48 protein-coding genes (2 of these 48 running past the window's edge) are annotated in these 57,671 nt (G+C 56.6%); 21 read left to right on the top strand and 27 right to left on the bottom strand.

Going from position 1 to position 57,671, the window contains the following annotated elements:
* The 3 genes in view from AC812_RS05895 to AC812_RS05885 are tightly spaced (at most 8 nt apart) and all read left to right on the top strand, a layout consistent with a single transcriptional unit that may run on beyond the window.
* On the top strand, window positions 1-471 hold the final stretch of the coding sequence (locus tag AC812_RS05895; RefSeq protein WP_062158827.1) for a C39 family peptidase. It extends 810 nt beyond the left edge of the window; the window shows 471 of its 1,281 coding nt (coding positions 811-1,281); the start codon falls outside the window, past its left edge; the stop codon is at window positions 469-471.
* Window positions 472-479: 8 nt separating this feature from the next.
* Window positions 480-1,922: a hypothetical protein gene (locus tag AC812_RS05890; protein ID WP_061912894.1), complete on the top strand. Its 1,443-nt coding sequence runs from the start codon at window positions 480-482 to the stop codon at window positions 1,920-1,922.
* Window positions 1,923-1,924: 2 nt separating this feature from the next.
* Window positions 1,925-2,590 (top strand): HAD family hydrolase, encoded by a 666-nt coding sequence (locus AC812_RS05885; RefSeq protein WP_061912893.1) that lies wholly within the window; start codon window positions 1,925-1,927, stop codon window positions 2,588-2,590.
* Between the two features lie 15 nt (window positions 2,591-2,605).
* On the opposite strand, the gene AC812_RS05880 is transcribed toward AC812_RS05885, so the two are convergent.
* Entirely contained in the window at window positions 2,606-3,571 is a 966-nt protein-coding gene (locus tag AC812_RS05880) for an endonuclease/exonuclease/phosphatase family protein (RefSeq protein ID WP_061912892.1), read from the bottom strand.
* 160 nt (window positions 3,572-3,731) lie between these two features.
* Between AC812_RS05880 and AC812_RS05875 the strand changes: the two genes are divergently transcribed.
* From AC812_RS05875 to AC812_RS05855, 5 genes are all read left to right on the top strand, one after another.
* A complete protein-coding gene (locus AC812_RS05875) occupies window positions 3,732-5,147 on the top strand; it encodes a DNA methyltransferase (RefSeq protein WP_082148840.1) in 1,416 nt (471 codons plus the stop codon).
* Between the two features lie 3 nt (window positions 5,148-5,150).
* A complete protein-coding gene (locus AC812_RS05870) occupies window positions 5,151-5,945 on the top strand; it encodes a TdeIII family type II restriction endonuclease (RefSeq protein ID WP_061912891.1) in 795 nt (264 codons plus the stop codon).
* A gap of 64 nt (window positions 5,946-6,009) precedes the next feature.
* Window positions 6,010-6,510: a DUF6391 domain-containing protein gene (locus AC812_RS05865; protein ID WP_061912890.1), complete on the top strand. Its 501-nt coding sequence runs from the start codon at window positions 6,010-6,012 to the stop codon at window positions 6,508-6,510.
* 11 nt (window positions 6,511-6,521) lie between these two features.
* Window positions 6,522-7,565, top strand: a complete 1,044-nt coding sequence (gene holA / locus AC812_RS05860) for a DNA polymerase III subunit delta (protein ID WP_061912889.1) — start codon at window positions 6,522-6,524, stop codon at window positions 7,563-7,565.
* Between the two features lie 138 nt (window positions 7,566-7,703).
* Window positions 7,704-11,564: a pre-peptidase C-terminal domain-containing protein gene (locus AC812_RS05855; RefSeq protein ID WP_061912888.1), complete on the top strand. Its 3,861-nt coding sequence runs from the start codon at window positions 7,704-7,706 to the stop codon at window positions 11,562-11,564.
* Window positions 11,565-11,627: 63 nt separating this feature from the next.
* On the opposite strand, the gene galE is transcribed toward AC812_RS05855, so the two are convergent.
* From galE to AC812_RS05770, 17 genes are all read right to left on the bottom strand, one after another.
* Window positions 11,628-12,641, bottom strand: coding sequence for a UDP-glucose 4-epimerase GalE (galE, locus tag AC812_RS05850; protein WP_061912887.1), 1,014 nt, complete (start codon window positions 12,639-12,641; stop codon window positions 11,628-11,630).
* A 19-nt stretch (window positions 12,642-12,660) separates the two neighbouring features.
* Window positions 12,661-14,706, bottom strand: a complete 2,046-nt coding sequence (locus AC812_RS05845) for a hypothetical protein (protein ID WP_061912886.1) — start codon at window positions 14,704-14,706, stop codon at window positions 12,661-12,663.
* Complete coding sequence (locus tag AC812_RS05840; protein ID WP_061912885.1) at window positions 14,690-15,709, bottom strand: glycosyltransferase family 2 protein; 1,020 nt, start codon at window positions 15,707-15,709, stop codon at window positions 14,690-14,692. The genes AC812_RS05845 and AC812_RS05840 overlap by 17 nt, the downstream gene beginning before the upstream one ends.
* A gap of 2 nt (window positions 15,710-15,711) precedes the next feature.
* Window positions 15,712-17,874, bottom strand: coding sequence for a DUF6056 family protein (locus AC812_RS05835; RefSeq protein ID WP_061912884.1), 2,163 nt, complete (start codon window positions 17,872-17,874; stop codon window positions 15,712-15,714).
* Window positions 17,871-20,066, bottom strand: coding sequence for a glycosyltransferase family 39 protein (locus AC812_RS05830; protein ID WP_061912883.1), 2,196 nt, complete (start codon window positions 20,064-20,066; stop codon window positions 17,871-17,873). Before AC812_RS05830 ends, AC812_RS05835 begins: the two co-directional genes overlap by 4 nt.
* A gap of 5 nt (window positions 20,067-20,071) precedes the next feature.
* A complete protein-coding gene (locus tag AC812_RS05825) occupies window positions 20,072-20,845 on the bottom strand; it encodes a hypothetical protein (protein WP_145962452.1) in 774 nt (257 codons plus the stop codon).
* A 106-nt stretch (window positions 20,846-20,951) separates the two neighbouring features.
* A complete protein-coding gene (locus tag AC812_RS05820) occupies window positions 20,952-22,286 on the bottom strand; it encodes a hypothetical protein (protein WP_061912881.1) in 1,335 nt (444 codons plus the stop codon).
* 72 nt (window positions 22,287-22,358) lie between these two features.
* A complete protein-coding gene (locus AC812_RS05815; protein ID WP_061912880.1) occupies window positions 22,359-23,225 on the bottom strand; it encodes an SDR family oxidoreductase in 867 nt (288 codons plus the stop codon).
* 102 nt (window positions 23,226-23,327) lie between these two features.
* Window positions 23,328-23,900, bottom strand: coding sequence for a flavodoxin domain-containing protein (locus AC812_RS05810; protein WP_061912879.1), 573 nt, complete (start codon window positions 23,898-23,900; stop codon window positions 23,328-23,330).
* A 105-nt stretch (window positions 23,901-24,005) separates the two neighbouring features.
* Complete coding sequence (locus tag AC812_RS05805; RefSeq protein WP_061912878.1) at window positions 24,006-24,647, bottom strand: response regulator; 642 nt, start codon at window positions 24,645-24,647, stop codon at window positions 24,006-24,008.
* 105 nt (window positions 24,648-24,752) lie between these two features.
* Window positions 24,753-25,400 (bottom strand): O-methyltransferase, encoded by a 648-nt coding sequence (locus tag AC812_RS05800; protein ID WP_061912877.1) that lies wholly within the window; start codon window positions 25,398-25,400, stop codon window positions 24,753-24,755.
* Between the two features lie 41 nt (window positions 25,401-25,441).
* Window positions 25,442-26,680 carry a glycosyltransferase family 4 protein gene (locus AC812_RS05795; protein ID WP_061912876.1) on the bottom strand — a complete coding sequence of 413 codons (1,239 nt, stop codon included), beginning with the start codon at window positions 26,678-26,680 and terminating at the stop codon, window positions 25,442-25,444.
* A 3-nt stretch (window positions 26,681-26,683) separates the two neighbouring features.
* Window positions 26,684-27,832 (bottom strand): glycosyltransferase, encoded by a 1,149-nt coding sequence (locus AC812_RS05790; protein ID WP_061912875.1) that lies wholly within the window; start codon window positions 27,830-27,832, stop codon window positions 26,684-26,686.
* Entirely contained in the window at window positions 27,829-30,396 is a 2,568-nt protein-coding gene (locus AC812_RS05785; protein ID WP_061912874.1) for an AAA family ATPase, read from the bottom strand. Before AC812_RS05785 ends, AC812_RS05790 begins: the two co-directional genes overlap by 4 nt.
* A complete protein-coding gene (locus tag AC812_RS05780) occupies window positions 30,393-31,715 on the bottom strand; it encodes a hemolysin family protein (RefSeq protein ID WP_061912873.1) in 1,323 nt (440 codons plus the stop codon). Before AC812_RS05780 ends, AC812_RS05785 begins: the two co-directional genes overlap by 4 nt.
* Window positions 31,712-32,992, bottom strand: coding sequence for a metallophosphoesterase family protein (locus AC812_RS05775; protein WP_061912872.1), 1,281 nt, complete (start codon window positions 32,990-32,992; stop codon window positions 31,712-31,714). The genes AC812_RS05780 and AC812_RS05775 overlap by 4 nt, the downstream gene beginning before the upstream one ends.
* Window positions 32,993-33,004: 12 nt before the next feature.
* A complete protein-coding gene (locus AC812_RS05770; protein WP_061912871.1) occupies window positions 33,005-34,309 on the bottom strand; it encodes a C39 family peptidase in 1,305 nt (434 codons plus the stop codon).
* A gap of 214 nt (window positions 34,310-34,523) precedes the next feature.
* Between AC812_RS05770 and glgP the strand changes: the two genes are divergently transcribed.
* On the top strand, window positions 34,524-36,692 hold the full coding sequence (gene glgP / locus AC812_RS05765; protein WP_061912870.1) for an alpha-glucan family phosphorylase: 2,169 nt from the start codon (window positions 34,524-34,526) through the stop codon (window positions 36,690-36,692).
* A 15-nt stretch (window positions 36,693-36,707) separates the two neighbouring features.
* Window positions 36,708-37,235: a DUF2179 domain-containing protein gene (locus tag AC812_RS05760; protein WP_061912869.1), complete on the top strand. Its 528-nt coding sequence runs from the start codon at window positions 36,708-36,710 to the stop codon at window positions 37,233-37,235.
* Between the two features lie 6 nt (window positions 37,236-37,241).
* Here the strand turns inward: AC812_RS05760 and AC812_RS05755 are convergent, their stop codons facing one another.
* Window positions 37,242-38,570, bottom strand: coding sequence for an NfeD family protein (locus AC812_RS05755; protein ID WP_061912868.1), 1,329 nt, complete (start codon window positions 38,568-38,570; stop codon window positions 37,242-37,244).
* Window positions 38,571-38,872: 302 nt separating this feature from the next.
* Here AC812_RS05755 and dnaK point away from each other — a divergent pair, with 302 nt between their 5' ends.
* Window positions 38,873-40,759, top strand: a complete 1,887-nt coding sequence (dnaK, locus tag AC812_RS05750) for a molecular chaperone DnaK (RefSeq protein WP_061912867.1) — start codon at window positions 38,873-38,875, stop codon at window positions 40,757-40,759.
* 54 nt (window positions 40,760-40,813) lie between these two features.
* On the opposite strand, the gene pyrH is transcribed toward dnaK, so the two are convergent.
* The 6 genes from pyrH to AC812_RS05720 form a co-directional block, all read right to left on the bottom strand.
* The gene (gene pyrH / locus AC812_RS05745) at window positions 40,814-41,530 is read right to left on the bottom strand and encodes a UMP kinase (protein WP_061912866.1); all 717 of its coding nucleotides are present in this window, start codon (window positions 41,528-41,530) and stop codon (window positions 40,814-40,816) included.
* Between the two features lie 54 nt (window positions 41,531-41,584).
* Window positions 41,585-42,199, bottom strand: a complete 615-nt coding sequence (tsf, locus tag AC812_RS05740) for a translation elongation factor Ts (protein ID WP_061912865.1) — start codon at window positions 42,197-42,199, stop codon at window positions 41,585-41,587.
* A 20-nt stretch (window positions 42,200-42,219) separates the two neighbouring features.
* Complete coding sequence (gene rpsB, locus AC812_RS05735) at window positions 42,220-43,104, bottom strand: 30S ribosomal protein S2 (protein ID WP_061912864.1); 885 nt, start codon at window positions 43,102-43,104, stop codon at window positions 42,220-42,222.
* Between the two features lie 161 nt (window positions 43,105-43,265).
* Window positions 43,266-44,468: an ABC transporter permease gene (locus tag AC812_RS05730; protein ID WP_061912863.1), complete on the bottom strand. Its 1,203-nt coding sequence runs from the start codon at window positions 44,466-44,468 to the stop codon at window positions 43,266-43,268.
* A 19-nt stretch (window positions 44,469-44,487) separates the two neighbouring features.
* Entirely contained in the window at window positions 44,488-45,777 is a 1,290-nt protein-coding gene (locus AC812_RS05725; protein WP_061912862.1) for an ABC transporter permease, read from the bottom strand.
* A gap of 10 nt (window positions 45,778-45,787) precedes the next feature.
* Complete coding sequence (locus AC812_RS05720; protein ID WP_061912861.1) at window positions 45,788-46,735, bottom strand: ATP-binding cassette domain-containing protein; 948 nt, start codon at window positions 46,733-46,735, stop codon at window positions 45,788-45,790.
* 291 nt (window positions 46,736-47,026) lie between these two features.
* On the opposite strand from AC812_RS05720, the gene AC812_RS05715 reads away from it, so the two are divergent.
* From AC812_RS05715 to AC812_RS05675, 9 genes are all read left to right on the top strand, one after another.
* Window positions 47,027-47,986, top strand: coding sequence for an AAA family ATPase (locus tag AC812_RS05715; protein ID WP_061912860.1), 960 nt, complete (start codon window positions 47,027-47,029; stop codon window positions 47,984-47,986).
* 10 nt (window positions 47,987-47,996) lie between these two features.
* On the top strand, window positions 47,997-49,373 hold the full coding sequence (locus AC812_RS05710; RefSeq protein ID WP_061912859.1) for a vWA domain-containing protein: 1,377 nt from the start codon (window positions 47,997-47,999) through the stop codon (window positions 49,371-49,373).
* 624 nt (window positions 49,374-49,997) lie between these two features.
* Window positions 49,998-50,645, top strand: a complete 648-nt coding sequence (locus AC812_RS05705; protein WP_061912858.1) for a hypothetical protein — start codon at window positions 49,998-50,000, stop codon at window positions 50,643-50,645.
* A 42-nt stretch (window positions 50,646-50,687) separates the two neighbouring features.
* Window positions 50,688-50,906, top strand: a complete 219-nt coding sequence (locus tag AC812_RS05700; RefSeq protein ID WP_061912857.1) for a hypothetical protein — start codon at window positions 50,688-50,690, stop codon at window positions 50,904-50,906.
* 321 nt (window positions 50,907-51,227) lie between these two features.
* Window positions 51,228-51,410, top strand: coding sequence for a hypothetical protein (locus tag AC812_RS05695; RefSeq protein WP_061912856.1), 183 nt, complete (start codon window positions 51,228-51,230; stop codon window positions 51,408-51,410).
* Between the two features lie 288 nt (window positions 51,411-51,698).
* The gene (gene add / locus AC812_RS05690; protein WP_061912855.1) at window positions 51,699-52,751 is read left to right on the top strand and encodes an adenosine deaminase; all 1,053 of its coding nucleotides are present in this window, start codon (window positions 51,699-51,701) and stop codon (window positions 52,749-52,751) included.
* 14 nt (window positions 52,752-52,765) lie between these two features.
* The gene (gene surE / locus AC812_RS05685) at window positions 52,766-53,542 is read left to right on the top strand and encodes a 5'/3'-nucleotidase SurE (protein WP_061912854.1); all 777 of its coding nucleotides are present in this window, start codon (window positions 52,766-52,768) and stop codon (window positions 53,540-53,542) included.
* Window positions 53,543-53,669: 127 nt separating this feature from the next.
* Complete coding sequence (locus AC812_RS05680; RefSeq protein WP_061912853.1) at window positions 53,670-54,089, top strand: CBS domain-containing protein; 420 nt, start codon at window positions 53,670-53,672, stop codon at window positions 54,087-54,089.
* 75 nt (window positions 54,090-54,164) lie between these two features.
* Window positions 54,165-54,737, top strand: coding sequence for a LysM peptidoglycan-binding domain-containing protein (locus tag AC812_RS05675; protein ID WP_061912852.1), 573 nt, complete (start codon window positions 54,165-54,167; stop codon window positions 54,735-54,737).
* Here the strand turns inward: AC812_RS05675 and epsC are convergent, their stop codons facing one another.
* Entirely contained in the window at window positions 54,738-55,502 is a 765-nt protein-coding gene (epsC, locus tag AC812_RS05670; protein WP_082148837.1) for a serine O-acetyltransferase EpsC, read from the bottom strand.
* Window positions 55,503-55,521: 19 nt separating this feature from the next.
* Complete coding sequence (gene cysK / locus AC812_RS05665) at window positions 55,522-56,454, bottom strand: cysteine synthase A (protein WP_061912851.1); 933 nt, start codon at window positions 56,452-56,454, stop codon at window positions 55,522-55,524.
* Window positions 56,455-56,953: 499 nt separating this feature from the next.
* Between cysK and AC812_RS05655 the strand changes: the two genes are divergently transcribed.
* Window positions 56,954-57,671: the 5' portion of an SDR family NAD(P)-dependent oxidoreductase gene (locus AC812_RS05655; RefSeq protein ID WP_061912903.1), read on the top strand. Its footprint extends 227 nt past the window's final position; the window shows 718 of its 945 coding nt (coding positions 1-718); it begins with the start codon at window positions 56,954-56,956; its stop codon lies beyond the right edge, outside the window.

Raw genomic sequence — 57,671 nt, 5'->3', positions numbered from 1 at the left:
CTTCCCGAACAGGAGGAAATGGTCAAAAACCTGTTGGGCGAGGACTGGGACATTGCTCAAAACCGCAAAAATGCCCTGGAAACGGCCCGCCGCGAAACCGAGCAAGACCCGAATAACGGTTTTGCGTGGTTCAATCTGGGCAGCAATCTGGTGTATTTCGAATCCTACGCCGAGGCGGCTCAGGCCTACGACCGCGCCCGCGCCGCCGGACTGCCGCAGCGCATGTTACGCTATCAGTTCGGGCCGTTTTTTGCCTACTTCAACACCGGACGGGATGCCGACCTGCTGGCGCTGACCGAGTACGCCCTCAAAATCACCCCCAACTCCGAAGAAGCCCTGTTGTGGCACGGCTGGGCGCAATACCGTCTGGGTAACCGCCAAAAGGCCATCGAAAGCTTTCAAAAAGCCCTGGAAGCCCGCCCCGGCTACTTTGATGCCCAGTACGCGCTCAATTTTGTCAACCAAAACTAAGGTGTCCTATGAACAGTCGTATTCCTGCTTCCATTGTGATCCTGCTGGTGTTGTTCTGTCTGGGCAGTCTGACGGTGGTGTGCATCACCGCCGGCGTCCTGTGGCAAAACACCCTCCGGCCCTCCCCCACACCGCTCAGCCTTGCTTCAACCGTAGCGGTTTCCCCGCTGCTGGCTACTCCCGTTTCAACCCCTACGCCGTCCGACACAACCGAGGTTGCCCCTTCACCCTCGCCCACCCGCCCGATTTCCGCGGAGGATGCAGCCATCTTGAGGCAGATGGAAGAGATTGAACGGCAAGTTGCCGCGTTGCGGGGTTTGGCATTGCTGCAACCGGTTCAGCGCCGCCTGATGAACGCCGAAGAGCTGCGTCAGCACGTAGAAGAAAACTTCCTCAAAGATTACTCGGCGGAAGAAGCCAGACAAGATGCGCAGGTACTGTCGGTGTTTGGTTTGCTCAACAGCGATTATGATCTCTACTCTTTGTACCTTGACCTGTACAGCGAACAGGTAGCCGGTTTTTACGACAGCGAAACCAAGGAGATGTATGTGGTGCAGGGGGGTACGTTCGGTGGCATGGAACGTTCTACCTATGCACATGAATTTACCCATGCCTTGCAAGATCAGCATTACAACCTGCGGGAAGGGTTGAAAGTCAACCCCGATTACTGCAAGGAAGACAGCGAGTACTGCGCCGCCGTGCAGGCGCTGATTGAAGGCGATGCCAGCCTGACCGAACAGTACTGGCTTTACCAGCACGGCACGGCCCAAGACCGGCGGGATATTGAAGCCTTTTACGCCAGTTATTCCAGTCCAGTGCTGGACGCCGCCCCCTCTTTCCTGCGTGAGGATTTTGCCTTTCCCTACCGCGAAGGGGTGGACTTCGTCCTGACCCTCTTTCAGAAGAACGGCTATCCGGCCATTGACGCCGCCTTTGCCAACCCGCCGGTTTCCACCGAGATGATTCTGCACCCCGAAAAGTACCCGGACGACCGCCCGGTTACCGTCAGTCTGCCGCCAGTGGAAACCCTGCTTAACCGCCCGGTGGAAGAGCTTGACCGCGGCGTCATGGGTGAATGGTACACCTACCTGATTCTGGCACACGGCCTTCAAGAAAACTGGCGGATTGCCGACGAACTGGCCCGTCAGGCGGCAGCCGGCTGGGAGGGGGATGCCTACGCCGTTTTTTGGGATGAAACTGCCAATCAGCCGGTGATGGGATTGCTTACCGAATGGGAGAGCGAGCGGGATGCGGGTGAATTTCGGCAAGCCTTTACGGCTTACGCCCGCCTGCGCTGGGGCGAAGCTGACCAGCAAGACCTGGAACGCGGCTGGTTGTGGCAGGAAACCGCCGATGGGGTGGTCTTCTTCCAGCAGCGCGGCAACCAGACCCTGTGGCTGATCGTCCCGCGCGAAGCCGATTTATCCCTGCTCAAACCGGCTGGTTGGTAAACATGCCCCTCGATTTGGCGCGAATTCGGGCAATTTGCTTCGATGTGGACGGCACACTCAGCGACACGGATGACCGCTGGGCGGCGCATTTGGCGGGCTGGCTGCGTCCCCTCGCACGACAGCGCGCCTCACGCCTGGCCCGCTGGTTGATCATGGGGCTGGAATCTCCGGCGAACTGGGTGTATGGAATGCTCGACCGCCTCCATCTGGATGATGAAGCCTCCCGGCTGGTGGACTGGCTCTTTCGCCATCAAGCCGAAAGAGGGGGGAGCTTCACTCTCATCGAGGGAGTTGACAGGCTGCTGGCCGATCTGCAAGAACACTACCCGCTGGCGGTGGTCAGCGCCCGCGGCGAAAAGGCGACGCTGGCCTTCCTTGATCAATTCGGCCTGCGCGGGCATTTTCGGGCAATTGCCACAGCCCACACCTGCACTCACACCAAACCGTTTCCCCACCCGGTCTTATGGGCAGCTGAACAGATGGGCGTTGCCGCATCGGATTGCCTGATGGTAGGTGATACGGTGGTGGACATCCGCGCCGGCAAGACCGCCGGCGCTCAAACTGTGGGGGTGTTATGCGGCTTCGGTAAAGAGAACGAACTGCGCCGCGCGGGGGCTGATTTCATTCTGGAAACAACTGCTCAACTGGGCGACTTGCTGCGGGGGTGAGCCGCTTCCCATTCCTCAAATATCCAGCACCACCCAGGCCGGGTCGTGGTCGCTGCCATCCCCGCCCAGTTTTTCCCGCCGGCCAATCCACGCCGCCGTCTGACGCAGAGCCAGTTTCTGGCTGAGCCAGATTTGATCGAACAACTCATAGCGGGCCGGCTGGCCGCTGGCTTTGTAGCGGTGAGTCCAGAGCGGGCTGGCGGGCGACGGGTTATCGCGGCGCGGCGGGCGGGTTTCCTGAGCGTTACTCAGCCCGTTGACCAGTTCGAGGGCGCGGCTTTGCACAAACGGCGCCAGACACTCCGATTCGGGCGAGTCATTCATATCCCCCACCAGGGCAAACGCACCGTTGGGGCGGGTGCGCTCGATGAGAATCCGCTCGGTCACTTCCGCCTGACGGCGGCGGGTCAGGTCAGCTCGCTGCTTACCGGTGATCGGATTTTCGTTCGGAGCAAGATACTGGCTTTTGAGATGGGTGTTGAAGAGGGTAAACAATCGCCTGCGCCGTTTAGGGTCGAGAATTTCCACTTCGAGCAGGTCGCGGCTAAAGATGGGCGAATCGGGTTCGTCGGGATGAGAGGCAAACCGCCACGAGGTCAACGCCCCGATGGGCAATTTGCTCAAAACGCCCACATCAATCAGGCGCGGGTCGTTGCCCTCCACCAAAGCCTGATAGGGGTACAAACTTCTCAGATAATCGCGGTTGAAATGCTGCAACGCCGGCAGGTCTTCCACTTCCTGCACCGCCAGAACATCCGCATCCATTTCCAGAATACGGCGGGCGATCAGGGTTGTGGCGGCTTCATCCTTTCCCTTGACCAGTCGCCCCATGAAGGAGCGGATGGCGTAATCCTGCGGATCGTCAAAAGTGTAGGTCACACTCAGGCCGGTATCACCAGCGAGAATGGCCTCAATACGCCCCTTGAAGTTGAAACGAGAAAACAGGTTATTCAGGTTAAAAGTACCGATTTTGACAATCATCCCTCACCGCCTCTCTCAAAAAAACCGATAACATCATTTTCTGCTATCATTTTACCTGCAAGCCGTTTCAAACGTGTTATAAATGAGGGTGAAGAAAATTATCTTCTAACATAGACAATGAAAATTCTTTCAAGAATACTTTGGACGGAGAATTCAGGAAATGTCGGAAGACCTTGAACTCGTCACAATAGACGAAGCAGCTCAGTTGGTTGGTAAGACACCTCACAATATTCGAGATTATATTCAACGCGGTCGCATCCGAAAATACAACGAATTGGGCCAACCGATAGAGCGTGCAACCAATGGGCATCTACGAGTTTCTCTAAAAGAGATCAGGATTTTTCTCTCTCTTGTAGAACAAGGGCTTGAAAAGCACCACCATGCAGGGCTTCACCCAGAACTTGGTTTTCATGATGTTCCTGAGCATAAGAGAACAAAACATGTTCATCGGCTTCATCCTTATTTGGGTAAATTTATTCCACAACTTGTAGAGTGGTTTCTGGCTCGTTATTTTCAGCCGGATGATGTTATTCTCGATCCTTTCATGGGCTCTGGGACCACATTGATCCAGGGCAATGAAATGAAAATGCACACAATTGGTATAGACATTTCCCCGTTCAATTGCTTGATTGCTCGTGTTAAAGCAGCAAAGTATGATATTACAAAAGCAAGTTACGAAATCCTGGACATCGAAAAGAAAGTAGCAAATTTTTCAGCCGAACTGAATCGCTCTGAGATTAACAAATGGTCACTCTTTCCTTTAGACACGATAGAGGATATTAAGAACCGGTTATTGGCAAATTGTAAAAGTGAATATCTCAAAACATGGTTTGCTCCTCGGGCTTTAATTGAAATGCTTTATTATCGGGACTTGATTCCAAATTATCATTATCAGGATTTGTTACGCGTTCTACTTAGCAGGGCGGTTCGCTCATCCAGGTTGGTACCTCACTACGATTTGGCTACTCCCAAAGTTCCGCTCCCTGTCGGGGAAAAATACTGGTGTAGGAAACATAATCGGTTTTGTTATCCAATAGACAACTGCATCACAAAGATCCATGCTTACAGTCGAGATACCGCACGCCGTATAGCAGAATTTGATAAGATTCGTTCAGACAGGAGTATTAACATCATTCAAGCTGACTCAAGAACCGTTGACCTGAAGGCTGAACTTGCCTCAACAGTGATTGCAGGTCGTCCAATTGACGGTATCTTTACTTCCCCCCCCTATGTGGGGCAAATTGATTATCACGATCAACATATTTACGCTTACGAACTCTTCGGTTTTCCTCGTCAGGATGAACAGGAAATCGGGCCGAAGAAAAAAGGCAAGTCGAAACAGGCACAATTTGAATACATAGAGGGAATTGCTGCTGTTTTCCGGAATGTATTACCTCTCCTAAAATCAGATGCAAAAATTTTTGTTGTTGCCAATGACCGGTTTAATCTTTACCCAGAAATCGCCAAAAGAAGCGGTTTGCGAATTATAGATGAATTCCACCGTGCTGTCACAAAACGCACAGAGCAGGGTGATGATCCCTATCAAGAAACAATCTTTTTCATGATGAAGGCTTGAAAAATGACGTTTTCTGCTACTCAACAAACCAAAATAGAAGAATTGCTCAAACAAAAAATCAGAAGGAAGTTGAGTAATTACTCGTCAGAATCGCAAGAATCACAATCAATGCCATTCCACGTCCGCCTGCTTGGTAAGGACCGAATGGCCTTATTTTCTTTTATACAATCCCTCAATACAACCTTAGGAACCTCAGTTTTTGAACAAGTAGCGGCTATTGTTGCTTCACCAAATTTTAGACGCGTTGTCAATCAGTACAGAGAATTTGATAATACGGTTAGCGAAAATGCCCAAGTTGTTATTCAAGAGATTATAGACAATTTACGGGCAGCAAGAGAAACTCCTGACAAAGCGAGAGAAATCAAAAAAATTCTTGACGTAGCCCAGACTGGAACGATCAAGACAATCCGACGCCCTCGTATAGATTTATTCCTTGAATCACACGATGGCACTGAATATTATTTTGATCTAAAAACAGCCAAACCAAACAGGGACGATATTATCGGCTTCAAAAGAAAATTATTAGAATGGGTAGCCATTCGCGGATCAGTAAATCGTGATGTTAAAATTTTTACAGGGATTGGAATCCCATATAATCCCTATGAACCTCAGCCTTATGATCGTTGGACTTTTCAAGGAATGTTTGATCTGGAGCGTGAATTAAAAGTTGGAAAAGAATTTTGGGATTTTCTTGGTGGAAAAGGAACTTATGAAGCATTACTGGAAATTTTTGAGAAAGTTGGCATAGAATTGCGCCCTGAGATTGATCAAAGATTTTCGGCTTTCACAGCTCAGTGACCGAGAGATATAATGATAACCTTCTTTAAATTCCGATAACAATAAACCATTACAGGTGAAACCCATGCCCATACCATTCCTCCCCTCTAACGTTCGCCGCAATCACGCCCTGGAACATGCCACCCTCCAAATTCTGGGCGAAAAGAATCCCCGTCTGCGTCTGGCCGGTTACTCCGATTCTCTCGGTTTCTGGATCATCGGCAAAGTGGATTTCGACGACTTGCAGGAAGCCATTTATCAAGCCGAAACCCGCCTGAACCAGGGCGAATCTCACCTTGCCATCCACCCCAACTGCGGCACCAACTTTGCCGCCAGTGGCCTGATCGCTGCTCTGGCGGCCTTCCTCGGCATGCTGGGCAGCGGCAATTCGGCCCGCAGCCGCTGGGAGCGTCTGCCGCTGGTGGCCGTGCTGGTCACGCTCAGCCTGATTCTCAGCCGCCCGCTCGGGCCGTGGCTGCAGGCGGTAGCCACCACCGATGCCCGCCTGAACGGTCTGCATGTGATGGGGGTTGACCGCTTTGAGCGGCGCGGTATTCCGCTGTACCGCGTTCACACCCGCTCCTGAGGGGGGCGTAAATGCAGCCAGCCCGCCCTGAAGCACAGGTGCTCCTCTTGTACGGCGATGACACGCAGGCAATCGCCGATGCAGCCGCTCAGCTGGAATCTGCCGCGCTGGCCGACTCCACCGTGGGGGACCTGAACATGAGCCGGTTTGACCTGGAAGACCGCAATACCAGCGAGGAACAAATCCAGTCAGCCATCTACGCATTGCCCTTTCTGGCCGAAAAACGGCTGGTCATCCTCCACCATCCTTTGGCGCGCTTTAAAACCGCCGAAGCCTGCCAGCGGCTGATCCATCTGCTGGATGGTTTGCCGCCCACAACCCGCGTGGTGCTGATTGTGCCGGATCGCTATCAGGGCAGTAAAGGCTGGGAAATTCTCGATGATAAAAAACGCGGCAAACCCCTGCTGGAATGGGCAAAAAAAGGCGGTCAACGCGTGGGGGTGCGCGAACTGCGCCTGCCTCGCCAGAGCGAAATGACCGATTGGATCCTGCGCCGCGCCAAACAGGAAGGTGGGCAGTTCACCCCCCGCGCCGCTGCTGAACTGGCTGCTCTGACCGGCAACGATACCGGCATCGCCGTTCAGGAAATTCGCAAACTACTCACCTACGTGGACTTCAAGCGCGCCGTGGAGGTGGACGATGTGCAGGAAGTGGCTGCCTCCGGCGGTCAGGCGGATGTGTTCAAAATGGTGGATGCCATCGCCACGGGAGAAAGCCGCACCGCCCTGCGCCATCTCAAAATTCTGCTGGAAGAAGAAGACCCCGTCCGCCTGTTTGGGATGATCATCCGCCAGTACCGCCTGCTGATTCTTGCCCGTGAGGCACTGGAGCAGGGCATCTCGACTCCCGCTGAAATTGCCAAACGCCTGAAAATTCACGCCTTCGCAGCCGAAAATATCATCCGGCAGGCTCAGCGGCTGAGCTTAACAAAACTGGAAGGCGCTTACCGCCTGATCCTGACCACCGACCAGATGATAAAATCAGGTCAGGCGGATTTTGAGACTGCCCTGCAAACCCTCATCGTTCAATTATCCACACCCCAACCTGTTCCTTAAAAGTATTCCCCTGCCAGTTTCATCGCCAAATGCCTTTCAGGGTTGAAAGGGAATTTTCATCACCATCTGGCACGAACCTTGTTACTCCAAACAGGGTCAGGGATAGATGAATGCCTTGTTCATTCCAGCGGAGGCGCGATGAAAATACCTCGTTTTGTTGTTCTCAATGGCCTTGTCCTGATTGCTTTGTGGATGATGCTGGTTTCGTCTCATCCGGCGCTGGCCGCCAGTGAACCGCCGGGCGAGCCGGTCAGCAGCCTGCCACCCGAATTGCAAACCGCCCTGGACCAGCGAATCAACGAAATCGGCATCCAATCCCTGGGGTTTCTGCTGTATGAACCGCGCGTGGTCGGTGTGGAATACTCGGCGGACGGCACTCAGGCACTGATCTGGTTCGCCTTTGTGGATCCCGAAACCGGCCAGTTCATCGAAGGTGAGCCGGGGTTGGCTGTCGCCCGCCTGAGCGCACCCGCCGAGGGACAAAAGGCTGTCCCCGCCTGGGATGTTACCCTGCAGGCCGATGACGAATGGGGCGAAACCCTGCTGGATGTGCCTCAAGACCTGCTGGGCGATGAACTGCGTCAGATGTACCTGACCCCCACTGAGGACAAGAGCATTCTGACCACCACCGTTTACCGCGGCTACAAACTGCCCTGGCCGGCGGGTGTCTCGCACCGCGTTTCACAGTCGGTCAGCCACAGTACCTGTGCCAACTGGGTGGACTGTCGCTACGCCTGGGATTTTGCCGAAGACAGCCCAAACCAGAACTGGCCAATTCTGGCGTCCAAAGGCGGCATTGTCAAGCGGGTAAAGTGGGATATTCCCACCCGTTCACCCTCCGCCTGCCCGGGTGACGGCACAGTCGGTAATTACATCGTGCTGGAAGACCGCAGCACCACTCCCTGGACGTACCAGTTATACCTGCACCTTGCCAAGGACAGCATTCCCGAACGCCTGCGCACGCCCGGCGCCATCGTCCAGCAGGGAGAATACATTGGGCTGGTGGATAACACCGGCGCATCCTGCGGCAGTCACCTGCATTTTCACGTCCATACCAACCCCAATTCGTACTGGGGCACCTCGGTGGACATCCGCTTCGACGATGTGACGGTCAACGACGGCCGCCCGCGCACCTGTTATGAAGCGGCCAACTGGTCTGCCTACGGAAACGAGTGCCAACCCAACAACCGCTACACCTCCGGCAACATCGGCACCAACCCGCCGGGGGGCTCGTTGAGCCTGCCGGCTCCCGGTGAAGAAGTGACCTCCCCAACCGTGCTGGTGGCCGGCACGGCGTGGGACGACCAGCAGGTGACCAATATCCAGATCATCGCCCGCGGGTTAGACGGAGTCTGGAAGGATGTGGGCAGTGGCTTTACCCAAAGCCCGTTCGCCGTCGAAGCCAATTTATGCGCTGCCGGTATACCCAACGGCCCGGTGGATATTGCTCTGCGAGTGTGGGACAATCACGGCAACGTGACCATCCAGCCGCAGGGGTTGCGCACCGTGTTGAAGAAGTACAACTGCCCGGCGGCTGCCCCAGCCTGCACGCTGACCGATAACAAAATCATCCTGTACAGCCAGCCCAATTATCAGGGCAGCTGCCGCGAGTACCTGTGGAACGGTGAAATCAGCGTGCCGGATCTGGCAACCGGCGGCTCGCCGGTCGGCAGCAACAACACCCAGTCCATCCGCGTGGGGGCTAACGTGCGAGCCGTGCTTTACGACGGCACCAGTTACGGCGGGCGCGCCGAGGCTTTCGAGCGGGATGACCCCAACCTGGCCGACAACCCCATCGGCGCCAAAACCGCTTCTTCCCTGAAAGTTCAGGCACGCAGTTTTACCAGCTTCTCTTCTTCGATCACTTACCCGGCCAGCGGGAGTTCCCTCCCGTCCACCGATTCGATCACCCTGTTCATGTCCTCGCCTTCGGCAACCGCTTTCGGCTTCACGCTCAATCGTAATGGGCAGTTGTACCAGAGTTACGACAACCTGCCCTTCCCGGCGGTTTCGATTGGCAGTTTGCCGCCCGGCAGTTATGCGGTGCGCGGTTGTGCCAAAGTGGCCGCCAGTGGGACTGACTGCGCCGACCGCACCGACTGGGTCAATTTCACCGTTACCAGCGCATCTTTGCCCAACAACAGCCTGAAAACCGCACCTTACAGCGACAGCCTCAACGGTAGCAGCAGTGACTGGCACGCCACCGGCGGCTGGCAAAACACCGGCAGTTACTGGCGTTACGGCAACGGTACCTCATACAGCGGGCAGGGCAGTCTGACCTCGCCGCCCATCCGTCTGCCCGACAATGGCAGCCCCTACCTGTATTTCAACTACCGCTACCGCACCGAATCGCCCGCCCCGTGGTGGGACCAGCGCCGTCTGCAAATTTCGGTGGACGGCGGGCCGTTCCTTGACCTGCCCGGCTGGGGCCAGTTCTCCAATGACCCCCCCACCCAAAATACATGGCTCAACACCCCCAATATTGACCTGAGCGCTTACCTGGGCAAGACCATCCGGGTCCGCTTTTACTTCAACACGCTGGATGGCAACAACAATCAGGGCGTCGGCTGGGAGATTGACAATTTTCAAATCCTGACCACCCAGCCCACCGGCGGTTGTGCGGTCAACCCGTCCAACATCAGCCTCTCTGCCCCGCGCTGGATCAATATCGGCGATACCATCGTTGGCGAAACGCTGTGCGTGCCCGGCTCGCAGTTGTTCTACCAGTTCTTTGGTTTCCAGGGCCAGACCATCCGCGCCGAGGTCAACGCCAAGGTAATTGGATCGCAGTTAGACCCGTACCTGTACCTGCTGGATAGCAGGGGCGGCTTGATTGCCGAGAATGATGACATCGTTTATCAGCAGAATCAGGACTCGCGAATTGACATTACCCTGCCCTATACCGGCACTTACTACCTGCGCGTCAAGGCCTGGGACCACCCCGGCGCGGGCGGTCCGGATTACTACTACGTTCTGCGCTTACTGGAATTTAACACCCCGGCGGAGTTACGCTTTATCATTCCGGCTTCAAACTGGATTGCCGGAGGTGCGTTTGAAGCGCGGGTCGAGGTCAACGCGCAGGCCAGCGGTATCGAAAAAGTTGACTTTTACTACCGTCCGGCGGATGCTGCTAACAACAACTGGCAATTGATCGGCAGCGACAGCAACGGCAGCGATGGATGGAGCATTCTCGTCAACCCTGCCAATTACGGCGGTATGGTCGGCGGAGCCATTTACGCTCAGGCACGCGGCAGCGACGGCCAGATCTGGGGCGACTGGCGCTTGAACCTGCAAATTGACGGCGGCAAGCCGACCGCTCAATTGAGCGGAAGCCTACCCGCTACCAGCGGCTCAACCGCTGTGCGGCTGGCATGGAACGCGCAGGATGACGTCTCAGGAATCAGCCGTGTAGAATTTCAGTATCGCGAGAACGATGGCGGCTGGCAGGACTGGAATGTCAAACCAACCGGCGAGAGCGGGGCCGTGTGGTTCCTCGGTCAGCCCGGCCGCAAGTACGAATTCCGCATTCGGGCGGTGGACCGCGCCGGTAATGTGCAGGACTGGCCGCCCGGCGGGCAGGTCACCACGTTGCCTTCATCCTGCGCGCCCGGCAATGGCGAACCGGATAACAATCAACACCAGGGGGCAGGCCTCTTGTCCTACGAAACCGCCCAGGAACACAGGCTCTGCCCGGCCGCCGACCGCGACTGGTTGCGATTCGAGGCTGAGGCGAGTAAATCCTACCTGTTCTTTGGCAGCTCCCTGGGCGGCGGGGCAGCCTTGAAACTGAGCATCTACGATGCTTCCGGCAATCCGCTGATCGAACAGACGGCGGCGGGTTTGGGCCAAAGCCTGAGCTTCGTATGGACTGCCCCGGCGGGCGGCAGTTATTACCTGCTGGCTGCCCCGCTGGAGGACGGCCTGTTCGGCGACGAAGTCCGCTACAGCATCTGGTACGGCGAGCCGCGCCAGCTGTTCCTGCCGATGATCAACCGTTAGTCATCCCTTGCATCAAACCAGACGGCGGTTGGAGAATGTCCCCTGCAACCGCCGTCTTTCTTTTCAATCATAGCCGAGGATTTCCTTGCGTTTTTTGCCCCAGCGCAAGGCATCGGCAATGCCTTCCTCAATGGAGCGTTGTGCCTTCCAGCCCAAGAGCCGCTCGGCTGTATCGGCATTGGCATACGCCCCAGCCACATCACCGGGACGCGGCGGCATCTCGCGCACGGGCAAAGGCTGACCGTAAACTTTCTCGAAAGCCGTCACCAATTCGCGCACCGTCACACCGCGTCCGGTGCCGAGGTTAATCACCACGTAACCATCCGGCGGGTCTCCGGCCCTGTGGAAGACCGCCTCGAATTCCAGCACGGCTTTAAGGTGCGCCTCCGCCAGATCCCACACGTGGATATAATCGCGGATGCCGCTGCCATCGCGGGTTGGCCAGTCCGTGCCGGTCAATTCAAAATAGGGCTGTTTGCCCAGTACGGTATCCACCATTTTCCCCAACACCAGTGAAGGGTAGCGCACATGGATACCGCTGCGGAGTTTGGGGTCGGCTCCAATCGGGTTGAAGTAGCGCAGGGCAATGCCTTTCATACCGTAGGCAATACAAAAATCGCGCAATATCATTTCCATCATGTACTTGGTGCGCGCGTATGGGCTGCGTGGCTTGAGCGGCGAACTTTCGGTGACCATGAAGCCCGGCACATCATCATAGATGGACGCTGAGGAACTGAACAGCACCTTTTTATAGCCCAGCCGATTCAACACCCGGAACAATTCCAGCGATTTGGCCACATTCTCGCGATAATACTCGTAGGGTTTTTCAACCGACTCCGGCACGATGATCAGCGCGGCGCAATGGACAGTTGCCTGGATATCGGGATGCTCGTTAAAAATGCGTTCCAACAAAGCCTCATCGGCAATATCCCCTTCGTAGAAAATGCGGTCACGTACAAACTCACGCTTTCCCACCGAAAGGTTATCCAGAATCACAGGGGTATGGCCGGCATCCAGCAAAGCCGAGGCGATGGTGCTGCCAATGTAACCGGCGCCGCCGGTAATCAAGAACTTCATGGTGTCCTCCGGAGATGTTTTATGGATTTATATCACAATTCAGCCAATCTTCAAGTTGAGCGCTGGCTTGAGATTTTTGCGGGCTTGCATCAGTCTGCCGGTCAATCCGCTGCCACAAACGGCACAATACCGGCTGCATCGCCGGTGAAATATCCGCTGCCAGGCGGGTCTGCTCCAGCGCATCCTGCCAGCGCCCCACATGAGCATAGGCCTCAATGAACGGCATTCGTTCGGCAGGGTCATTCGGGTAGTCCTGCAACGAAAAAGCCTGATCGCCGAGAGCAGCCGCCTGCTGCCAGTCGGCTTGCTGGCGGGCCAGGTCGCCCTTCTGGTAGTAGTAGCACCAGCCGTGCGCCGGTTCGCTGCCGTACAGAAAAGCCGGCGGTTGGGCGGGACGATTGGGCTGCGCCACAATCCAGCGGCTGGAAGAGAGATTCACCGCCGCCTGGCGGATCAACGCCGGCAGGAAGAGATTGTCCTGCTCCACCTCACCATCCACCACCCGCAGGCAGGCCGGCGGCTGATAATAGACCACCACCACCCGATCGGTGCTGCCAACGAATGTGGCTGCCAGAAAATCCACCGTCACCGGCAGTCCGGGCTGTAAGGCGGGCAAATTGGGTGAACCGATTCGCACCGCCGGATAAAACAAGTGGTAGCCCATTTGAAGCGAACGATTCTCCGGCGCGTAAATCCAGTTTAACGGCGCGGTCAGCGAGTTATCGCTATAAAAACGCAATGGCAGGTCGTTGGTCATCAAAAGCGTGCCTTTTTCCAGGCCCGGCGCCCGCCAGATCAGCTGCCAGAAAAAGTTTTGCTGCAATTCCCAGTCACGGCGGTAATCGTTGGCGGTCATAAAATCGCGTCCGCTGCTGAATGCAATCAAGCCAAGTGCCAGCGCCACCCTGACCCACGATTTGAGCGGTAAACTTTCGATCAGTCCAGCCGCCAGCAGCGCCGCACCGGGTAAAAACGCCAGCGTAAAGCGGTCATTCGGAAACCCCAGGCGCACCGGCAAGCCGGTCACATAGAACGGGACACCGGCGACCAGCAGCCAGAAAGCGGCGATAACGAGCATCTGCAAAACGGGCAAACGCCGTTGAGCAGGCTTGCCGCCGCTGCTCAACGGCAGAACGGCAAGCAGAGTCAGCAGAGCACTGCTCGTCACCACCCCGATGTAAAGCAGGCTGCTTAATCTGCCAAACGCAGCCCAAACCGGTAGACGGAAAGCCTCCACCCATCCGAGCACCGCTGCGGTACGGATTTGCAATGCTGCCGCGCCGATTTGGGCCAGCAGCGTACTCCAGAAATCCCTTTGAAGATTTTGGAACAGCAACGGCGCGTAATTGTTGGTCTGATAGGGGAAGAAAAAGGCGCGCCAGACAGCCGTCCCCACAAACAAAGCCAGAAAAGGAGCAGCATGAACCACGATGCGGCTGAGGCGGAACGTTCCCTCCCTCCCCGACTGGCGTAAAGCCGCTGCGTAGAAAAGGGGGCGCGCCAGTTCCAGCAGGAAGAAATACTCCAGGGTGAGCAGGTTAATGAGTGAGGTAATCATCGCCCCGCCGAGCCACACCCAGCGCCAGCGTCCGCCCTTCATCGCGCGCAGACCAGCGAACAACGAAAAGAAAAAGAATGCCAGCACCCAGAAAAAGTGACCGTACACCCGTCCAATTGCTTGCTGACCGAAGCCGGGGTAGACCGCCAGCGCCAAACCGGCCAGAGCTGCAGCCCGCGGTTGATCCTTCCACACTTCCCGCACCAAAAGCCAGAAAAGCAGGCCGCTCACCCAGCGCCAGAACAGGCCAAACAATTGCCACTGCCACGGCTGATTGCCAAACAGGCCGGCTGAAAATTGATACAACAGCCCCCAAATCGGGCGGTTGGTGGAAAAGTAGCGTGCCAAACCGGCCGTGCCGTAGGTTTCCGCAATCCAGGTGATGGGAAAGTCATCCCAGTAATAGCCCTGCCGCAGGAACAGCAAGCCATGCGCCAGCAGCACCACCAGCAGCAATGTCAGCGGGAAGAAACGCTCGGCCGGCAGCCGCTTAAGCCTGACCATCATGCCGGGTGGAATCCTCCTTGGAAGAAAGGATGCGGCGCACGAAGTAAATCGGGCGGTGTTTGACCTCCTGAAAGATAAAGCCAACATACACCCCAATGATGCCAAGGGTGATCATCAGCACTCCGCCGACGACCAGCAGGACGAACATGAGCGAGCTCCAGCCGGGCGCCAGGGTATCCTGCCGGCCGGTCAGCCAGAAGCTGAGCACATAAATCATTTCCATCAACGCCAGCAGCAAAAACACACCGCCCAGCGAAATACCCAGAAAGAGCGGCGCCAGCGAAAAGGAAAAGATGGCATCGGCAGCCAGTTTGAGCATTTTACGCAGGGAGTATTTGGAGCGGCCGGCAATCCGTTGGGCAGGCGTATACGGCAAAATAACCGTTTGAAAGCCCATCCACGCCACCATGCCGCGCAAAAAACGCTGGTACTCGCGCATCTGGCCCAACGCATTGGCAGCCCGGCGGCTGAGCAGGCGGAAATCGCCACTGCCGGGCAGGATGCGGGTGTTGCTCAGGCGGTTGAGCCAGCGATAAAAAGCATCCGAAGTCCAACGCTTGAACCAGCCGGCCTGTTGCGCCTCGACCCGTTGGGTCAGGACGACCTCATAACCCTGCAAGGCCAGATTCAACATTTGGGGGATCAATTCCGGGGGGTGTTCCCCATCCCCATCCAGGCTGATGACAAAATCGGCGCGGCTGTGATCCAGGCCGGCGGTCAGGGCGGCCTGATGACCGAAATTACGACTCAGCTCGATGACGGTCACGCGCCGGTCGGCAGCGGCAATCTCGGCCAGGCGTTCGGCAGTGGCATCCTTTGAGCCGTCATTGACATACAGGATATGAAAGGAATAGGGCAATGGGTCAATCACCGCGCTCAAACGCCGATGAAAAACCGCAATCGCTTCTTCCTCGTTGTAAACCGGAATGACCAGATCAACGGTGGGCGGGTTTTGTACAGGTGTGGAAGCAATCAAATCAGCCGGGATAGGGGAATGGCTCATCATTACCTGCCTTGACTCAGATAAACCGGAATGCCGTAATAATCACCGATGCACAGGGTCAGCCAGTTTTGCGGGTTGGGCTGTACATCCAGACCAAAATTATACCGGTAAGGCGGCACAAAAACTCGCGGTTCGCCGCGTTGAATCGCCTGCTCGATCAACTGTTCGCGGGCGTCAAATTCGGCGGCATGCAGGCGCATTTGCTCGTTCATCGCGCTCAATTGCTGAACCGAAATCCAGCCGACCGCAAGAACCAGAATCAGGGTCAACACCGCCGCGCCGATCGAAGGAGAAACCCCTTTTTGCTTCAGGCTGCCGCCTGCCCAAACCCCAAGCGCGAAACTGCTGAACACCAGTACCGTTTGAGGAACAAATAATGTGCGTTCCGGGAAATAACCACCCAAAAAAGCGGATGGGATGAACATCATCAGGGTAACGATCAAAGGAAAAAGAATCAGGAAAACGATTTCCCAGGTTCGGAGCCGCAAAGAAAGACTATTCTTCTGGAAAGTCAGGAAATGGCCGCTACTCATTCCAATCACAAAAATCAGCCCAAGAATCAACAGCGGAAAAGCGTTGCCGCTTTCCATGCCTCCAAACAGGAGGTGATAATTCTTAGACAATGTGGTGAGTGCAGTGTCTAAAATCTTCTGAATGTCTGTTGAAACACCGATGGTGTTGACTCGAGTGTTGTTGCCGGGTGAAAAGACCACCATTCCAAAACCGAGTATCACCCCTGCCAGACCGGTTAAAGCGGCAGTCGGTTTTTGGCTCTTCCTTTGGAATTGAGCAGCCCGCCATTCCAGCCAGCTCAACACAAAAAAGATGCTTCCTCCCAGAATAGCAATCGTTTCATGGAAACCCGCACTGAGAAACGAAAAAAAGAACAGGATTGCCAAATCATACTTACGTTGAGGATTGTTTTTCAGCCTGAGCCACACCCCAATCGCCAGCAGCAAAAAGGACAATCCTCCCGTAACAATCAGGGCGTGCAGTGACCAAATCACGGCCTGAAATTTATCGGAAGAGATGACAAAAACAAACCATGGTAAGCCCACCGGTAACAAAAGTTGAATGAAAGGATTTGCCTCTTTAAAAATTGCCCTCAACACCCACAGACTGCTGCTACCCAAACCGATCAACAGGATTAATGGGCCGAGCGGTATCGTGGCTTTTCCTGCCAGCAAGGCAGTGAAATTGAATAAATGGCTCATGAACCGCCCATTAATGGTCTGATAGAAGTTGCGAATCGCTCCTCCCCAACCGTAATCGCGCAGGACATTCAAGTAGCAGTAATCATCCGCATACAGGCGGTTATTCGCCGCAATCGAAAAGCTCAACCCCCAGCCGATCAGTACAACCGCCCCCAGCAGCAGCGGAATGAAGAGCGTGTAAACCCTGACCGGAAGGGCTATTCTTAACCCCTTTACCGCTCCGCCGGCGATCAGGTAAAGCAGAAAAGCAACACTGAGGGCGACATTGATCCACAAAGGAATTAAGGTTGAGTACTTTTGGAATTGGGTACCGATGGGGATTTCAAAAGTTCTGGCAAATTTCGGCTTGCCTTCCAGCAAATACTCGAACGTTTGCGAAGCAGTATTGACTTTGACAAGCCAATTGCCTTCGCCTTCAACGGAGAGTTTGAAATCTCCCCATCCACGCCCGTTCCACAGAAAACCCATTCCATCCTTCGGATCACTCAGCCAGCCCACCCCATCAGGGGTAATTTCCACCATACCCTTCCATTGGATGGTTTTATAGGACACATCACCGATACCATTATTGAGCCAGACGACACGGAGAATTCCGGGGGGGGCACCCAATGGGATGAATTGCGCATCAACTCGTTCTCGCAGAGCAAATAACGGCATGGCAGGATTGGGATAGCCAAAATACAGCAGGATCGTCAACAGGGCGGTTGCGGCAATCAGGCTACCAGTCCTTTTGATATCCCAATCTTCGAACAAACGGCGGTCGAAAAACCAGCCTGCCAGCAAAATCAATAATCCCGCTGCCAGCCCGCTGATGAGCAACAACATACGGCTGACAATCATGGGTGGTTGGAAAACGAACCAGTACAGGTTAAGGGAAAGACTCACCCAACCAATGAACAAAATGCCAGCGGTTGATAGACTGAATGGGAGCAGGGATGCTAAGCGCTTCATGGTCTTAAACTCGATGAGGAATAAATCTCAAAGTCATCATTCTCGAATAACAAAGGGAATTGATTGCGCGCAAAACCCGCCAAATCGGCGTAATCCGGCTTCCACACCACCAGATAATCCGCCCGAAAGGTTTTCAGATCCTCCAACAACCTCTGGGGCTGCTGCGGATTCCAGTAAGGCGCAAAGGCATTCCGCCCGGTGAATAGTGCCAGGGCGCGCGGCTTGAAAAAAGCGATGACATCCGGTGGTCGGGTCTCTTCCCGAACGTACTCGAACATTTGTTGACTGGCGGGCAAACCAATTCCGTTGTCAAATTCTTTCAGCGGGATGCGCCGATAATCGCTCAGGTACCCCTGCAACACTCCAACCGTAAAAATAGCCAGCGCCAGAAATGAAATTCCTTTTTGAACCATGCCGGAAGGGATAGGGTTGAATTTACTAAAAAAGATCGAACCTTGCTGCCACCCATACAGAACATAATAAAAAACGAAAAACGAAATCGGTAGGTAGAAGCGAAAGCCCTGATTATAAGGCCATACCGCGATCATTGCCAAATTACCCAATACGAACCACTCAACTGCACCCAGGTAGGGCAATCGAAAAACCAATCCCAGTATCAACAACGCGATGCCAATCATTGAAATCAAACTAACTTCACCAATACGGAGCATATCATTGCGCCACATTCCCTGAAAAAAGGAGATCATCGAATTGATATTTTCTTGCAAAATACTCCAGTTCCAGCCTCTGGTCTGGTCAAGATAATCGCCGGTGCTGGGTAACACCAGATTTAACATCATGGCCACCAGGAGCGGAATTCCAATCACAAACCAAAAATCACGGGTCTGCCAGCGGCGGTGCAGTATGGCATCCACCAGCACGGCTGCCAGCAATAGAAAACCGACACTGCGAGCAGTGATGGCAGCCGCAATGGCCAGCCCCACCATCCAGCCTTTGACCCCCGCTTTCGAATCACGCCATCTTTCCCACCATAACAAACTGAGCATACCCAGGAGCACAAACGGCATATCTGAAAGGATTTGATCCTTGTAATCCCAAAACCAGGGGTGCAGACCTGCCAGTAAAATCGCCAAAGCCCGCAACGGAGGCGGAAAACGGTCTTTCAGCCACTCATTAAATAAAGCCAGCGAACCCAGCCCGCAAGCCACACCGACCAGCTTGAAAATCGTTAGATTCAAGTCAAAGACGGCGTAGAGAGGCACTAACAGCAACGGCAGCAAGGGCGGATAAGCGCTTGGGCCGAGCACCACCGCCGGGTTGTGCATAATGCCGATCGCCGTGTAGGGCTGCCCCTGCGCCAGATTGCGGGCATGGGCGATATACTGGGCAAAATCATCTCCCCACGGGTGGCCGCTGCGCAGCGTGAGCAGGTAAAACAAACCGACCCCCACAAGAGACGCCAGGGGAAGATGGCAAATCAGCCTTCCTAATGTGTCCGGATAACGCCGAATGAACCACGCTACCCCATTCAGACTGATCTGAGCCAGCCATGCCAGACTGAGCGAACCGAGAGCCATCACCAGCACGTAACCGGCGGCGTAAAGCCCAAACGACAAATATGGCAGGTGAATTCCCTTTTCGTTTGCCCCTCCTTCCAGCAGAATCTCCCTCGATTGGCTGCCAACCTGCGCACTCAGGCGGAGAGGTGTCCGGCTTTGCACGGTCACCAGTAATTCTTGCCAGATTCGCCCATGCCAGCGGACTTCGGCAGGCTGACCCTGCCCGGCTGTCAACGATACTCCCCCCGGCGTGATCTGTGCAGTGGGCGGCAATTCAAGATCATTGAAGGATAGGTCAGCAAGGCCATTATTCAACCAGACCAGTTGAAACGTGGCTTCTTGTGAATCAAGCGGTTCGAAATTCAACCGCACTTCAACCGGAGCGATCAGCGAATGCAGGGTGGGTGCCGGGGCAATGATAAACAAGACCACTGCGAGGATCATACCCATCCACCAACCCTTTGTGGAGATTGCCCGCCAGCCGGTTGCGGTCATACCCCGTTCCCTTAATAACCACAGCAGCACCACCAATCCAAGGGCGATCCCTGCACTCAAACCCAATCTTCGCAGGCTGATCGCCGAACGGGGTTGAAAGATCAAAAAATACAGATTCACCAGCAGACTAAGCCACAGCAGTCCAAAATGGCCAGCCTGAACCAAATATTTTCGCATCAACCTCACCCGTCCTCCCACAAAGGCGAAGTTCGCAAAAGGGCAGCCAGAACCGCCAGACTGACGGCGGCGAGCAGAAGGATGCCTGCCTTGACCAGCCCGTAGTACCACCATCCGCCAACCGGCACGGTGATCTTCCGTTCGAGGATTGGTGGCGCATCAAATCGAAGGCGTTCTTCACGGTTTTGGTAACGAATGCGAATCTCAATTGGCTGATCGCTGCTGAAAATCAGGGTCAATGCCTGCCAGACACGCCCGCTCCAGCGGATTTTTGCCGGCGATTCACCTTCCACTGTCAAATGGATGCCGCTGCCGGGGCGAATTTCCGCCGTTTCATCCAGCTGGAGGTCTTTATAGGATACATCAACCATTCCGTTGTTCAAGCTGATCAGACGCACCTCGGCGGGCAAAGCAGAAAGCGAGGAAAATTCCACCTGCAATTCCACCGGCAGGGCAAACAACTGACCGGGAGGGGCGGGGTAGATCAGATGAAATATGCCAGAAAGCAATAATCCTGCCCGCCACAGCCTTTCCTGCATCACCCACCTGCGCCACCAATCAACAAGGGATTGACGCCCCCGCCGCAGGTACAGCCAGACCGCTGCACTCAACACCGCACCGATACCCGCCGCAAAAACCAGCCGGCGCAGACTCAAAACCCCCAAAGGCTGTAAAAAGAGCAGATAAACATTCAAAGCGAAGCTGACTGCCAGCAAACCCCCCAACCCCATACCAGCCAGTCTTTGCTGCTGATGCTCCAAAGCCGTTGCTTGTGTCATCTTGATTCAATCACGAAAATTCACTTTATGAATCATCAGGGGAGGAGGGTAGGGAGCCTCCTCCCCCTAACCGGAAGCGGATTTACCTGCTTCCAGTGCCGGTTGGCTAAGGTTGAATCTGACCAAACACTTCCGCCGCAAAGTTGAACACATCCTCTTGTTGGGAGGAAGTAACCTGACCATCCCCCCGGCCATACCAGTTTAATGTGTACTCAAAACCATCGGTTACCCCGTCACTGCGGCGTGCCTCAAACAGCGCAATTTGATCTACCCAATTATACAATAACTTCAAGGAATTGGCAGATATGCGCAAAGAACCGCGCATCGCAGGTGGGTTATTTTTACAATCCCTTGCATAAGCCCAACCGCTCTCGTAGATTTCCAGTACATCACAAAAACCGGCGATCCCGCCTGTGCGTTGCCAGAACAACAAGCGGTACGAATCAAGGTTCTCGGCGCGGGCTTCTGCCAGCGCCATTTGCGCCCAGACCGCCAGGGCGCGGCCCTCTTCAACAGCAGGCTGAGTGGTGCCCCGCCCCTGAAAGGTCAACCAGCCGGCGGGAGTTTCCATTTGGAACGAAGGCAGCGTGCGGATTAACTCCGCCAGCTCCAACGGTCGCTGTAAATTGGTAAAAGGCTGCGCTTCCAGTACACTCCCGCAAGCGCCGCTGGCCAGTCCGCCCAAACCGATTTGCAGAATGCGGCAGTCCTCACTTTGTGAGCCGGAAATCAAAATCAGGTACGATTGGCCCTCATCGGCGCTCTTAACCCCTGCCAGAAGCACCCGGCTGCCATCTCCGTTGGTGTGGTAGATGTACTGTAACCCCTGCACGGCAAAGACCACCCGGAAGCCGTTCACCACCTCCGGTTGACATTCCTCGCCAGCCTGAGACAGGCCCAAGCAGGAATCCGGCCATTCCACCGGCGAAACTTCGACCAGCACCGCCTCGGCCGGCGTGCCCAGTGAGAGCAGGTCTGCCAGTTGCCGACGGGCTGCAGCCACGGCTGCCTCCTGCACAGCCGCAACCGGGCGGATGCGCACGCCTTCCAGATCGGTGCGAAATTCAAAAAACTGATCACCGACCTGCAGACCAACCAGATAACCCGGCACAATTTCCTCCGTGCAGGCCTCCCCCTCATTTCCCAGGCCCAAACAGCCATCCGGCCAGTCGGCGGCTTCCACACGAATGACGCTCACCGCCGTCTCCTCCAGCCCCAAAGCCACTGCCAGAACCTGACGGGCCGCCAGCACGGCCGGCGGGAAGAAGGATGAATCGGGCGGCGGGGCGTTTTCCTGTTGCGGCGTTGGGGTCAGGCGAGTGGGATCATACCAGCCGGGCAGGGGAGTTTTTCGATCCACCGGCGGGGTTTGAATGGCTTGCGCACAAGCCGAAAGCAGCACCGCCAGCACCACCATCCACACCAGATTTTTACGACCCATACATCAATACTCCTGTCGCTGGATAATTTCGGCAACAGGAGTATTATAACCCGCTCGCAAATTTCGAGGTTTTTAACGGGTTGTTTCCTTCAAACCGGTCAGTTCCAGACTGACCTGCCAAAGACGACGGGCGATTTCCTCGTCTTGGGCAATTCGGGAAGGCTCAACCGCTTTTTTCCGATCAAAATACCTGCCGCTAACCCCTTCAACTTCGGGAGAAACGGCCAGGTAAATGGTCGTTTCAGCCCCCTGCTCGGGAGAAATTGCGCTCAGACGTTGGACAAGACCCAATCCCAGGCCGATCAATCCGCCGTTGTTTTTACCGAATTGGGTGGCCACAAAACCGGGATGCAGGCAGTTAGCGGTGACACCTGTGCCTTCCAGCCGGCGGGCGAGCTCGGAGGTAAACAGCACATTCATCAGTTTACTGTTGGAATATGCCCCCCAGCCGTTATACCCTTTTTCCCCATTCAGGTCTTCAAAGTTAATCCGTCCACCAAAGTGAGCCGCCGAAGAGACATTGATGATTCGCGCCGGCGCGCTCCTGATCAGCAAATCCAAAAGCAGGTGGGTCAACAAAAAATACCCCAGATGGTTGAGGGCAAAGGTCTTTTCCAGGCCATCGCCGGTCAATTCGCGTTTGGCGAAAAACGCCCCGGCATTATTGATCAGCACATGCAAATGGTCGTAGCGGCGACGGTATTCGGCAGCCACCCGCCGCACCTGTTCCTGCTCCGAAAGGTCGCCAATCAGAAAATCTACTTTGGGATTGCCGCTCTGTTGGCGAATTTCGTGAACGGTATGTTCCGCTTTTTGCGGATTGCGCCCGACAATGATGACATGCGCTCCCTGTTTAGCCAGTTCTAAGGCGGTCACTTTACCGATGCCATCGGTAGCGCCGGTAATCAGCACTTTTTTACGATCAATCGTCCAGGTCATTTTGACTACTCCTTATTTGAGACATTTCCCTGACGATGGGATTATAAGTAGTCACTGCCGCAGACCGCAACCTCAGCGCCGGATAAGCTTATACAAGCGGGATCACAGTTTTTCGGGCGGCAGGCGAGCCGGTGGTGCGGGCTGACACATGCCGAATAAAATTTTTCCCATCTTACGTCCCCACTCGCGGATGGCTTCCCAATCGCGCCAATCGCCGGGTTTGAGTGCGCTTTGCCCGCCGTGAGTGCCATGCAGCAGCGCCTCCTCAGACACCCGGCCGGCAAACAGCCCCACTTCCAGCGGTCGGAATTCCGGAAAGGTGCGACGGATTTCTTCGTAGGCCTGGCGGGCGGCTTCGCGATTCTGGGGCGTATCCTGACACAGACTGCCGCACAGTTGAAAGACCCCCATCAGGCGCAGGCGGAGAGTGGCGCGCTGGGCGCGTAAAAAGGCAATTGCCTCCGGCAACCAGCGCGCATGACGCACCGGGCTGCCCAAAATCACCGCCCAGTACGGACGCAGGTCGCGCACTCGCTGCACGGGAGCCACATCCACCCGTCCGCAATACTGCCCAATCTCGTAGGCAATTACCTCAGCCACCTCTGCTGTGGAACCCGACCGACTCGCAAAGGTGACCAGTATGGCATCTTTTGGCATCCAGTTCAACGCTTCCACCAACGCCCTCCGGCAACATTGTAGCCCAAAACACAAAAACGCGCCTGCTCAGGGAATCCATTTTTTCCCCGCAGATTAGAAGGAAGGATCAAACGCTCGCTTGATTTATTCAACCAGCCGCTGTTGAAGCGCAAAAGCAACTGCCTCAGTCCGGCTGGAAACTCCCAGTTTTGAAAGAATATTGCTGACGTGAAACTTGACCGTTGAGGGGCTGACCACCAGTTTGGCTGCAATCTCATTATTGCTCAAACCGCGCACCATCCAAATCAGCACATCCCGTTCGCGGTCGGTCAGTTCAAAGGCGGGTACAGGCGGGCGGGTGGCCGCCTGAATCAAAACCTGAGCCGCCTCCGGCGCCAGCGTGCTGCGCCCGGCATGGGCAGCGCGAATGGCTTGCGCCAGATCATCCGCCGAAACATTCTTGAGTAGATAGCTGATGGCGCCAGCCTGCAAAGCTGCCTGTACCAAGGCATCCTCGCGGAAACTGGTCAGTGCAATGACTTGAATGTGGGGATGCGCCTCCCGAATCAGGCGGGTGGCAGCAGCCCCGTCCATCTCCGGCATGACCAGATCCATCAAAATCACATCCGGCTGGAACGCTGCAGCGCGCTGCACGGCTTGCAAACCGTTTTCGGCTTCCCCGACCAGTTCCAAATCGTCGAACGCCATGAGAAAAGCGCTCAAACCGCTGCGCACCACGGCGTGATCGTCCACCAGCATCACCCGAATGGGTGCCGATTCGCTCATCGTTTCATCCTTGACCTGCTCTCGAACGCCTCATGTTTACTTAATTTTACCCGCAAAATGCCGGGAGAGGAACGAAAAACCTGCCGGGCATTAAAACCGCCGTGATTACTTTTTAACGGCGATCAGGGTGCCATCCCCGGCCGGATAAAGATGGGCGGTCACCCTCTCGTCCTGCGCGACCATCCGGTTGAAACTGCGTACCGCCTCGATGATCGGGCTGCTGGCTTCACCCGCCACACTTCCGCCCCACAGGGCATTGTGGGCAGCAATCACCCCGCCGGATGGCAGGTGCTTTAAGGCCCATTCGTAGTACTGCGGGTAACCCTCTTTATCCGCATCCATAAAGATCAGGTGATACGGCGCAAGAGCGGCTGCTTTTTTCAGCATCAGGCTGGCCTGCCCCACCAGTAAGCGGATTTTTCCTTCCAGGCCAGCCAGGGCAAAATTGCGCCGGGCGACTTCGGCATGAACAGACGATTTCTCGATGGTCACCAGATAACCATCCGCCGGTAGGGCTCGCGCCATCCAGATGGCGCTGTAACCAGCCAGCGTGCCGATTTCCAGAATCCGCCGGGCTTTGCACAAACGCACCAGCAGCGCCAAAAACGCCCCCTCTTCGGGGCTGACCGCAATCTGAGGCAGCCCCTGTTCGGCGCTCTGCTCGCGAATCTGGCGCAGGATGTCATCCTCCCGCGCAAACAGGCCAGTGATATACGCCTCAATTTCGGGTGTTGGTGGAGTACGGAGAGCCATATCAGACGACCTTTCTTCTTCAAGCACTGTTCCAGTCCGGTTTAACCTGCCAATGACCGGCGCCGTTCGGCTACTTGAGCGTAAAATGCTGCCAACCTTGGGCGCATCAAACCGGCTTCGGCGCGTTCAGCAATCCGCTGAGCGTTGATCTCGGCCGCCTGCCGAAGCAAAGGTGGATTGGAAAGCGCCAGCACCACCGCCGCCGCAATCGAATCTGCCTTTTGCCCCTCCACCAGCAGTCCATTGACCCCGGGTGTGATCCATTCGCGGATGCTTTCCAAATCACCTGCTACCGGGAAGCTCCCGCAGGCCATGGCTTCCAGCAGCGTATTGGGGGTGCCGTCGTGGGTGGTCACCGAGACAGAAACGGCGCTGCGGGCAAACAACCCCCATAACTGCGCCTGCGGCAGGGATGGCAATAACACCACCCGCTCATCAAGATGCAGCCGTTGTTTCCAGGTTTCGGCTTCGCGCTCGCCTTGCATACCCGGACAGACGAAGACCGTTTGCGGAAAGCGCTCCCAGATCAGCGGAATGGACTGAAAGAAGGCAGCCGTGCAGGTGTAGGCACGCACTCCGCGCGGATTGATCACCATTGCCTGATGGGGGGGAATGCGTTCTTCCAGTTCGGCGGGCAGCCCTTGGCAGGCTTGTTGCATCCGTTGCAGGTCAATGCCGCCGCTGGTGGGGATGAGCAGGGCAGGACGATCCGCTGGAAAACCCCACCCCAGCGCCAGACGCAGGTCACGGGCGGCATCGGCGTGCAGGCCGTCGGCTCGCTGCAAGACCGCCCGTGTCCACAAGGTCATTCGGGCGGTAGCCGGTGCATGGAGCGTCAGGTCGTTGCCCCAAATCGAAACCGCCAGCGGCAAGTCCTGGGGTGTGGCAAGCGCGAGGATGCCCTCAAACGGAATGCGCAGCGCATGAACCAGATCCGGCTCAAAATCCTGCAACGCCTGACGGAAGCGCCGCGCAGCGGCAGGCAGGCTGAGCGGGGCCAGCCGGTAGCGCAGCGGCAGCAGCACGCGGCGCAGACCTGTCACCCAGCGCCGCGCAGCGGAAGGGGAACCTTGACGGCTGTCAACCCGCCGGGAAGGGGAAGATTGCCCGCCCGCCAGCCCGCTGAATGCCACCGGCACCACCGCAAAGTGGGCTGCATCGGGCGGCGGCAGGCACGGAAAGGTGGAAACCAGCGAGAAGGTGTAACCCAGTTCACGCAGGTTATCCAGCCAGCGCAGGGTGATTGGACTGCGGCCATCGGCAACCAGCAGGATGTGCATGCTTCACACTCCGCCCGGATGGATTGGGTTTGATGGGTAACCACAATGGGCTGCCGCCAGTTCGACGGCCTGGGCGAAGGCGGCAACCATCGTTTCCAGGTTAACCCGCTCGCGCACAATTTGAAAAGAAACCAGCCCCATTTCTCGCAGACGGGAAGCATCCCCCAGCGCCTCGCGCAGCGCCTCACGCAGGGCCGACCCATCGCCGGGCGGCAGCAGCCAGCCATTCTGCCCGGTAACCAGATCAGACTGAGTGCCGTCGGCTTCGCCAACCATTACCGGCAGGGCAAAGGCCATTGCCTGCTGGATAGCCAGCCCGCCACTGCCGGGCAGCACAAACAAATCGGCCTGCCGAAAGACCGGCTCCAGTTGATCGCCGTAGAGGGCGCCCCAAAAGCGGGTATGCGGATAAATGCTGCGTGCCAGTTCTTCCAGCTGATGGCGTACCGGCCCGTCACCCACAATCCACACTTCCGGCTGGATCTCCTGCGGCAGGTCAGCACAGGCACGCAGCAGCAAATCTACCCGTTTGCGGGCCTGCAGCCGCCCCACATACAGCAGGCGCGGCCGGCCGGATTCAAACCGGGGCGGGCGTTGGGGCGGCGGCTGAACCGGGCGTGGCGCAACCGCGTTCGGGGCGACCACAATCCGTTGCGGGGGAAATCCCAGCCGGGCGTACTGCTGCGCGCCGCGCTGGGAATAGGCGATCAGCGCATCGAACCGCCCCAAAAATCGTGCCCAGAGGGTCTTTTCCCATGAGCAACGCCCGCTTTCAGCCAGTGGAGCGCCCAGCCCCCAGCCAATCACGGGGCGATGGTGGGCGCGCATCCAGCGGATGAGCGCCGGAGTACTGAGATAACGCGGGTTGGCCTCCACAATCAGGGCTTCCGGCTGCCAGCGTTCCAGCCAGGCGTGCCCGCCGGCCTGCCAACACAGGTAAAAACGCCCGCCGAACAGGTGCAGGTTGCGCGCCTGAGTCAGGTTGGCGTGCCGCAGGGCAGGCTGTGACTCAACCGCTTCGTCGGGACGCGGTAAACCGGCAAGTATCCCCAACCCGCGCGGGCAGGCCTGCCCCAGTGCTTCAAAGAAGGGAGCGCGGTAATTGGGCAAAATTCGCTGCTGCAGGCCCAAACGAAGCGGAATTTGGCTCATAAGGTCAACACCCGCACGGTCGAACCGTGGTTGTTCTTTTCCACCTCAATCCGCGCCGGAAAAGCATCCTTCAATTCATCCAGATGGGTGATGACCAGAATGCAGGCAAATTCATCTTTGACGGCGTTGATCGCCTCAATCAGCCGCTGGCGGCCTTCGGCATCCTGACTGCCAAAGCCCTCATCAATGAACAGGGTTTGCAGGCGGGCGCCGGCGCGATTGGCCAGCACATGCGAAAGCGCCAGCCGAATGGCAAAATTCACCCGGAAGGCCTCGCCGCCGGAATACATCTCATACGGGCGGATGCCGGCCGAATCACTGATGATAATCTCCAGTGTCTCCTTCATATCCTTCCGTTTTTTGTCTTTGTATTCGGCTTGCGTTTCAAAGCGGATGTTCATTCCACCGTTGGAAAGCTGACTGAGGATTTGATTGGCGCGCGACTCAATTTCAGGCAGGGCTTGTTCGATCAGCAAAGCCGGCACGCCGTCCTTGCCAAAAGCCCGGTCGAGTATCTTCAGGCGGGCAATCCGGCGGGCGCATTCCTCCCGTCTGACGTGATTCTCCTTCAGCCGTTCGCGGATGGCGAAGAGTACATTGACTTTCTGCTCGGCAGCGCCGATTTGCGTGCGCAGCCGGTTTTCTTCTTCTTTCAGGTCAAATAACTCCCGCTCCATTTCCGCCAGATCGGGCAGGTTGGCCGATTCGGTTTCGTACTTTTGGGCCGCTTCGTGGTAATCTCTGCGCAATTGTTCGAGATGCCGTTGATCTTCTTCAAGACTACTTTCCAGCTGGTGAATTTCGTTGAGCAGCGGCTTCAATTGGGCGCGCGCCGCCTCTAACTGGCGTAAAGCCTGCTCAGCCGGGCGGGCCTGCTGCTCGGCAAGCCGCGCCGCCGCGTGCGCCTGCGGGTCGTAGCCCAGCCTTTCCAGGGCAGCGTCAATTTCGGCGAGTTTTTGACGCGCCTCCAGCGCGTACTGACCGGCGGTCAGTATCTGCTCGACCTGTTGCAAACGGGGGGCGTACTGCTTCTGCCACTGGGCTTGCTGCTCCTCGATTTGCTGGATGCGTGCTTCCAGCGCGCTCACCTGCCGCTGGTTGGCTTGCAGCGCCTGATCGGCCGACTGAGTTTCGATTAACTGCTCTTCCAGCCGCTGTTGATCGCGGCGGGCTTGCTGAATCTCCTGCTGCAACAGCTGAACAGCCTGGCGGCCGGATGCGATTTCCGCTTCCAGTCTGGTAACCAGCGCCTCGCGCTCGGCGCGGCCGAGCGGCTGGCCGCACAACGGGCAGGTGCCGCTTTCTTCATCCGTGTGCAATCGCTCCAGCCGTTCCTGCACGGCTTCAATCTGCTCCTGCCGGTGAGTCATCTCCGTGCGCTGGCGGGTAATCCGGTCTTTCAATTCCAGCAGGGCGTTGCTAAGCGCCTCCCGCTGTTGAATGCGCTGGCTCAGTTCCTGCTGCTGGTCAAGCAGTTCCTTCCGCTTCTCGTTCAGTTCGGCCAGTTGAGCCTGCTGGCGGGCTACCTGCTGAGCCTGCTGTTGAAGACTGCGTAATTCCTCCTCCAGACGCGCCTGTTCCCTTTCCAGCACCGTCTGCGGTTCGGCGCGCTGCTGGTGTAATCGTTGAAACTGCTCGGCCAGTGCATCCCAGCGTTCCAGCTCCCTGCGGCTGGACTGCCAGCCCGCGTAAGCGGCTTCGATGTTCTCGGCTTCATCCAGAATGTGCTGCAGCTGTTCGGCTTCGTTGCGGCGCTCCTCCAGCCGCCGCTGGCTGGCGGCCGTTTTCTGCTCCACACTGCTCAATTGAGCCGCAAGCAGTTCCACCATGCGGCGCTGTTCCTTCAGCGCCGCTGCCAGCCGGTTGAGGTGATCGAGGCGCTGTTCGTGGGCCTGCCGCAGGACGGATAGCCGTTTCAGTTCTTTTTTCAGTTCCTCCAGTTTATTGCGCCGCTCACCTTCCTCGGCCACTTCGGCTTCCTGCTCCTGAATCTGCGATTGGATGCTGTCCAGCAGGTATTCCGCCTCCCGCAGGCGGCTGCGGGCGGCTTCGCGGTAGGCTTCCCAGACTTCCAATCCAAGTATGTTGGACAGGATGCGTTTGCGGCTTGCCGCGTTCTGTTGGGCGAATTGATCGGCTTTTCCTTGCAGAAAAAACGAGGCATTAATGAAGGTCTGGTAGTCCATTCGCAGCACCGAGCGGATGCGTTTTTCGGTTTCGGTCAACGAGTGTTCGGTCAGCGGCTTCCAGAGACCCTCGTCGTTGAGGGTGTAAAACTCCAGGATGGCGGTTTTTTCGCGAGCTTTGCTGCGTTGGACGCGGTAACGATTGTTTTCGTACAAAAACTCGTACATAATTTCGGCGGCATTTTCCTGATTGTTGATGACCGCATCATCACGGCGACGGGCTTCGCCAAACAAAGCCCAGGTAATGGCATCCAGCAAAGTGGATTTTCCAGCCCCGTTATGACCGGTGATCGAGGCCAGACGCAGGTCGCTGAAATCAATTTCTACTGGCTGGCGGTACGAAAGAAAGCCGCGTATTTGCAGTCGAAGCGGGATCATTGATCGGTTTCCTCCGTCGGCGGTGGCAGGCGGCTGATCAACACCTTGTCAATTCTGCGCCCGTCCATGTCCATGATCTCGAAAGAAAAATCCCCCCAGTTAAACCGCTGACCGGGGGCGGGGATGCTACCAAGTTGACTGAGGATAAAGCCGGCCAGGGTCTGATAACCAATCCGCTCCTCCTCCGGCAATTCCTCGGTTTCCAGCAATTCTTTCAGGGTGTCCACCGGCAAGAGGCCGTCCACCAACCATGAACCGTCCTCGCGCTGCGTAATTTGTGCCCCGCCGTCCGAACCGGGGCCGGGCAATTCGCCGACGATGGCACGCAGCACATCGTACAGGGTCACCAACCCAAGCAGTCCGCCGTATTCATCCAGCACCAGCGCCTCATGCACACCGGCAGATTTGATCAATTGCAACACCTTGAGGGCCGACATGCTGTCCGGCACAAACAGCGGCGGCTGCAACAGCGACTTGACCTCAAATGGCTCGCCGCTGACCATTTTGCTGAGAAAGTCCTTGGCAGAAAGGATGCCGCTGACATTATCCAGATTACCCTGGGCCGCCGGGAAACGGCTGTGGCTGCTTTGCAGAATGTCTTGCAAAATTTCCTGCGGGCTTTCGTCCAGATCAATCCACTCGATTTCGGTACGAGGGGTCATGATGGCGTCAATGTAGCGGTCTCCAAGCCGGAAGACGCTTTCGATCATGTCTTGCTCGGCTTCCTCAAAAACTCCCACCTGAGTGCCCTGCTCCATCAGCACTTTAATTTCTTCCTCGGTAACCGGTGGTTCAGTTGAGGGTCGGATGCCCATCACCCGCAGGCCAAAATCGGTGGATGCACTCAACAGGCGCACCAATGGAAAGGTGATGTTGGAAAGGAAGCGCATCGGACGGGCAACCGCACTGGCGGCGGCTTCGGGGTTGTTCATTGCCAGCCGTTTGGGAATCAGTTCGCCGATCACCAGCGAAAAATAAGTCAGCAGAATCACCACCACGGACAGCGCCAGACCGCTGCTGTAAGGCGCCAGAAAATCCACCCGTGCAATCCATTCCGCCAGCCGTTTGGCCAGCGTAGCGCCGCTGAGAGCCCCGGCGAGGATGCCGATCAGGGTAATGCCAATCTGGACGGTGGAGAGAAAGCGGTTGGGGGACTCAGCCAGTTCCAGCGCAGCCCGGGCGGCCGGGTCGCCATCTTCGGCCTTTTGCTGCAAGCGCACCTTACGCGCCGAAACCATGGCAATTTCCGAGAAGGCAAACAGCCCGTTTGCCACCAGCAGCAGAAAAATCAAACCGATTTCAAGAAAGGGATTGTTCATTCAGAATCAACAGAAAATTCATTCGTCAAAGATTCGGCCTGATGAATGATTTCTTCAGCCAGCCGTTTGAGCTCTTCAATGTGGTCGGGTGATTCACCTCTGGTTTCCCAATAGAGTTCCAGCAATTCCAGGGGTGATTTTGCGGCAATGTTTTCAATCTCGCTGATGCGTCCGCGGGCGGCAATGTGCGGGCGGCGCACCAGATGAAAATCAAACGCCAGTTCGGCATGGCGGCGCAGGCGCGCCTCGTCAATCAACGCGTCCCAATCACGCGGGTAATCCATGGTCAGGCGGACAATCGCATCCTTCAATTCCTCGCGCGGCGGCAGAGCGGCCAGAATGCGCTCCATCACCGGCGGGGTGCTGCCTTCCGCAGCCGCAGCAACATCCAGCAGGTTGACGCTGCAATCAACAAAACGCCTCCCATGCAGTTCACGCCAGTCCAGTTCGGTATGGCCCTTCTGGACACCGGCAATCACAAAGTATTTGCGGTCATCCGTCTCGCCAAAATCCACCCGCTCAATCGAGCCGGGGTAAACCACCGGCGGGTGACCGCCCTCGTTCAGGTTTTGGCGCAGGTGAATGTGACCGAGCGCCACGTAATCCAGCCGCTCATCCCGTACCAGCGAACCCGGCAGCACCAGATCATTGCCCAGCATGATACTGCGTTCTTTGCCGTAACGGGCGCCCTGCACGGTGGCATGAGCCGCCAGCACGATGGGCAGGTTGAGATCCACTTCCTTGAACCAGTTCTGGACAATTTCGTGCAAGCGCTTTTCGATTTCTTCGTGGATTTGATTTGGCTCGATGGCGCTGATCTGCAAATGCGCCATCAGCGAAGAGCGCGAAACCCATGGGATGGCCATGATTTGGAGGGGCAAACCGAAAAGATCATCCGGTTTCAGAAGGCGCGGCCGGTCAATGACCAGCACTTTATCCACTTCCAGAGTTTGATATTCCTGTAAGGCGTGCGCCCGCCCCAGCGCCGGAGAAAGGTCGTGATTGCCGATCAGCAGCACGCACGGAATGCCGGCGCGGCTGAGCCGGATGATGCGTTTGCCCCACTCGCGTTGAAAGGTGGGTGCCGGGGTGCGGTCTTTGTAGGCATCCCCGGCGAACAGGACCAGGTCGACTTTTTCGCGGATTGCGGTTTCAACAATCGTATCCAGGGCTTTCAAAAAATCCAGCACGCGCATCGGCAGACCGCTTTGTGGGTCGTGCCGTCCGTAATTGGCAATGTCTATGTGTGCATCGGCAAAGTGCAGAATGCGCAGCATGGCAAACTCCCCTCATGGCTGTAATCCGAGTAGATTGGCGAGTTCAACGGCCGGTGCGAAACCGGGGTGATATTCCAGCGCTTTGCGAACATCCTCCGCCGCCCCGGCGCGGTTGCCCAGCGCCAGCCGGGCGCGCGCCCGCCAGACAAAACTCTCCTCCAGAAACGGCTCAGCCGCCGCTTCAATGGTCGTGGTTGCCAACCCCTCTACATCCTGATAGCGACCGGTGTAGTAATAGGCAAAGTACGGGCCGGTTTGATACCACATCATCCGCCACGGGCGGTCTTTTTCCGGCAGAGCCGCCATCAGCGCAAAGGCCTGATCGTAGGTGCTGGCGGCTCCGGCGTAATCCTGCAGGTTGACCAGACTGGTGCCGCGGTTGAAATAGGCGAAGAACTTTTCCACGCCGTCCAGGCGCACGGCTTCTTCGGCAGCCGTCTGGGCGGCGATTTGAAAAGCCGTTTGCGGGTCGGCATACGGCCCCAGCAGATCCAGCAATTCGGCTTCGCGCTCCGGCGGGTAAATGACCAGAAAGATGTAATTGAACGAGCGCCATTGCCAGAGCAGGTCGTCGTAACTGACTTTGAAATCCGGTTGAAAATACGAATCCTGGGTGATGAAGACATTATTCGTGTCATCGTAGCCGGTGATGGTCGAGTAATGCCCCATCCAGCCCAGTTTGCCGTTGATATCGCGGATGACAATCCCTTTTTCAATCAGTGGCACAAAACCGGCCGCAATCAATTTTTTTAGCGTGTCCAGAGTTCCCCCATGGCGGATGAGGGCGTTCAGGTTGGTGTGGGTTTGCACATAATCGGCCATCTCGTACGGCATGACATTTTTATCTTTTTCAAACGGCTTCAGCAACGGGCCGACATCGGTGCGTTCGCCCTGCCAGCCCCAGTAAGAAAGCCCCATGGCAAGATTGGCCGGGGCGCAGTAATTCCACAAACCGTGCTGATCCTGATACCGCACGCCACTGAGGGTGATCCTTTCCGGCAGCGGAGTGGGCGTTTGAGTGGGAGTGGAGGTAAATTGGGGTGTGGGCGTTGCAGTGGAAGGTGCGGCAGTCGGGCTGGCCGTTGGTGTGGAGGTGCGGCTGAACGCCTGCATGGTGGCATCCACCATCGTGGCAACTGCCTCTTCCGGCACAAAAACGGCCTGTTGAGGCGGGTTGAGCGCGTAACGCGCCTGCACACGCAATTCGTTGAGGTTCGAGACTACCCGGCCGCGCAATGAGGGGACTGCAAACAACAGACCGCAGGCAAACAGTCCTGCGACGAAAATCCAGAGGATGGTTTTGCGTTTTGAAATCACGATTTGATTATAACATTTTCACACAAACCTAATGCGGGGGCAGCCGATTGCATGGTATAATTTTGGGCTGTTGATTTGTATGGACTTGCATATTTTGGATAAACAATACCAAATCGCTTCGATGGCCGGGCGGCGGATGTTTTGCCTGTCCCGGCGTGTCCACAAATAACCCTCAGACATGCAATCCCCTATTTAAGATAGAGAGTAAACAACCATGAACGAAACCATCAAACGGGAAACGCCCAATCATTTCAGCCTGCCGCGGCGCATCAACCGGCTGGGTCAGCTGGCTTATAACCTCTGGTGGGTGTGGAACCCGGAAGGCCAGCAGTTATTCCGCCAGATCCGCCCGCGCCTGTGGGATGAATTGGAACACAACCCGGTGGCATTCCTCAAAAAGGTGGAGCGCAGTTATCTGAACGCCGCCGCCAACGACACCTACTACCTCGATATGTACGACCGGGTGATGAAAAAGTTCGACGATTACCTGAACGGCGAGGACACCTGGTTCAAACAGCAGTACCCCCATCTCCTCAATCAGCAGATTGCCTATTTTTCCTTTGAGTTCGGGCTGCACGAATCGCTGCCGGTATACGCCGGTGGTCTGGGCATCCTCGCCGGTGACCACCTCAAAGAAGCCAGTGATTTAGGCTTGCCGCTGGTGGGGGTGGGTTTTATCTACAATCAGGGCTACTTTACGCAGGTCATCACCGAGGACGGCTGGCAGGAAACTCACACCAAACATCTGGTACTGGAAGACGCCCCGATTGCGCTGCTCAAAGACGACGAGGGCAACCCGATCACCATCTCGGTGGAACTGCCCGGCCGGAATGTGTTCGCCCGCATCTGGGAAGTGCGTGTTGGGCGGGTTTCGCTCTTCCTGCTGGATTCCAACCTGCCGGTGAACAGTGATGCTGACCGGCAACTGACCGCCCGTCTGTACAGCAACGATCTGGAAGTGCGGATTTCGCAGGAAATTCTGCTGGGGATGGGCGGTGTGCGCGCCTTGCGCCGGCTCGGATACCAGCCCCAGGTCTGGCACATGAACGAAGGGCATTCGGCTTTTCTGGCAGTGGAACGGGCGCTGGAACTGGTGCGCAAGGGAAAGACCTTTGCCGAAGCCGCTGCCGAAGTGCGCAAGACCAACGTCTTCACCACCCACACCCCCGTGCCGGCCGGTAACGATCAGTTCCCGCTCTGGCTGGTGGATAAGTACTTCTCCCAAATCTGGCCGGAATTGGGCCTGACCCGCGATCAGTTTGTGGATTTGGGTCGTCAGGCAACCCCGTGGGGAGAAAGCTTCTGCATGCCGGTACTGGCTCTCAAACTTTCTGAACACGCCAACGCCGTTTCGGAACTGCACGGGCAGGTTTCGCGGCGGATGTGGCACTTCTTATGGCCGGAACGGGCGGTTGAAGACGTCCCCATCCGCCATATCACCAACGGCGTCCACACCGGCACGTGGCTGGCGCGCCGCCTGCGTCTGCTGTTCGACCGCTATTTGGGGGCTGATTGGATGAAGCGGATTGACGACCCGCAGTTATGGTCACAGGTGGAGAACATCCCCGATGGCGAATTGTGGGCTGTCCGCCAGCATCTCAAGCGCAAATTGATTCTCTACATCAACGACCGCGCCCGCCAACGCTGGCAGAGCGGACAGTACCACCCTGCTCAGGCATTGGCCAGCGGCGTTTTCCTTGAACCGTACTCGCTGACCATCGGCTTTGCCCGCCGCTTTGCCACCTACAAGCGCGGAGGGCTGATTTTGCGCGATTATGACCGCCTGATGCGGCTGGTGACCAATCCCGATATGCCGGTGCAGATCATCTTTGCCGGTAAAGCCCACCCGGCCGATGAACCGGGTAAACTGCTCATCCAGCAGGTTTACCGCGCCGTCAAAGATTCGCGCATGGGCGGGCGGCTGGTCTTTTTGGAAGATTACGACATGAACATGGCGCGCTATCTGGTGCAGGGTGTGGACGTCTGGTTGAACAACCCCCGTCGCCCGAACGAAGCCTCCGGCACATCCGGCATGAAGGCCGCCCTCAACGGCGTGCTGAATCTCTCGGTGATGGACGGCTGGTGGCGGGAAGGCTTCAACGGCTTGAACGGCTGGGCAATTGGCGAGGACGCCGATCCGGTTGACCCCAACCAGCAGGACGAGATGGACGCCCGCAGCCTGTACGAACAGCTGGAGAAAGACATCATCCCACTGTACTACACCAACCGCTCGGTGGATAACATCCCCACCGCCTGGATTGCGCGCATCAAAGAAGCCATCCGCACCCTGGCGCCCCAGTTCAGCACCCGCCGCATGGTCAAAGAGTACCTGAGCGAGATGTACCTCGCCTGTATGGAAGAAACCGAACAAGAAACCGCCTGACAAAAGGGGGCCTGTATGCATTTTGATTTCAGCGCTCAAGCCTTTTTAATCATGCTGGGCATTTTTGCCCTGCGGGTGTGTGATATGTCGCTGGACACCATCCGGGTTTTGTTTGTGGTGCGCGGGCGGAAAAAACTGGCGTGGATGCTCGGCTTCATGCAATCCCTGATTTTCGTGGTGGCGATCAGTACCGTGCTTTCCAACCTGAAGAACCCGCTCAGCGTGATTGGCTACGCCGGCGGCTTTGCCACCGGAAATGTGGTGGGAATGTTCATCGAAGAGCGGCTGGCGATCGGTCACATTCACCTGACCATTGTCAGCCCCTCCCGCGGCGCGGCAGTGGCGGAGATTTTACGCAAAAACGGCTACGCCGTCACCGAAGTTTCCGGGCGCGGGATGACCGGCACGGTCACCTTACTGCACGTGGATGTGGTGCGCCGCAAACTGGACGAGGTCGAAACCCTGATTCTGGAAGCCGACCACGAGGCTTTTGTGACCGCCGAGGATGTGCGCCCGATTCGGCGCGGCTTCTGGCGGGCGTAGGCGGGATTACTGGACGCGGCGCACTTTAACCCGCAGTCCCTCCACATCCACCACTTCCACCCGCACGCCCTCCGGGAAGGACTCGCGCGGGTCAACCGCTTCGGCGCTCCATAACTCACCAGCCACCTGCACCATGCCGTGCGGGTCAATCGCCTTGGTGACAACCCCCACCTGCCCGATCAGGGCCGGCTTGCCCATCGCCACCGGTGTTTTGAGGGCGCGTAAAGCGTAGCCCATGAACGCCAGAAAAGTGACCGCCAGCACAGCACTGGCGCCGATCACCAGCGGCACCGAAACGGCCGGGAATCCCGGAATGCGCACCGAGTTGAACAGCACCAGCGCGCCGGTGACGAACGAGATCACCGCCGCAACGGTCAGCGCCCCGTTGGTGGGCGTTTGCAGTTCCAGAATGAACAGCACAAACGCCAGCACGATGAAAATCAGCCCGAACAGGTTGACCGGGATGATGCCGAACGAGTAGAACACCAGCGCCAGACATACCACCCCGATGAAACCCGCCACCCAGCCGCCCGGGTTGGAAAGCTCGATCAAAATGGCCTGTACCCCAATCGTCAGCAGCAGAAAAACGATGTTCGGGTCGGTCAGCAGGCGCAGGGCTTGTTCGACAAAGGTAGGCGGCACCTCACGCACGGCAGCAAACTGGGTGGAAAGCGTGACCGGCTGATCCAGCACAGTCACTTCAAAGCCGTCCAGCTGGCGCAATAAATCATTCAGGTCAGTGGCAATGAAATCCACCAGCCCCACCTCGAGGGCTTCCTGAGCCGAAGCGGCTTTGGCGGTTTCGATGGTATCCTCCGCCAGAGCAATCGCCTCCGGCGGACGACGGGCAGCCAGTGAGCGCACCGTCGCCCGCAGGATTTCCTTCTCCTTGGCGGCAATCGTCTCACCGATATCTTCGCCCTGCATGCCCACCGGGCTGGCCGCGCCGATGGCCGTTTCGGGTGCCATGGCGCTGGCGTGTCCAGCCAGCGTGATCAGCGTGCCGGCGCTGCCGGCCATTGCCCCGCGCGGAGATACATACACAATCACGGGAACCTCGCTGGCGCGGATGTCCTGAATGATCTCGTTCATCACGCTGATCGCCCCGCCGGGGGTGTTCAACTCGATGATCACCATTTGAGCGCCTTCATTGGAAGCCACCTGTAAGCCGCGCTGAATATAACCCTGCATCACCGAGGTAACCGGCCCGTCGGCTTTCAGCACCACCACCAGCGGGCTGGCGCCATCCCGTTGAGCCGCCGAGGGATAGAGTGTCCCGAAGAGGAAAAGCGTCAATCCACTCACCAGCAGGATCAACCGCAAAATGCGCATCATGCCCAACCTCCTGACCGGTAATCCGCCCAGTCCAGTAAGAAAATGGATTACCTGCTTCTATTATATCCGGTAACGGGGTGGTTTCTAATGCCCGGATGGCGAGGATGGTTCTACAAGACGGTTTTTCCCTGTTAACAGAATTCCTATAGAGCGTTAATGTTTTTCATGCACGGACAGAGTATGCTTACTAGCGGTTGCGGGAGATTGGCTGGCAGGGCTGCACTCATCTTCATCATTTATTTCAGCCAGTCAGTCACCAGCACCGGAAAATCCAGATTAACCAAAGAAAGGAGACCTTACCGATGTCGAAAATTATCGGTATTGACTTAGGAACAACCAACAGTGTGGTAGCCGTGATGGAAGGCGGTGACCCGGTTGTGATCACCACTGCGGAAGGATCGCGCCTTTGCCCGTCGGTTGTGGCGTTCACTAAAAATGGTGAGCGGCTGGTCGGTCAAACGGCCAAACGCCAGGCGGTTATCAACCCGGAAAACACCATCTACTCCATCAAACGCTTCATGGGGCGCCGCTACGACGAAGTAGAGGAAGAGCGCAAGATGGTGCCGTATCAGGTGGTGCGCGGCCCGGCGGGTGACGCGCGGGTCAAAATCCCCGTGACCGGGCGTGAGTACACCCCGCAGGAAATTTCGGCCATGATTTTATCGAAGCTGAAAGCCGACGCCGAGGCCTACCTGGGCGAGCCGGTCACGCAGGCGGTCATCACCGTCCCGGCCTACTTCAACGACAGCCAGCGGCAAGCCACCAAAGACGCCGGTAAAATTGCCGGTCTGGAAGTGCTGCGCATCATCAACGAGCCGACTGCCTCGGCCCTGGCTTACGGTTTGGACAAGAAAAAGAACGAGAAAATTCTCGTCTTTGACCTGGGTGGCGGTACTTTCGATGTGTCCATCCTCGAAGTCGGCGATGGTGTTTTCGAGGTCAAATCCACCAGTGGCGATACGCACCTGGGTGGTGATGACTGGGATCAGCGGATTGTCAACTGGGCCGTGGAAGAATTCAAGAAGGAGCACGGCATTGACCTGAAACAGGATCGGCAGGCCCTCCAGCGTCTGCGCGAGGCGGCCGAAAAGGCAAAAATCGAACTTTCCACCATGATGGAAACCGAAATCAACCTGCCCTACATCACCGCGGATGCCAACGGCCCGAAACACCTGCAGCTGCGCCTGACCCGCGCCCGCTTCGAGCAGATGACCAAAGACCTGCTGGAACGCTGCCGCGGCCCGTTCGAGGCTGCCCTGCGCGATGCCGGTTTGAAAGCCAGCGACATTGACGAAGTGGTGCTGGTGGGTGGTTCGACCCGCATGCCCATGGTGCAGGATCTGGTGCGGCAGTTGACCGGCAAAGAGCCCAACAAGAGCGTCAACCCGGATGAGGTGGTTGCCATTGGTGCAGCCATTCAGGCGGGTGTGCTGGGCGGCGAGGTCAAAGACGTGCTGCTGCTGGATGTGACCCCGCTGACGCTGGGTGTCGAAACGATGGGCGGTGTGATGACCCCGATCATCGAGCGCAACACCACCATTCCGGTGCGCCGCTCGCAAATCTTCTCGACCGCCGAGGACAACCAGACCGCCGTGGATATCCACGTGCTGCAAGGTGAGCGCACCATGGCGGCCGATAACATCACCCTTGGACGCTTCCGCCTCGACGGCATCCCGCCGGCTCCGCGCGGCATACCGCAAATCGAGGTGACGTTCGACATTGACGCCAACGGCATCTTGAACGTTTCTGCCAAGGATAAGGCGACCGGCAAAGAACAGCGCGTGACGATCACCGCCTCGACCAACCTCAGCAAAGCCGAAATCGAACGGATGATCGAGGAAAGCAAACGCCACGAAGCCGAAGACCGCCGCCGCCGCGAGATCGTCGAAGCCCGCAATCTGGCCGACAATACCATTTATCAGGTCGAGAAAGCCCTCAAAGAAAACGGCGAACGGGTGCCCTCCGACCTGCGCTACGAAGCCGAGAGCAAGATCAACGACCTGCGCCAGATCATGAACGGTGAAGACGACCGCCGGATGCGCAGCCTGAGCGAAGAATTGCAGCAACTGTACGGGCGCATCCTCCAGGCGGCTGCTCCGCAAGCGGCTGGGGCTGCCAGCGGCAACGGCCATCACGGGCAAACCAGCCCGGAAGGCGACGTGGTCGAAGGCGAATTCAAAGAAGCCTGATTCGGGTAAACGAAACTGACAAGGGGCTGGCAACCAACCAGCCCCTTGTTTTTTTTACCCTTCTACCAGCGTACCGCGAATTTCACCCAGCAGCGAAAGCCGCAGCGCCTCTGCATCCCACAAATTCAGCACCAGAATGGGCAATTTGTTTTCCATGCAGAGGGAGATGGCGGTACTGTCCATCACCTCCAAACGCCGGTTGAGCGTTTCGATGTAGGTCAGCCGGTCAAACTTGACCGCGTTGGGGTTGCGGTGCGGGTCGCTGTCGTAAACACCGTCCACTTTGGTGGCCTTAATCAGCACGTCCGCATCAATTTCGCAGGCGCGCAGGGCGGCTGCCGTGTCGGTGGAAAAGTAGGGGTTACCGGTGCCGCCCCCAAAAATGACCACCCGCCCCTTTTCCAGATGACGAATGGCGCGGCGGCGGATGTACGGCTCGGCAACCGCGCGCATTTCGATGGCGGATTGAACGCGAGTGACCACCCCGCACGACTCGAGGGCGTCCATCAGAGCCAGCGCGTTCATCACGGTCGCCAGCATGCCCATGTAATCGGCGGTCGCGCGGTCCATCCCCAAATCCAAACCGGCTTTGCCGCGCCACAAATTACCCGCCCCAATCACAATGGCGACATCCACCCCCATCTCGCGCACTTCCCGCACTCGCAAGGCAATATCCCGGGCGGCTTTCGGGTCAATGCCGCTGCCCTGCGGGCTGGAAAGCGCCTCGCCGCTCAATTTCAGCAAGATTCGATGGTATTTTAGTCCGTCCATAATTCTCCCGGGGGTATAAAAAAGCCAACCGGCAAGGTTGGCTTTTCTTCTTGATCAGGCTTCGTCCTGCGTGGTTTCACCCAGCGCCCAGCGGGCAAACCGCCGGATGACAATGTTTTCACCCGTCGAAACGACGGTTTCATTCAGCAGATCCTGAACGGTTTTGCTCTCATCGCGGATGTATTTCTGGCGCAAGAGGACGAACTCGTCTTTGAATTTAGCGAGAGAACCTTCCACAATGCGCGGGATGATCGCCTCGGGCTTGCCATCTTCACGCGCTTTGGCAGCCGCAATGGCGGCTTCTTTGTCCAGTACTTCCTGCGGAATGTCCTCTTCACGGATGTAGAGCGGTGAGGCAGCCGCAATTTGCAGGGCGATCTCGTGCGCAAAGTTGCGGAAAACCTCGCTGCGTCCGACAAAATCGGTTTCGCAGTTGACCTCTACCATCACGCACACCCGTCCGTTGCCGTGCGAGTACACATCAATGACGCCCTCAGAGGCGGCCCGGCTGGCGCGCTTGGCGGCGGTTGCCAGCCCTTTTTCGCGTAGAATATCCACGGCTTTGTTAAAATCACCTTCGGCGGCTTCCAATGCCTTGCGGCAATCCAGAACCCCCGCGTTGGTGGCTTCGCGCAATTTCTTAATCATATCGGTGCTGATCGTAGTCATACAATTTCCTCTTGGAGTAATTATTCTTCTTCGGTTTCTTCTTCGATCTCTTCTTCGTCATCTATCTCGACGACGCGCGGGCTCATCTTTGCCAGCGTGGCAGCCCCCAGCAGGTCTTCATCTTCCAGCTCATCCTCTTCCAGAATTTGCGGGCGCGGACCGCGCATGGCGGGTGCAACAACCGGTTTGGCCTCTTCGCCTTCCTCGCCGGTATCTTTGCGTAGGGCTTTGCCTTCCAGCACGGCATCGGCGATCTTGGAAACCAGCAGCTTGATGGCGCGGATGGCATCGTCGTTGGAGGGAATGACATAATCCACACCGCGCGGGTCGCAGTTGGTGTCCACCAGCGCAATCACCGGAATGTTTTTGAGGTTGGCTTCGTGCACGGCGGTGGCTTCGTTGGAAACATCCACAATGAAGAGCAGTTCCGGCGGGCGGGTCATCTTGCGGATGCCGCTCAGGCGGGTTTCAAGGCGCTTGATCTCGCGCTCGATCATCAGGGCTTCTTTTTTGGTCAGGCGGTTGATCTCGCCGCTGTCGCGCATCCGTTCGAGCCGTTCCAGTTCCTGAATGCGGTCGTAGATGGTCACCCAGTTGGTGAGGGTGCCGGGCAGCCAGCGCTCGGTGACGTAGGGCATCCCGCAGCGGATGGCCTCTTCCTGGATGGTCTCCTGTGCCTGACGCTTGGTGCCGACGAACAGCAGGGTGCCGCCTTCGGCAACGGTGTTGACAATCACCTGATAGGCCTGGGTCAACGCCTTGACCGTTTGTTGAAGGTCAATGATGTGAATGCCGTTGCGCTCGGTGAAGATGTACGGGCGCATGGCAGGGTGCCATTTGTTGGTGCGATGCCCAAAATGCACACCGCTTTCCAACAGGGCTTTCATGGAAATGATGGAAGCCATTTTTTACTATTCTCCTTTTTGCGTTATTCCTCCGCCTCTTTCAACCCGGCTCCGAACTGCCCTCGGGCAGCACGCCGAAGCCGGTCAAGAAGCGTGCGTGATAGAATGTTGCGTTCCCATTGGAACAGCCGCCCAATCATACCACGATTGAGCTGAATCGTCTAGAAAAATTGCTTGCGAAAACGTAAAATCCCAATGGTAAAAAAGACGGCCGCAAAGCCGAGCAGCACACCCGCTTCGGGAAGAATGCCCCGCCAGGTTTCGCCGCGCAGCAGCAAATCGGTCATCCCCAGCATGGCCCAGGTGGTCGGCAGGACTTTGACGATGGTCTGCGCCGCCGCCGGGAAAAGCTCCAGCGGGTACCAGCAGCCGCCCAGCAGCGCCATGACCATGCCCAGCATGATGCTCAGGTTGTTGGCTTGGGCTTCGCTGCGCAGGATGGTGCCCATGGCTGTGCCAATCGCCGCCGCCGCCAGTGCACCGCTCACCAGCAGAATCGCCAGCCCCAGCGGTTCCCTTCCCCATGGAACGCCCAGCGCTGCCACTGCAAAACCGATCAGCAAGAGCATTTGTACCATCGCCGTCAGCACCTGACCGCCAATGGTGCCCAGCAAAAATACCGCCGCCGAAGTGGGGGTGGTCATCAGGCGCGCCAGCGTGCCGCTGCTGCGCTCGTAAGCCAGCAATGCCGAAATGCCGAACAGCGGAATGAACACCCAGGTGATCATCTGACCGGCAGATGAATTGGCGCGCGGGTCATATTGCACCGGATCGGCTGTTTCGGCTCGGAGAATTTCCAGTCTTTGCGGGGTCTGTTCCTGAAAACGCTGCGCCAGACTGAGGGCGCCCTCAAAGTAAGCCTGGCGTTCCTCGGCTGAGGCAAACGGTTTGCGGCTTTCGGCCTGCTGCACGGCAAACTGAGCCGCGTTGATCTTCAAACTCACCTGCCGTAGAGCGGCCTGAATCGAACGCTGCGCGGAAATGGCATCCAGGTTGTTGGGCTGGGTGTAAAATTCCAGGGCTATTTCACCGTTCAGCAAATTTTCCTGTGAGGTTTGGGGCGGGATGAGCAGCCAGAAAACGATGGTGCGCTCACCGAATTTTCGTTCGGCTTCGGCACGCTCGGTCAATTCGGGACGGATAAAGGGGGATTTTTCCAGTTCGGCCACAATCTGCTGAGAAAGCGGCGTACCTGCCTCGTCTACTACCGGTAGCACCCGGCGAATATCGCCATCCCCGCCGGGGGTACCGCCTGCCAGCAGATAGGTGAATACAATCGGTAAGATGAGGAAGAACAGCCATTCGGCCGGGCTGGAAAAGCGCAGGATCAGGTCTTTGCGGATAATTGCGAGGATTTTTTGCATCGTTCACTTCTCCTTACCGTTACTGAACCAGATCGCGCCGGCGGGAAAACCGCAGCACGGCGAGGATGAACAGCACACAGCCCAGCGCAAACAATCCCAAAAGCGGTCTGGTCAGGTCGCTCAGCCCGCCGCCCAGCCCCAAAATGGTGAAGCCGTCCAGCGCCCACGCATTGGGGGTGATCCGGCTGACCAGACGGACGAAATCCGGTAGCATGCTCAGGTCAATAAAACTGCCGCCCATGATGCCAAACACCAGCATGATCGCCGAACCGTAGGTACTGACCTGCCCCGGGGTTCGAGCAAAGGCAGTGATGAGCAAACCCCAGCCGGTGGCGGCAAAAGTTGCCAGCAAAATCAGAGCCAGCACGCCCCAAAAGTCGCCCCAACGCAGGTTGAATAGCAGGCTGCTGCCGCCGATCAGAATCAGCAGCTGCATCACGCCGGTCAGGTAGGTGCCCAGCATCTTCCCTGCCAGGACTTGCGGGAGGGCGGTTGGGCTGGTCAACATCCGCTGCAGTGTGCGCTGACGGCGTTCCGCCAGAAACGAACGCCCTCCGTAGGTGACTGTGAACATCAAAAAGAGCAGCGCCATGCCGGGCGCCATGTAAGCCATCACATCGAAGCGGACGCTCTCCTGCTCCGGCGCGCCGATCACCTTCAAATTCAGCGTTCCGGCTTCCTCAAAAACACTCAGGTCCTCCTCCTGAGCCGACTGGAACAACTGGCGCATCTCATCGCCGTAGGCCTGCGCTTCGGCTGGTGAAACTACCCCGCTGGTCAGCATCTGAAAGACGGATACCATGCCCATCACCCGCCCTTCTTCCACACGACTGATAAATTCGCGCAGGATGGTTTCGATGATGGCTGAACTGTTGGGACGCGCCGGGTTGGCGTAAAACTGCAGTTTGACCGGCTCGGCAGCCATGTCTATGATGGCAGCCTGCTCCGGAATGACACTCTGCGTAAAGCCGGGCGGGATAATGACCAGCCCGGCAACCTGATCCTCATCCACGGCACGGCGGGCAGCTTCTTCATCTTCAACTACCTGCGCATCCAGCAACTCATCCAGTTCGGCCGATTGAAGCGTCTCGACCAGCGCGTTTCCCAGGGATTCACCGTCGCGGTTGATGATCAGGACGGGAATATTGGAAAGGCCGGAGGACTGCCCGCCCGGTGAAGCCAGCCGTCCGGTGACCAGCGCCATGCCCAGCGTGAGCAGAAAGGGAGCTGCCAGCATCAAGATGATGGCGGCGCGGTCGCGGAAGGCCAGCCGTAAATCTTTGGCGGCAATCAACAGGATTTTCTTCATCCCATCCTCCTCAATCGCGCAGGGCGCGCCCGGTTAACTGCAAGAAGACCGCTTCCAGATTCGGCTCCTGGATCTGAATGGTGCGGACTTTCAGATTTTCGGCGGTGCAGGTCTGAATCACCGCCGGTAAAATTTCCTCCGCATCGTTCACCAGCACCTGCAGGCTGTGATTTTCGGCAATCACCTGCTGAACACCGGGCATTCGCTGAAGGTGAGGAATGATACCCGCCACACTTTGATCCTCGCCAAACTGCAAGACGAGGGTTTCGGCCTTACCAACCATTCTGACCAGTTCGGCTTGCGTTCCAATCGCAATCATCTCACCGTGGTCAATAATGCCAACGCGGTGAGAAAGTTCCTGCGCTTCTTCCATGTAGTGGGTGGTGTAAAGGATGGTCATGCCGGCCCGCCGGTTGAGGTCTTTGACCGTGTCCAGAATTGCCCGGCGGGACTGCGGATCAATGCCGACGGTTGGCTCGTCCATGAAAAGCAAGCGCGGGCGGTGCAGCAATCCCACCCCAATGTTCAGGCGGCGTTTCATCCCGCCGGAAAAGGTCTTGACGCGCTGGTTGGCTTTTTCCTGCAAGCCGGTTTGTTCCAGTACCTCCTCGCAGCGTTGTTTCAGTTCGCGCCCGCCAAGGCCGTATAACTGCCCCCAAAAGTGGAGATTCTCGCGGGCGGTTAAATCTTCGTAGAGGGCAATTTCCTGCGGGACAATTCCGATGGTCTGGCGCACGGCATAGGGCTGGCGCACCACTGAATTCCCGGCGATCAGGGCATCCCCTTCGCTGGGCGGAAAGAGGGTTGAAAGCACCGAGATGGTGGTGGTCTTGCCGGCCCCGTTTGGGCCTAACAGGCTGAAAATTTCACCTTCCTGCACCTCAAACGATATGCCCTTGACGGCCGTCAGGTCGCCGTAGCGCTTGACGAGATTATTCACCTGAAGAATTGCGCTCATTTTTTTTCACCTTCTTGAGGATTGGGGTACAAATTGCGGGTGGGGATTAGAAGCAACTTTCCAGAATGTCATCCGATTAAAAGGTTCCAAAAGTTCATTTTCCGAATTAACAATATACATTATATTTACGAAGATCAATGTGGAACAGTTGCGCTGTTAACTCAAGTTTAACCATCCCAATCGAACGGGTGATTTTGGATGGTTTTCGCTACAAGGTGTAGCCTTGCAGGGTTGAAATATGTTATATTGACATTATTGACCCAAATAGATAGGTAATTTACAGGTGCAACCATGTATCCCTTCGATTCCCCCGATCAACTTAAAAAAGCCCTGCGCGACCAGCAATACATCGCCAGCGAAGAAATTGCCACCGTCCTGTACCTGAGTAAGACCCTTGGTAAACCGCTGCTGGCGGAAGGCCCGGCCGGCGTAGGAAAAACCGAGCTGGCTAAAGCCATCGCCGGTGCAACCGGCTACGAACTGATCCGCCTGCAATGCTATGAAGGGCTGGACGAAACCAAGGCGCTTTACGAGTGGGAATATGCCAAACAGATGCTCTACACCCAGCTGCTGCGCGATAAATTGCAGGATGTGCTGGCTAAATCCGCCAGCCTGCGTGAAGCAGCCGACCGTCTGGCGCAGGAAGAAGACGTATTCTTCTCGATGCGTTTTTTGCTGCCGCGTCCGCTGCTAAAGGCGGTCCTTTCCGAAAAACCCACCGTCCTGCTGATTGACGAGATTGACCGCGCCGATGCCGAATTTGAAGCCTTTTTACTGGAAATCCTGAGCGATTTTCAGGTCAGCGTGCCGGAAATTGGCACCCTGCAAGCGGTTCACCGCCCGCTGGTGGTGTTGACCAGCAACAACACCCGCGAACTGAGCGAAGCCCTCAAACGGCGCTGCCTGTATCTGTTCATTGATTATCCCACTCTGGAACAGGAGCTTTCGGTGGTGCGCCTGAAAGTGCCTGATTTAGCGCCGCGCCTGGCGCGGGATGCGGTAGAACTGGTGCAGCGCTTGAGAACGATGGACTTGCGTAAATCCCCCAGCATCAGCGAAACGCTGGACTGGGCGAAAGCCCTCGTATCACTGAACGCCAGCGCGCTGGATGAACGCACCCTCGAAACGACCCTGAGCGTGCTGCTAAAGCACGAAAGCGACTTGCAGCGCGCCCGCCGCCTGCTGCGGCGGACAGATGGGGACGATCAGCCGCCTACCCGCCTGCCGCCGCGCCCGCGCTGGCAGAATTGAGGAGGCGGACATGGAACGCCGCACCGCCCAATTCATCTCGGCGCTGCGCGCCAGCGGGGTACGCATCAGCCTGGCAGAGAGCGAGGATGCCTTCCAGGCGGTCAAGCGCATGGGCGTGCAGAATAAAGAGCGCTTTCGCCTGACCCTGCGCACCACCCTGATCAAAGACGCCCGCGATCTGGCCGTGTTCGACCGCCTGTTTCCGCTGTTCTTCCGCTCGGACGAACCGCCCCCGATGCAGGAGGCTGCCGCCCGACTGACCCCGCAGGAAGCCCGTCAATTAGCCGAAGCCCTGCGCCAGTTTGCCCAACACCTGCAGGAGATGATCGAGAAACTTTTGCAGGGCAAACCCCTCAGCCAGCAGGAACTGGCTCAGTTAAACGAGCTGATGAACCCGAACATGCCGCTCGACCTGCGCGACCAGAACTGGCTTGCCCGTCAAATGGAACAGTGGATGCAGTTCCCCGAACTGCGCCAGGCCATCCAGGAATTGCTCCAAAAACTGGAGGAGATGGGCTTCAACCGCCGCAAAGTGGACGAGCTGCGGCGCGCCCTGCAAAACAACCTGAACGCCTGGCAGCAGCAAATCCGCCGGCAGGCCGGCGAAAACATTCTGGAACGCATGGCCGAAAATCCGCGCCAGCCACCCTCGGAAGGTCTCTTGCAGCGGCCGTTCCAGATGATCTCACCCGAGGAGATGCGTCAACTGCGCCGCGAGGTGCAGCGGCTGGCGGCTGCCCTGCGCACCCGCCTCGCCCTGCGGATGCGCCGCGCCAAAGCCGGTCAGCTGGACAGCAAAGCCACCCTGCGCGCCGGGCTCAAATACGGGCATGTGCCGCTGGAACTGCGCTTCCGCGATCACACCCTCAAACCCAAACTGGTGGTGATCTGCGACATCAGCACCTCCATGCGCTACTGCTCCGAGTTGATGCTCAGCCTGCTGTATGCCATTCAGGATCAGATCAGCCACACCCACGCCTTCACTTTTATCAACCGGCTGGCTTATATCACCCCGGAGTTTGCCCACCTGCCGCCGGAACAGGCCATCGAGCAGGTGTTGCAGCGTATGCCACCCGGCTACTACAACACCGACCTGGGGCGCGCCTTGCAGGACTTTGAACGCGAGTACCTGCACATCCTCGATTCGCGCACTACCCTGATCCTGGTCGGCGATGGACGCAATAACTACAACGACCCGCGGGTGGACTTGCTGCAACGCTTTGCCCGCCGCGCCCGCACGCTGATCTGGCTCAATCCCGAGCCGGTCTGGCTGTGGGGCAGCGGCGATTCGGACATGCGGCAGTACGCACCGCTCTGCCAGCGCATCTTCCAGGTCTCCAATCTGGCGCAGCTGGCGCAGGCGGTGGATCAGATGCTGCTGCAGTAGGAGTGAAATTAAACTGTTTATGACGCTAACCGCCGGGTTTCTTCGGACTCATACACAAAAATGGAGAACCGCCAGCATTGAGATTGTTCAGCACGACTACAATCATATCTATATCTGGATTAAGCGATCATAGAACATAAGCATCATTTCAGCCTATTCAATGATTTGCATTGGTGAGCAATTCTTATATCTTATTTGCCCACTAACGTTTCGAAGAACATAAACAGGTTAGGGGGATGGTGGTGCTGGTATTCGTAATCGAATTGCTCCGGTAGTTGAGCTTGCATAGGTAACGGTTCGCGCAAGTCAGCCAAGAGCGTGTTACGCAAATAAGCAGTCACTCAGGGGCTATTGAAACGCTTGTAGACTTCCAAGAAACCTTGCATATTGGAATTGATCCATTTAAGGCGCATAGGGCTTACCTTTCTGATGTTGGGGATTGTATGCCCAAAGAATGAGGATTACATCATTGTTTTGCTTAATTTTTTGGATAGCCTGTTAGTTTTTTATATCATTAACAAATTGTTAACATAAAAATCCAATATAACCAGATTATGGAAGCCCCCTTGGAAGCTACCTGCTTTATAGAATAATACTTAAGAAAACTTTTATGGAGGAATTAAGATGAAATTCAAGTCGCTTCGAATTATGCAAACATACCACCTGATTAGTCTGTTGATAATATTGACATTGTTTGGTCAAGGCTCTATGTTATCACAGGAATCACAGGGTACATTCGATAAATCCGGTATCTCCTACGAGGAAATCATAAACCGGTTCAACTTAACTTCAGTTGATTACATACCAGTAGGTATTACTCCTCTCAAATTCAAATCACCGGAAGAGCTGGAAAAATTTCTAACTTTTTTCAAGAACTCTACACAGAAAACTACTCATATTTATTTCTCGGGAGAGTACTTCCCAGAAAGATTTTTAGTAGGCACGGAAAGCATCACATACAATGTAATCACGCGGAGCTGCTCTGTACCATTAGGATATGGTATTGCAAGATTTAATACATGGGGCGATATTCGAGTAGGAAGTTCAGGGTCATTTCGATGGATTGATAAAGTTCTTAGTACTTACACCGGCCTAACAGGTTTGACTATGGTAGCCACTCTCACAAACGAATATAGTTATGCCTACAATCAAACAGCCGCCCAGGTTTCTATCAAAGGTGGCGGTATTGTAAATGTCTATCTTATCATCGAGGGTGGGGTAAGGCTCTATTCTGTGCCAGTAAGTTGTTCTTTCACATACCGAGTTTATTGAATACAATTTAGAGTCGGCAATGGATATAAGGAGATAATTATCATGGAACAGACCGGTCTTCAAATGGTTTTTTTGCTGGTTCAGATGGTGAGCCTTCTGGCGGTGCTTGGCTGGATCATTCTTATCATTTACTATCTGGCGAACCAGAAACGCTTTAACCTATCCGCTACGGAAAAAGCTCTCTGGACGCTGATTGTGCTTGCCATACCTCTGCTGGGTGGACTGGCCTTTGTGGTGATCAAGCCCTATCAGAAAGACTGAAGCGAGGTTAGCGGCAGCGCGGCAGTCTCGCGCCCCCTGCACCTCCCCAAAAATCGCTTTTCGCGATTTTTGGGGAGAACGGGCGGGGGTTTAGTGCGGTGCAAGTGTCGCTTCGCTCGGTTTGACATGAACGGTTTACGTCACCGCGAGCCGCCGCAGATGGCGTGGCGGTCTCCTGCAAGACCTTTCTGAAATTAAGGAGATGCCTCGTTTTACCCGGCCTGACATTCATTTACGTCTTGACAATTCGGATAATTATCATAAAATTAGTTTAGTTATCGGTTTCAATTCGTCCCACTTTTGCCAGAAGGAGAAGTCAACATGTCCGGACACCAGGATACCTGTGGATGCGGCGGCAACTGCGGTTGCAGCACCGAGCACGGCGATTTAATCGCCCTGACCCGCGATGATTACATCGCACGGCTGGAGCAGTACCTGCGCGATCTGAAAGCCGAAATGGAAGCCGTGGAGCGTGAGTTGAACATGCTCAAGCAGATGGCTTAAAGATCTTCGCTATAAGTTTTCTCCAGATCAATCAGCCGCCTTTCCGGCGGCTTTTTGATTGCCCTTGCCCGTTCCCTTAACTTCGCTTGCCGTAGATCTCTTTTCGGGTTATTGCCCTCTCGCCTTAAGACTTACACCGGGCGAGGCGGGGCAAAGCGGGTTTTCAACCCCACTGGCCATCCTGTCCTGCCAAACCTTACCCTTCCTGTCCCCAAGCCATTTGTGGATTTATGATAGAATTGTCCCAACCGGGATTCATCATCTCCGAGCCTGACAGGAGGGTGTGGGATGGGCTGGTACGGAGCCATTACCCAAGGAACCTATTACGAAAGCATGCCCAAGGTGGAGCTGCACCGCCACCTGGAAGGCTCTTTGCGCCTTTCCACCCTGCAGGAGATTGCCCGTCAACAGCACATGCCCCTGCCCGCTGATCAACAACTGGCCGGTCTGGTTCAAATGCAGACTGGCGAGCCGCTCACCTTTCAAAATTTTCTGGCTAAATTTCAAACCCTGCGTTTGTTTTACCAGACGCCGGAAATCATCCAACGCCTGACCCGCGAAGCCGTGGAAGATGCCGCACTTGATCAGGTGCGCTACATGGAGTTACGGTTTACCCCGGTGGCACTCAGCCGCCAGCGCGGTTTTGGACTGCGCGAGGTGATGGAATGGGTATGCACGGCGGTTCAGCGGGCCAGCCGCGAATTCAACCTGCCGGTGCAACTGCTGGTTTCCATGAACCGCCACGAACCGCTTGAACTGGCCGAACAGGTCATCGGGCTGGCGGTGGATTTTCGCGAATCCGGCGTGGTGGGAATTGATCTGGCTGGCAATGAAGTCGAATTCAATGCCGGTCCTTTCCTGAGCCTGTTCCGCGAAGCCCGCCGCGAGGGGTTGGCGCTTTCCGTCCACGCCGGCGAGTGGGGCGGCGCCGAGAATGTCCGGCAGGCGATTGAGGACTTTGGCGCCGACCGGATCGGGCATGGCGTGCGGGTCTTGGAGGACGAAGCCGTTACGCGGTTGGCGGCCGAACGCGGTACAGCCTTTGAAGTGTGCATTACCAGCAATGTGCAAAGCGGCGCAGTGGCATCCCTCCAGCAACATCCGCTTTTGCAGATGCTGCGGGCTGGCCTGAACGTGACCATCAACAGCGATGACCCGGGCATTTCCGACATTCGCCTGAGCGACGAATACCGGCTGGCTTGCGAAGAACTCGGCCTAACCCGCCAGCAATTGCAGGAACGCGTCCTGGCGGCAGCCGGTGCGGCAATCTTACCACCAGCGGAAAAACAGGCGCTCATCCAACGCCTGAAAATCGAAATGGATATTTTAGAGGAAATCTGAATCGAGGCAGGTTTATGCACATTCTGGTTACCAATGATGACGGCGTTTTTGCGCCGGGTCTCTTGGCGTTGGCGCAAGCGGTACGCCCGTTCGGCAAAGTCAGCGTGCTGGCGCCCGACCGCAACTGGTCGGCCTCCGGGCATGTCAAAACGCTCCACCGCCCGCTGCGGGTCAAGGAAGTTCAGTTAGCCGATGGCACACCCGCCCTGGCCAGTGACGGGGCGCCCTCGGATTGTGTTGCGCTGGCGGTTCTGGGCATTTTACCCGAGCCGATTGATCTGGTGGTCTCCGGCATCAACCCCAACGCCAACGTCGGGCATGATGTGACCTACTCCGGCACGGTGACCGCGGCGATGGAAGGCGCGATCTGGGGGCTGCCTTCGCTGGCTTTCTCGCTCGACCGCAACGAGGAAAACAACCACACCCTGCACTACGAAACCGCCGCAGCCGTGGCTGCCCGGCTGGTGCCGCTGGTGATTGAGAACGGCCTGCCTGCGCACGTCCTGCTGAATGTGAACATTCCCAATCAGCCGCTGAGCGCCGTTCGCGGCTGGATGGTCACCCGCCTGGGATTGCGGATTTACCGCGACGAGTTGATCCGCCGCGAAGACCCGCGCGGCAAACCCTATTACTGGATCGGCGGCGACGAGCCGACCGGACTGCCGGAAGAGGGCACCGACATCGGCGCACTGGCCGGCAATTACGTTTCGGTGACGCCGGTTCAGCTGGATTTGACCGCCTACCAGGCTTTGGATGGGCTGCGCGGCTGGAAATTTCCGGATTTGAGATAATTCATCTTTCGGCTTGCCAAGCCGTTTCTTTTTGCTATACTTGATTCAGGCTGGTATCCCATTCAGCCCATCGTGTAAAAAGCACCTCATTCACACCTTACCTATCCCTGTAAAGGAGAATTGGAACATGCAAAATACCGTACGCGCCTGGATGAACGATCTGGTGGTCTTCGTTGATCCGGAAAGTCCGGTGCTGGATGCGCTCAGCACGATGCGCCGGCGTTACATCAACAGTTTAATCGTCAAAAAAACGGAAGAAAGCCCCGAATACGGGATCGTCACCTCGATTGATATCTGCGACAAAATCGTCGCTCAGGGTAAAGACCCCTCCAAAGTCAAAGTGAAAGAGATTATGAGCTCGCCGCTTATCACCATTTCACCGGAGATGACCATTGCCGAATGCGCCCGCGTTATGAAAGAAAAACGCATTCACCACCTGCCGGTGGCGGACGAGAGCGGCACCGTTATCGGCATGATCTCCGCCAACGATTTTCTGGTGATTGCCGAAACCATGGGACGCGGAGACGGCGAAAGGCTGCTTTCCTGACCTGCGGTTGCTTTCCAGAGCCGTCGGTTGAAAATCCTCGCCGGTAAGGGCGGCGGATTGGGTATAATAAAACCAATGCGCCGCTTTTTTATCGCAATCACCTTGCTGTTTTACCTGCTTATTTCGCCCGGCGGGGGATGGCTGGCGCGCCAGGGTCTTCAGGTCCACGCCGCCAACCCCTTCCAGATTGCCCCCACCAACCCGCCCGTCATTCAGCCGGTCATCACCGCCACACCCAACCCGGACGGTTCCGTCATCCACAAGGTCGAAAGTGGACAGTCTTTGTGGAGCATTGCCATTGCGTACGGCGTGACCATCGCCCAGATTCTGGAATGGAACGGGCTCGGGCAGGATGCGGTGCTGCTGGTTGGCGATACGCTGGTGGTGCGTCCCTCCTCCACACCGACCATTTCCCCCACCCCAAGCCTGACTCCGGTTCCGCCAACCCGTACGCCGTCGCTTACCCCAACGCCGGTCACACCCACGCTGACCTACACGGTAACGCCAACCCTGACCGAAACGCCGGCCCCGCTGATTGACTGGCAGCCGCCATCCTGGCTAAATGAAAGTACGCTGGGGATGGGGCTGATCGTCATCAGCGCGGCCGGTTTGATTTTTGTGCTACTGGCGGCTTTCCGTAAAAGATAATCAAATCGAAAAATCTTCGCCGCGCCAGATGCCATGCTCCGGCGGATGAACCAGCGGGGGGTTGATCAGCACCCGTTCATCGTCTTTGCCAATTGATTTGCCGTTGCCGCCGTTGGCTTCCAGTGCGTGGGTATGCAGCTGGCGTTCGAGCGCTTCCAAACGCGCCATCACCGAGGCCAGCGACTTGCCTATGGCATCCGGCAGCTGGTCATGGTGCAGGTCCGGGCCGCCTTCGACCGACTTGCTGCGCGCCACCACCTGACCGGGCACGCCGACCACCACCGAGTTGGGGGGGACAGAGTGAATCACCACCGCATTGGCGCCCACCCGGCTGCCGCGCCCAATGGTGATGTTGCCCAGCACTTTGGCGCCGGCCCCAATGACGACATTATCTTCAATGGTGGGGTGGCGTTTGCCCTTTTCGAGGCTGACGCCGCCCAGCGTAACGCCGTGGTAGAGGGTCACATGATCACCGATTTCGGCGGTTTCGCCGATCACTACCCCCATGCCGTGGTCAATGAACAGGCGTTTACCAATTTTCGCGCCGGGGTGGATCTCGATGCCGGTCAAAAAGCGATTGACATGCGAAAGCCAGCGTGCCAGTAGTTTGAAGTTGCGCTTCCAGAGGAAGTGGGCAACCCGATGCAGCCAGAGCGCATGGATACCCGGATAGGCAAGCAGAATTTCCAGCGGGCTGCGGGCAGCCGGATCGCGTTCCAGTGCGCTGCGTATATCATTTTGCATGGTCTTAATCCAATCAAACATGCGCTTTCCCTTTCTCCACTCAATCCGCCAAATCGGCGAACAGAGCCGTGCTTAAATAACGCTCCCCAAAGGACGGGATAATCACCACAATCAATTTGCCTTCATTTTCGGGACGGCGGGCTACCTGCAGAGCGGCCCAGGTGGCTGCCCCGGATGAAATGCCCACCAGCAGCCCCTCCATTGCAGCCATCTGACGGGCGGTGCGGAAGGCGTCCTCGTTTTTGACACGAATCACCTCATCGTAAATTTGGGTATTCAAAACCTCGGGGATAAAGCCGGCCCCAATGCCCTGAATCGGGTGCGGGCCTTTTTGTCCCCCGGAAAGCACCGGTGAGGCATCTGGCTCAACCGCAATTGCCTTGAACGAGGGCTTGCGGGCTTTGATCACCTCGCTGACACCGGTGATTGTCCCGCCGGTGCCAACCCCTGCCACCAGAAAATCCACCTGACCATCGGTGTCGCGCCAGATTTCTTCGGCGGTGGTGCGGCGGTGAATTTCGGGGTTGGCCGGGTTTTTGAACTGCTGGGGGATGAAGTAGCGCGGGTCACTGGCAGCCAGTTCTTCGGCTTTGCGGATTGCCCCGGCCATGCCCTCGCTGCCGGGGGTGAGAATCAACTCGGCACCGTAGGCGCGCAGTAACATGCGGCGTTCTTTGCTCATCGTTTCGGGCATGACCAGCGTGCATTTGTAGCCGCGCGCTGCGCAGACAAACGCCAGCGCAATACCGGTGTTGCCGCTGGTCGGCTCAAGGATGATGGTGTCCTTATTGATCAGGCCGGCTTTTTCGGCAGCGGTGATCATTGAAACACCGATACGGTCTTTGACGCTGTGGGCCGGGTTGTAGTACTCCAGTTTGGCGACAACCGTCGCAACCGCCCCTTCGGTAATCCGGTTGAGACGCACGAGCGGTGTGTTTCCGATCAATTCGGTGACATCGTTAGCGATTTTCATAGTGTTCTCCTGTGATGAAGTTAATCGGTTTAAAGAAAAAGCCAGCAGAAAAACAAAAGACAGCGGAGCAAGCCGCGCGCAGGATAGGGGATCATGCGGGACTGACTGCCACTGTCTGGTTCTGCTGGCGAAAGTTTCCGGTTTCGTCTCAGGCAGCGGCTGAAATCAGCCCCGCCTCAGACACACGCAAGTAAGCATTCTGCAACTCCAAATATTTATCAATTTCATCTTAATTATCGCCCTTGATTATAGAACGGATTGGCGTTTTGTCAAGGCTTTTATGGAGAATTTGATGATACAACCCTTTGTGAAGTAAGGCTGACCAACCGCTCTGCAATAATCTAACCAGTTCGTCGGAACGGGTTATAATTGCGCGGGTGGGGTATATGGGTTTCCTGCTCTGGCTTGAGGGCCGGTTCAGGATACTTCCAGCTCACCGATTTTTTTAATGGGAATTATTATTTTATTGAGAAAAAAGGTGAAACTGGCGGGAGGCGGGATGAATCCGTACCGGAGCGAGTACAAATGGTCTAATGTCTTTGCGATGATCCACAATCTCAAATTAGACCCCAAAATTTGCGACGAAGATTTTCATCATCGTTTGGTGGTGATCAGCGGAGCAACTTCTGGAATTGGGTATGCCGCTGCCAGAAAATATGCTTCTCATGGGGCAGACCTGTTGTTGATCAACCGCAACGAGCAAAAATCACAGGAAATTTGTGATCAACTTCGCCGTGACTTTAATGCGAATTGCACCTATCTCCTTGCCGATTTTTCGAAATTATCCGATATTCACTCGGCAGCCAAACATTTAGCCGCCCTCGAAAGAGATATTGACGTTCTGATCCACAACGCCGGCATCTACCTGACCAGAAGAACCTTGACGGAAGATGGTCTTGAAGCCGTTTTTCAGGTCAATTACCTCAGCACCTTTATTTTGAACAATTATCTGCTGGGCAGGCTGAAAACTCAAACCAGAGGGCGAATCCTTTACGTCAATTCCGAGGCCTATCGGTTTGCGGTGGCAGGGCTCAGTTTTGATGAATTATTCTGGGAAAAACGGCGCTATTCCGGTCTGAAAAGTTACGCTGCCGCAAAACTGGCCCAATTACTTTCGATGATAATACTTAATGAAAAGCTTGAGGGAACGGGGATTACCATAAACGCCATGCATCCGGGTAATGTCAAAACAAACAGCGGTCAAGAAAATGGATGGC

This window comes from Bellilinea caldifistulae (genome assembly GCF_001306055.1).
Taxonomy (GTDB): Bacteria; Chloroflexota; Anaerolineae; order Anaerolineales; family Anaerolineaceae; genus Bellilinea; species Bellilinea caldifistulae.
This window is presented reverse-complemented; position numbering and strand designations above follow the sequence as displayed.

Bases quoted from the DNA above. Each gene is read 5' to 3' on its own strand.
- AC812_RS05890 (WP_061912894.1), top strand. From the start codon at position 480: ATGAACAGTCGTATTCCTGCTTCCATTGTGATCCTGCTGGTGTTGTTC.
- AC812_RS05885 (WP_061912893.1), top strand. From the start codon at position 1,925: ATGCCCCTCGATTTGGCGCGAATTCGGGCAATTTGCTTCGATGTGGAC.
- AC812_RS05880 (WP_061912892.1), bottom strand. From the start codon at position 3,571: ATGATTGTCAAAATCGGTACTTTTAACCTGAATAACCTGTTTTCTCGT.
- AC812_RS05875 (WP_082148840.1), top strand. From the start codon at position 3,732: ATGTCGGAAGACCTTGAACTCGTCACAATAGACGAAGCAGCTCAGTTG.
- AC812_RS05870 (WP_061912891.1), top strand. From the start codon at position 5,151: ATGACGTTTTCTGCTACTCAACAAACCAAAATAGAAGAATTGCTCAAA.
- AC812_RS05865 (WP_061912890.1), top strand. From the start codon at position 6,010: ATGCCCATACCATTCCTCCCCTCTAACGTTCGCCGCAATCACGCCCTG.
- holA (WP_061912889.1), top strand. From the start codon at position 6,522: ATGCAGCCAGCCCGCCCTGAAGCACAGGTGCTCCTCTTGTACGGCGAT.
- AC812_RS05855 (WP_061912888.1), top strand. From the start codon at position 7,704: ATGAAAATACCTCGTTTTGTTGTTCTCAATGGCCTTGTCCTGATTGCT.
- galE (WP_061912887.1), bottom strand. From the start codon at position 12,641: ATGAAGTTCTTGATTACCGGCGGCGCCGGTTACATTGGCAGCACCATC.
- AC812_RS05845 (WP_061912886.1), bottom strand. From the start codon at position 14,706: ATGATGGTCAGGCTTAAGCGGCTGCCGGCCGAGCGTTTCTTCCCGCTG.
- AC812_RS05840 (WP_061912885.1), bottom strand. From the start codon at position 15,709: ATGAGCCATTCCCCTATCCCGGCTGATTTGATTGCTTCCACACCTGTA.
- AC812_RS05835 (WP_061912884.1), bottom strand. From the start codon at position 17,874: ATGAAGCGCTTAGCATCCCTGCTCCCATTCAGTCTATCAACCGCTGGC.
- AC812_RS05830 (WP_061912883.1), bottom strand. From the start codon at position 20,066: ATGCGAAAATATTTGGTTCAGGCTGGCCATTTTGGACTGCTGTGGCTT.
- AC812_RS05825 (WP_145962452.1), bottom strand. From the start codon at position 20,845: ATGACACAAGCAACGGCTTTGGAGCATCAGCAGCAAAGACTGGCTGGT.
- AC812_RS05820 (WP_061912881.1), bottom strand. From the start codon at position 22,286: ATGGGTCGTAAAAATCTGGTGTGGATGGTGGTGCTGGCGGTGCTGCTT.
- AC812_RS05815 (WP_061912880.1), bottom strand. From the start codon at position 23,225: ATGACCTGGACGATTGATCGTAAAAAAGTGCTGATTACCGGCGCTACC.
- AC812_RS05805 (WP_061912878.1), bottom strand. From the start codon at position 24,647: ATGAGCGAATCGGCACCCATTCGGGTGATGCTGGTGGACGATCACGCC.
- AC812_RS05800 (WP_061912877.1), bottom strand. From the start codon at position 25,400: ATGGCTCTCCGTACTCCACCAACACCCGAAATTGAGGCGTATATCACT.
- AC812_RS05795 (WP_061912876.1), bottom strand. From the start codon at position 26,680: ATGCACATCCTGCTGGTTGCCGATGGCCGCAGTCCAATCACCCTGCGC.
- AC812_RS05790 (WP_061912875.1), bottom strand. From the start codon at position 27,832: ATGAGCCAAATTCCGCTTCGTTTGGGCCTGCAGCAGCGAATTTTGCCC.
- AC812_RS05785 (WP_061912874.1), bottom strand. From the start codon at position 30,396: ATGATCCCGCTTCGACTGCAAATACGCGGCTTTCTTTCGTACCGCCAG.
- AC812_RS05780 (WP_061912873.1), bottom strand. From the start codon at position 31,715: ATGAACAATCCCTTTCTTGAAATCGGTTTGATTTTTCTGCTGCTGGTG.
- AC812_RS05775 (WP_061912872.1), bottom strand. From the start codon at position 32,992: ATGCTGCGCATTCTGCACTTTGCCGATGCACACATAGACATTGCCAAT.
- glgP (WP_061912870.1), top strand. From the start codon at position 34,524: ATGAACGAAACCATCAAACGGGAAACGCCCAATCATTTCAGCCTGCCG.
- AC812_RS05760 (WP_061912869.1), top strand. From the start codon at position 36,708: ATGCATTTTGATTTCAGCGCTCAAGCCTTTTTAATCATGCTGGGCATT.
- AC812_RS05755 (WP_061912868.1), bottom strand. From the start codon at position 38,570: ATGATGCGCATTTTGCGGTTGATCCTGCTGGTGAGTGGATTGACGCTT.
- dnaK (WP_061912867.1), top strand. From the start codon at position 38,873: ATGTCGAAAATTATCGGTATTGACTTAGGAACAACCAACAGTGTGGTA.
- pyrH (WP_061912866.1), bottom strand. From the start codon at position 41,530: ATGGACGGACTAAAATACCATCGAATCTTGCTGAAATTGAGCGGCGAG.
- tsf (WP_061912865.1), bottom strand. From the start codon at position 42,199: ATGACTACGATCAGCACCGATATGATTAAGAAATTGCGCGAAGCCACC.
- rpsB (WP_061912864.1), bottom strand. From the start codon at position 43,104: ATGGCTTCCATCATTTCCATGAAAGCCCTGTTGGAAAGCGGTGTGCAT.
- AC812_RS05730 (WP_061912863.1), bottom strand. From the start codon at position 44,468: ATGCAAAAAATCCTCGCAATTATCCGCAAAGACCTGATCCTGCGCTTT.
- AC812_RS05725 (WP_061912862.1), bottom strand. From the start codon at position 45,777: ATGAAGAAAATCCTGTTGATTGCCGCCAAAGATTTACGGCTGGCCTTC.
- AC812_RS05720 (WP_061912861.1), bottom strand. From the start codon at position 46,735: ATGAGCGCAATTCTTCAGGTGAATAATCTCGTCAAGCGCTACGGCGAC.
- AC812_RS05715 (WP_061912860.1), top strand. From the start codon at position 47,027: ATGTATCCCTTCGATTCCCCCGATCAACTTAAAAAAGCCCTGCGCGAC.
- AC812_RS05710 (WP_061912859.1), top strand. From the start codon at position 47,997: ATGGAACGCCGCACCGCCCAATTCATCTCGGCGCTGCGCGCCAGCGGG.
- AC812_RS05705 (WP_061912858.1), top strand. From the start codon at position 49,998: ATGAAATTCAAGTCGCTTCGAATTATGCAAACATACCACCTGATTAGT.
- AC812_RS05700 (WP_061912857.1), top strand. From the start codon at position 50,688: ATGGAACAGACCGGTCTTCAAATGGTTTTTTTGCTGGTTCAGATGGTG.
- AC812_RS05695 (WP_061912856.1), top strand. From the start codon at position 51,228: ATGTCCGGACACCAGGATACCTGTGGATGCGGCGGCAACTGCGGTTGC.
- add (WP_061912855.1), top strand. From the start codon at position 51,699: ATGGGCTGGTACGGAGCCATTACCCAAGGAACCTATTACGAAAGCATG.
- surE (WP_061912854.1), top strand. From the start codon at position 52,766: ATGCACATTCTGGTTACCAATGATGACGGCGTTTTTGCGCCGGGTCTC.
- AC812_RS05680 (WP_061912853.1), top strand. From the start codon at position 53,670: ATGCAAAATACCGTACGCGCCTGGATGAACGATCTGGTGGTCTTCGTT.
- AC812_RS05675 (WP_061912852.1), top strand. From the start codon at position 54,165: ATGCGCCGCTTTTTTATCGCAATCACCTTGCTGTTTTACCTGCTTATT.
- epsC (WP_082148837.1), bottom strand. From the start codon at position 55,502: ATGTTTGATTGGATTAAGACCATGCAAAATGATATACGCAGCGCACTG.
- cysK (WP_061912851.1), bottom strand. From the start codon at position 56,454: ATGAAAATCGCTAACGATGTCACCGAATTGATCGGAAACACACCGCTC.